Annotated in this window: 55 protein-coding genes, 2 tRNA genes and 1 pseudogene (2 of these 58 cut by a window edge); 23 read left to right on the plus strand and 35 right to left on the minus strand. The window is 53.3% G+C overall.

Annotated elements, in window-relative coordinates; translation table 11 throughout:
* The 8 genes from pnp to OGV94_RS05565 form a co-directional block, all read right to left on the minus strand.
* A protein-coding gene (gene pnp, locus OGV94_RS05530) for a polyribonucleotide nucleotidyltransferase (RefSeq protein ID WP_008785911.1) crosses the window boundary here: on the minus strand, positions 1 to 708 show its 5' end (the start). The gene continues 1,425 nt to the left of window position 1, outside the view; only the first 708 of its 2,133 coding nucleotides appear in the window; the start codon lies at positions 706 to 708; its stop codon lies beyond the left edge, outside the window.
* Between the two features lie 246 nt (positions 709 to 954).
* The gene (gene rpsO / locus OGV94_RS05535) at positions 955 to 1,224 is read right to left on the minus strand and encodes a 30S ribosomal protein S15 (RefSeq protein ID WP_000059465.1); all 270 of its coding nucleotides are present in this window, start codon (positions 1,222 to 1,224) and stop codon (positions 955 to 957) included.
* Between the two features lie 273 nt (positions 1,225 to 1,497).
* A complete protein-coding gene (gene truB, locus OGV94_RS05540; protein ID WP_043017783.1) occupies positions 1,498 to 2,442 on the minus strand; it encodes a tRNA pseudouridine(55) synthase TruB in 945 nt (314 codons plus the stop codon).
* On the minus strand, positions 2,442 to 2,846 hold the full coding sequence (gene rbfA / locus OGV94_RS05545) for a 30S ribosome-binding factor RbfA (protein WP_003024988.1): 405 nt from the start codon (positions 2,844 to 2,846) through the stop codon (positions 2,442 to 2,444). Before rbfA ends, truB begins: the two co-directional genes overlap by 1 nt.
* A 146-nt stretch (positions 2,847 to 2,992) precedes the next feature.
* Positions 2,993 to 5,683 (minus strand): translation initiation factor IF-2, encoded by a 2,691-nt coding sequence (infB, locus tag OGV94_RS05550; RefSeq protein ID WP_032945099.1) that lies wholly within the window; start codon positions 5,681 to 5,683, stop codon positions 2,993 to 2,995.
* A 24-nt stretch (positions 5,684 to 5,707) separates the two neighbouring features.
* Positions 5,708 to 7,195: a transcription termination factor NusA gene (nusA, locus tag OGV94_RS05555; protein WP_043017784.1), complete on the minus strand. Its 1,488-nt coding sequence runs from the start codon at positions 7,193 to 7,195 to the stop codon at positions 5,708 to 5,710.
* A 28-nt stretch (positions 7,196 to 7,223) separates the two neighbouring features.
* Positions 7,224 to 7,676, minus strand: coding sequence for a ribosome maturation factor RimP (rimP, locus tag OGV94_RS05560; protein ID WP_003024996.1), 453 nt, complete (start codon positions 7,674 to 7,676; stop codon positions 7,224 to 7,226).
* Positions 7,677 to 7,883: 207 nt separating this feature from the next.
* Positions 7,884 to 7,960, minus strand: a tRNA-Met gene (locus OGV94_RS05565).
* 334 nt (positions 7,961 to 8,294) lie between these two features.
* Between OGV94_RS05565 and argG the strand changes: the two genes are divergently transcribed.
* Positions 8,295 to 9,638, plus strand: a complete 1,344-nt coding sequence (gene argG / locus OGV94_RS05570; protein WP_181231025.1) for an argininosuccinate synthase — start codon at positions 8,295 to 8,297, stop codon at positions 9,636 to 9,638.
* Between the two features lie 197 nt (positions 9,639 to 9,835).
* Here the strand turns inward: argG and OGV94_RS05575 are convergent.
* From OGV94_RS05575 to OGV94_RS05585, 3 genes are all read right to left on the minus strand, one after another.
* Positions 9,836 to 9,922 (minus strand) — tRNA-Leu (locus tag OGV94_RS05575).
* A gap of 9 nt (positions 9,923 to 9,931) precedes the next feature.
* The gene (gene secG / locus OGV94_RS05580; protein ID WP_003025000.1) at positions 9,932 to 10,264 is read right to left on the minus strand and encodes a preprotein translocase subunit SecG; all 333 of its coding nucleotides are present in this window, start codon (positions 10,262 to 10,264) and stop codon (positions 9,932 to 9,934) included.
* 167 nt (positions 10,265 to 10,431) lie between these two features.
* Positions 10,432 to 11,325: a LysR family transcriptional regulator gene (locus OGV94_RS05585; RefSeq protein WP_043017786.1), complete on the minus strand. Its 894-nt coding sequence runs from the start codon at positions 11,323 to 11,325 to the stop codon at positions 10,432 to 10,434.
* A 148-nt stretch (positions 11,326 to 11,473) separates the two neighbouring features.
* Between OGV94_RS05585 and iadA the strand changes: the two genes are divergently transcribed.
* Both iadA and dcuC read left to right on the plus strand, forming a co-directional pair.
* On the plus strand, positions 11,474 to 12,607 hold the full coding sequence (gene iadA / locus OGV94_RS05590; protein WP_043017787.1) for a beta-aspartyl-peptidase: 1,134 nt from the start codon (positions 11,474 to 11,476) through the stop codon (positions 12,605 to 12,607).
* A 10-nt stretch (positions 12,608 to 12,617) separates the two neighbouring features.
* Entirely contained in the window at positions 12,618 to 14,084 is a 1,467-nt protein-coding gene (dcuC, locus tag OGV94_RS05595) for a C4-dicarboxylate transporter DcuC (RefSeq protein WP_043017788.1), read from the plus strand.
* Between the two features lie 46 nt (positions 14,085 to 14,130).
* On the opposite strand, the gene glmM is transcribed toward dcuC, so the two are convergent.
* The 4 genes from glmM to rlmE all read right to left on the minus strand — a co-directional run bounded on the left by glmM (position 14,131) and on the right by rlmE (position 19,071).
* Positions 14,131 to 15,468 carry a phosphoglucosamine mutase gene (glmM, locus tag OGV94_RS05600; RefSeq protein ID WP_043017789.1) on the minus strand — a complete coding sequence of 446 codons (1,338 nt, stop codon included), beginning with the start codon at positions 15,466 to 15,468 and terminating at the stop codon, positions 14,131 to 14,133.
* A complete protein-coding gene (gene folP / locus OGV94_RS05605) occupies positions 15,461 to 16,309 on the minus strand; it encodes a dihydropteroate synthase (protein WP_200001383.1) in 849 nt (282 codons plus the stop codon). Before folP ends, glmM begins: the two co-directional genes overlap by 8 nt.
* A gap of 98 nt (positions 16,310 to 16,407) precedes the next feature.
* Positions 16,408 to 18,342 carry an ATP-dependent zinc metalloprotease FtsH gene (gene ftsH / locus OGV94_RS05610; protein ID WP_043017790.1) on the minus strand — a complete coding sequence of 645 codons (1,935 nt, stop codon included), beginning with the start codon at positions 18,340 to 18,342 and terminating at the stop codon, positions 16,408 to 16,410.
* Between the two features lie 99 nt (positions 18,343 to 18,441).
* The gene (rlmE, locus tag OGV94_RS05615; protein ID WP_003025015.1) at positions 18,442 to 19,071 is read right to left on the minus strand and encodes a 23S rRNA (uridine(2552)-2'-O)-methyltransferase RlmE; all 630 of its coding nucleotides are present in this window, start codon (positions 19,069 to 19,071) and stop codon (positions 18,442 to 18,444) included.
* A 125-nt stretch (positions 19,072 to 19,196) separates the two neighbouring features.
* On the opposite strand from rlmE, the gene yhbY reads away from it, so the two are divergent.
* Positions 19,197 to 19,490 (plus strand): ribosome assembly RNA-binding protein YhbY, encoded by a 294-nt coding sequence (gene yhbY, locus OGV94_RS05620; protein WP_003025016.1) that lies wholly within the window; start codon positions 19,197 to 19,199, stop codon positions 19,488 to 19,490.
* Positions 19,491 to 19,643: 153 nt separating this feature from the next.
* Here yhbY and greA read toward each other — a convergent pair whose 3' ends face one another.
* Complete coding sequence (gene greA, locus OGV94_RS05625) at positions 19,644 to 20,120, minus strand: transcription elongation factor GreA (protein WP_016154674.1); 477 nt, start codon at positions 20,118 to 20,120, stop codon at positions 19,644 to 19,646.
* 248 nt (positions 20,121 to 20,368) lie between these two features.
* On the opposite strand from greA, the gene dacB reads away from it, so the two are divergent.
* Positions 20,369 to 21,802 (plus strand): serine-type D-Ala-D-Ala carboxypeptidase, encoded by a 1,434-nt coding sequence (dacB, locus tag OGV94_RS05630; RefSeq protein ID WP_047408339.1) that lies wholly within the window; start codon positions 20,369 to 20,371, stop codon positions 21,800 to 21,802.
* A 105-nt stretch (positions 21,803 to 21,907) separates the two neighbouring features.
* On the opposite strand, the gene cgtA is transcribed toward dacB, so the two are convergent.
* The 4 genes from cgtA to rplU form a co-directional block, all read right to left on the minus strand.
* Positions 21,908 to 23,080, minus strand: coding sequence for an Obg family GTPase CgtA (gene cgtA / locus OGV94_RS05635; protein ID WP_043017792.1), 1,173 nt, complete (start codon positions 23,078 to 23,080; stop codon positions 21,908 to 21,910).
* A 15-nt stretch (positions 23,081 to 23,095) separates the two neighbouring features.
* Complete coding sequence (locus OGV94_RS05640) at positions 23,096 to 24,061, minus strand: DMT family transporter (protein WP_043017793.1); 966 nt, start codon at positions 24,059 to 24,061, stop codon at positions 23,096 to 23,098.
* 127 nt (positions 24,062 to 24,188) lie between these two features.
* On the minus strand, positions 24,189 to 24,446 hold the full coding sequence (gene rpmA, locus OGV94_RS05645; RefSeq protein ID WP_003025030.1) for a 50S ribosomal protein L27: 258 nt from the start codon (positions 24,444 to 24,446) through the stop codon (positions 24,189 to 24,191).
* A 19-nt stretch (positions 24,447 to 24,465) separates the two neighbouring features.
* Positions 24,466 to 24,777 carry a 50S ribosomal protein L21 gene (gene rplU / locus OGV94_RS05650; RefSeq protein ID WP_042325074.1) on the minus strand — a complete coding sequence of 104 codons (312 nt, stop codon included), beginning with the start codon at positions 24,775 to 24,777 and terminating at the stop codon, positions 24,466 to 24,468.
* A gap of 258 nt (positions 24,778 to 25,035) precedes the next feature.
* On the opposite strand from rplU, the gene ispB reads away from it, so the two are divergent.
* Entirely contained in the window at positions 25,036 to 26,007 is a 972-nt protein-coding gene (gene ispB, locus OGV94_RS05655; protein WP_043017794.1) for an octaprenyl diphosphate synthase, read from the plus strand.
* A 221-nt stretch (positions 26,008 to 26,228) separates the two neighbouring features.
* Complete coding sequence (gene sfsB / locus OGV94_RS05660) at positions 26,229 to 26,513, plus strand: DNA-binding transcriptional regulator SfsB (RefSeq protein ID WP_043017795.1); 285 nt, start codon at positions 26,229 to 26,231, stop codon at positions 26,511 to 26,513.
* A gap of 59 nt (positions 26,514 to 26,572) precedes the next feature.
* On the opposite strand, the gene murA is transcribed toward sfsB, so the two are convergent.
* The 7 genes from murA to mlaF form a co-directional block, all read right to left on the minus strand.
* Positions 26,573 to 27,832, minus strand: coding sequence for a UDP-N-acetylglucosamine 1-carboxyvinyltransferase (gene murA, locus OGV94_RS05665; RefSeq protein ID WP_200058387.1), 1,260 nt, complete (start codon positions 27,830 to 27,832; stop codon positions 26,573 to 26,575).
* A gap of 53 nt (positions 27,833 to 27,885) precedes the next feature.
* Complete coding sequence (gene ibaG, locus OGV94_RS05670; RefSeq protein ID WP_003025040.1) at positions 27,886 to 28,140, minus strand: BolA family iron metabolism protein IbaG; 255 nt, start codon at positions 28,138 to 28,140, stop codon at positions 27,886 to 27,888.
* A 169-nt stretch (positions 28,141 to 28,309) separates the two neighbouring features.
* Positions 28,310 to 28,603: a lipid asymmetry maintenance protein MlaB gene (mlaB, locus tag OGV94_RS05675; RefSeq protein WP_005121315.1), complete on the minus strand. Its 294-nt coding sequence runs from the start codon at positions 28,601 to 28,603 to the stop codon at positions 28,310 to 28,312.
* Positions 28,603 to 29,238 carry a phospholipid-binding protein MlaC gene (mlaC, locus tag OGV94_RS05680; RefSeq protein WP_043017796.1) on the minus strand — a complete coding sequence of 212 codons (636 nt, stop codon included), beginning with the start codon at positions 29,236 to 29,238 and terminating at the stop codon, positions 28,603 to 28,605. Before mlaC ends, mlaB begins: the two co-directional genes overlap by 1 nt.
* Before the next feature lie 18 nt (positions 29,239 to 29,256).
* Positions 29,257 to 29,814, minus strand: a complete 558-nt coding sequence (mlaD, locus tag OGV94_RS05685) for an outer membrane lipid asymmetry maintenance protein MlaD (RefSeq protein WP_003025050.1) — start codon at positions 29,812 to 29,814, stop codon at positions 29,257 to 29,259.
* A 4-nt stretch (positions 29,815 to 29,818) separates the two neighbouring features.
* Complete coding sequence (gene mlaE / locus OGV94_RS05690) at positions 29,819 to 30,601, minus strand: lipid asymmetry maintenance ABC transporter permease subunit MlaE (protein WP_003025053.1); 783 nt, start codon at positions 30,599 to 30,601, stop codon at positions 29,819 to 29,821.
* A 7-nt stretch (positions 30,602 to 30,608) separates the two neighbouring features.
* Complete coding sequence (mlaF, locus tag OGV94_RS05695) at positions 30,609 to 31,421, minus strand: phospholipid ABC transporter ATP-binding protein MlaF (protein WP_006687865.1); 813 nt, start codon at positions 31,419 to 31,421, stop codon at positions 30,609 to 30,611.
* Between the two features lie 214 nt (positions 31,422 to 31,635).
* Here mlaF and OGV94_RS05700 point away from each other — a divergent pair, with 214 nt between their 5' ends.
* From OGV94_RS05700 to npr, 11 genes are all read left to right on the plus strand, one after another.
* Entirely contained in the window at positions 31,636 to 32,613 is a 978-nt protein-coding gene (locus OGV94_RS05700; protein WP_043017797.1) for a calcium/sodium antiporter, read from the plus strand.
* 13 nt (positions 32,614 to 32,626) lie between these two features.
* Complete coding sequence (kdsD, locus tag OGV94_RS05705; protein WP_043017798.1) at positions 32,627 to 33,613, plus strand: arabinose-5-phosphate isomerase KdsD; 987 nt, start codon at positions 32,627 to 32,629, stop codon at positions 33,611 to 33,613.
* A gap of 20 nt (positions 33,614 to 33,633) precedes the next feature.
* Entirely contained in the window at positions 33,634 to 34,200 is a 567-nt protein-coding gene (gene kdsC, locus OGV94_RS05710) for a 3-deoxy-manno-octulosonate-8-phosphatase KdsC (protein ID WP_047408330.1), read from the plus strand.
* On the plus strand, positions 34,197 to 34,772 hold the full coding sequence (lptC, locus tag OGV94_RS05715; protein WP_043017800.1) for an LPS export ABC transporter periplasmic protein LptC: 576 nt from the start codon (positions 34,197 to 34,199) through the stop codon (positions 34,770 to 34,772). The genes kdsC and lptC overlap by 4 nt, the downstream gene beginning before the upstream one ends.
* Positions 34,741 to 35,289, plus strand: a complete 549-nt coding sequence (gene lptA / locus OGV94_RS05720; protein WP_032945118.1) for a lipopolysaccharide ABC transporter substrate-binding protein LptA — start codon at positions 34,741 to 34,743, stop codon at positions 35,287 to 35,289. Before lptC ends, lptA begins: the two co-directional genes overlap by 32 nt.
* Positions 35,290 to 35,295: 6 nt before the next feature.
* Positions 35,296 to 36,021, plus strand: a complete 726-nt coding sequence (lptB, locus tag OGV94_RS05725) for an LPS export ABC transporter ATP-binding protein (RefSeq protein WP_003828761.1) — start codon at positions 35,296 to 35,298, stop codon at positions 36,019 to 36,021.
* Between the two features lie 46 nt (positions 36,022 to 36,067).
* Positions 36,068 to 37,501 (plus strand): RNA polymerase factor sigma-54, encoded by a 1,434-nt coding sequence (rpoN, locus tag OGV94_RS05730; protein ID WP_286522806.1) that lies wholly within the window; start codon positions 36,068 to 36,070, stop codon positions 37,499 to 37,501.
* A gap of 22 nt (positions 37,502 to 37,523) precedes the next feature.
* The gene (gene hpf / locus OGV94_RS05735; RefSeq protein ID WP_003025078.1) at positions 37,524 to 37,811 is read left to right on the plus strand and encodes a ribosome hibernation promoting factor; all 288 of its coding nucleotides are present in this window, start codon (positions 37,524 to 37,526) and stop codon (positions 37,809 to 37,811) included.
* 83 nt (positions 37,812 to 37,894) lie between these two features.
* Positions 37,895 to 38,386 (plus strand): PTS IIA-like nitrogen regulatory protein PtsN, encoded by a 492-nt coding sequence (gene ptsN, locus OGV94_RS05740; RefSeq protein WP_006687857.1) that lies wholly within the window; start codon positions 37,895 to 37,897, stop codon positions 38,384 to 38,386.
* A gap of 45 nt (positions 38,387 to 38,431) precedes the next feature.
* Positions 38,432 to 39,286: an RNase adapter RapZ gene (gene rapZ / locus OGV94_RS05745; RefSeq protein ID WP_003025085.1), complete on the plus strand. Its 855-nt coding sequence runs from the start codon at positions 38,432 to 38,434 to the stop codon at positions 39,284 to 39,286.
* Complete coding sequence (gene npr, locus OGV94_RS05750; RefSeq protein WP_003828770.1) at positions 39,283 to 39,555, plus strand: PTS phosphocarrier protein NPr; 273 nt, start codon at positions 39,283 to 39,285, stop codon at positions 39,553 to 39,555. Before rapZ ends, npr begins: the two co-directional genes overlap by 4 nt.
* Positions 39,556 to 39,621: 66 nt before the next feature.
* Here npr and mtgA read toward each other — a convergent pair whose 3' ends face one another.
* The 4 genes from mtgA to mnmL form a co-directional block, all read right to left on the minus strand.
* On the minus strand, positions 39,622 to 40,341 hold the full coding sequence (gene mtgA, locus OGV94_RS05755) for a monofunctional biosynthetic peptidoglycan transglycosylase (RefSeq protein ID WP_200008307.1): 720 nt from the start codon (positions 40,339 to 40,341) through the stop codon (positions 39,622 to 39,624).
* A complete protein-coding gene (elbB, locus tag OGV94_RS05760) occupies positions 40,338 to 40,991 on the minus strand; it encodes an isoprenoid biosynthesis glyoxalase ElbB (protein WP_043017803.1) in 654 nt (217 codons plus the stop codon). Before elbB ends, mtgA begins: the two co-directional genes overlap by 4 nt.
* Before the next feature lie 230 nt (positions 40,992 to 41,221).
* Positions 41,222 to 43,558 (minus strand): aerobic respiration two-component sensor histidine kinase ArcB, encoded by a 2,337-nt coding sequence (arcB, locus tag OGV94_RS05765; protein WP_043017804.1) that lies wholly within the window; start codon positions 43,556 to 43,558, stop codon positions 41,222 to 41,224.
* A 203-nt stretch (positions 43,559 to 43,761) separates the two neighbouring features.
* Positions 43,762 to 44,691 carry a tRNA modification radical SAM protein MnmL/YtqA gene (mnmL, locus tag OGV94_RS05770; protein ID WP_100194892.1) on the minus strand — a complete coding sequence of 310 codons (930 nt, stop codon included), beginning with the start codon at positions 44,689 to 44,691 and terminating at the stop codon, positions 43,762 to 43,764.
* 684 nt (positions 44,692 to 45,375) lie between these two features.
* Here mnmL and gltB point away from each other — a divergent pair.
* The 5 genes and pseudogenes from gltB to OGV94_RS05795 all read left to right on the plus strand — a co-directional run bounded on the left by gltB (position 45,376) and on the right by OGV94_RS05795 (position 54,059).
* Positions 45,376 to 49,836 (plus strand): glutamate synthase large subunit, encoded by a 4,461-nt coding sequence (gltB, locus tag OGV94_RS05775; protein WP_123915741.1) that lies wholly within the window; start codon positions 45,376 to 45,378, stop codon positions 49,834 to 49,836.
* 12 nt (positions 49,837 to 49,848) lie between these two features.
* On the plus strand, positions 49,849 to 51,267 hold the full coding sequence (locus tag OGV94_RS05780; RefSeq protein WP_003828781.1) for a glutamate synthase small subunit: 1,419 nt from the start codon (positions 49,849 to 49,851) through the stop codon (positions 51,265 to 51,267).
* A 90-nt stretch (positions 51,268 to 51,357) separates the two neighbouring features.
* A pseudogene (locus OGV94_RS05785) lies at positions 51,358 to 51,420 on the plus strand (hypothetical protein); the annotation flags it as partial.
* A gap of 118 nt (positions 51,421 to 51,538) precedes the next feature.
* On the plus strand, positions 51,539 to 52,789 hold the full coding sequence (codB, locus tag OGV94_RS05790) for a cytosine permease (protein ID WP_100193686.1): 1,251 nt from the start codon (positions 51,539 to 51,541) through the stop codon (positions 52,787 to 52,789).
* Positions 52,779 to 54,059, plus strand: coding sequence for a cytosine deaminase (locus OGV94_RS05795; RefSeq protein ID WP_220771788.1), 1,281 nt, complete (start codon positions 52,779 to 52,781; stop codon positions 54,057 to 54,059). Before codB ends, OGV94_RS05795 begins: the two co-directional genes overlap by 11 nt.
* A gap of 58 nt (positions 54,060 to 54,117) precedes the next feature.
* On the opposite strand, the gene nanQ is transcribed toward OGV94_RS05795, so the two are convergent.
* The 4 genes from nanQ to nanA form a co-directional block, all read right to left on the minus strand.
* On the minus strand, positions 54,118 to 54,585 hold the full coding sequence (nanQ, locus tag OGV94_RS05800; RefSeq protein WP_047408316.1) for an N-acetylneuraminate anomerase: 468 nt from the start codon (positions 54,583 to 54,585) through the stop codon (positions 54,118 to 54,120).
* Positions 54,586 to 54,587: 2 nt separating this feature from the next.
* Positions 54,588 to 55,457 carry an N-acetylmannosamine kinase gene (nanK, locus tag OGV94_RS05805; RefSeq protein WP_286522809.1) on the minus strand — a complete coding sequence of 290 codons (870 nt, stop codon included), beginning with the start codon at positions 55,455 to 55,457 and terminating at the stop codon, positions 54,588 to 54,590.
* A gap of 105 nt (positions 55,458 to 55,562) precedes the next feature.
* Positions 55,563 to 57,053: an MFS transporter gene (locus tag OGV94_RS05810; RefSeq protein WP_043017810.1), complete on the minus strand. Its 1,491-nt coding sequence runs from the start codon at positions 57,051 to 57,053 to the stop codon at positions 55,563 to 55,565.
* Positions 57,054 to 57,163: 110 nt separating this feature from the next.
* Positions 57,164 to 57,671, minus strand: the 3' portion of a protein-coding gene (gene nanA, locus OGV94_RS05815) for an N-acetylneuraminate lyase (RefSeq protein WP_043017811.1). It continues 386 nt past the right edge of the window; the window shows 508 of its 894 coding nt (coding positions 387–894); its start codon lies off the right edge, out of view; it ends in the stop codon at positions 57,164 to 57,166.

Below are 57,671 nucleotides of genomic sequence, written 5' to 3' on the forward strand. Positions count from 1 at the left end.
TTCTGGCTGCCAGTCCCAACGCGGTTTGCCGGCTTCTTTCGCCAGCTCGTTGATAGCCTGAATAACAACCTGCTGCTGTTCGTGACCGAATACTACAGCGCCCAGCATCTGGTCTTCGCTCAGCAGTTCAGCTTCGGATTCAACCATCAGTACGGCAGCTTCAGTACCCGCAACAACCAGGTCCAGCTTGCTTTCTTTCAGTTCGTCCTGAGTCGGGTTCAGTACGTACTGGTCATTGATGTAACCAACACGTGCAGCACCGATCGGGCCGTTGAATGGGATACCAGACAGAGTCAGCGCAGCAGATGCGCCAATCATTGCTACGATGTCCGGGTTAACCTGCGGGTTAACGGAAACAACGGTCGCGATAACCTGAACTTCGTTAACGAAACCTTCAGGGAACAGCGGGCGAACCGGGCGGTCAATCAGACGCGCGATCAGGGTTTCGCCTTCGCTCGGACGGCCTTCACGACGGAAGAAGCTACCCGGGATACGGCCAGCAGCGTAGGTACGCTCCTGATAGTTAACGGTCAGCGGGAAAAAGTCCTGGCCTGGTTTCGCTTTTTTCTGGCCAACAACGGTAACGAATACCGCGGTGTCATCCATGCTAACCATAACAGCGGCAGTCGCCTGACGCGCCATCATGCCGGTTTCCAGCGTAACGGTATGCTGACCGTACTGGAATTTACGAACGATCGGATTAAGCAAAATAATATCCTTTCTCTATTTTTTTGACGGCACATTTTGCGCCATCGTTAATACCCGATCTTCTGCGCATCCTCGCGACTAATGACAACCCTAACCCATAAGCATGAGTAAAGCCTCTCATTAGCCGCGCGAACCTCTGCAACGGAAGATCATTCATAGCAACAATACATTAGTTTCCAGCGAATTGCTGCCATCTGCTGGAAAAAAGGGGCCATGAAGGCCCCCTCTTTCTGAAACTCGAAAGAATTAGCGACGCAGACCCAGACGCTCGATCAGCGCGGTGTAACGTGCAACATCTTTACGTTTCAGGTAGTCGAGCAGTTTACGACGCTGAGAAACCATGCGCAGCAGACCACGACGGCTGTGGTGATCTTTTTTGTGCTCTGCAAAGTGGCCCTGCAGGTGGTTAATCTGTGCAGTCAACAGTGCAACCTGAACATCGGTAGAACCGGTGTCGTTTGCATCACGACCAAACTCAGAAACGATTTTAGCGGTAGCTTCAGTACTTAGAGACATTTTAAAACTCCAAAGTGTTAAGAATGAAAGGATGCCGATCTCTAATTCAGCTATCCCAGTGTATACACGTTATCCTTCAAACTGACTCTGCGTTGGCTGCGTCTGCTCCCCTCAGTCACTTACCTAAGTAAGCTCCTGAGGATTCTCAGACTTGCCGCCTTGATGCAGCTCGAATGATTTTGTGTATACGTCGCGTAGATTGTTAAACAATTTACGCGACGTTAAGCGGCAGTATTCTACTCGCAGCGCCCTTTTATCGCAAGACAGAGAGCGCTATGCAGGATACTCAACCACCAGGCGACGGGGGGCGACACGACCTTCATCGTCCATCTCCCCCATGCCGATAAACTTGCCGTCATCGCCTTCCGTCACGCGCACCAGTCCTTCCAGCGGCGCGCCTGACGTCCGTACCGGGTTACCATTTTTAAAGTAAACCGAGGATGTTAAAGGCAAATTAACAACAGGATAGTCCGATGCTGGACTGTCCATTGGCATCAGCAAAGGATCAAGCAGCTGTGCCGCCGGAATGTTCTGCTGCTCGGCCTGTTCAACCAGGTCACGCAGATGTTCCAGCGTCACCATTCGATCCACCGGATACTTGCTGACCGTCAAACGACGCAGATACGTGACGTGCGCGCCGCAGCCCAACTTCTCACCGAGATCGTCAACAATGGTGCGAATATAGGTGCCTTTGGAACAGTGAACTTCCAGTTCCAGTTCGTTACCTTCATGGCGAATAAACAGCAGCTCATAGACGGTAATCGGGCGCGCTTCACGCGGCACTTCAATGCCCTGACGCGCATATTCGTACAGCTTCTTACCCTGATACTTCAGCGCCGAATACATCGACGGAATCTGCTCGATATCGCCGCGGAAAGTCTCCAGCGCGTTTGCAAGCTGCTCTGCGGTGAAGGTTACCGGGCGCTCCTGCACGATTTGCCCATCGGCATCGGAGGTATCAGTACGCTGGCCCAGACGGGCAACCACACGATAGCGTTTGTCGGAATCCAGTAAATACTGTGAAAACTTAGTCGCTTCACCGAGGCAGATAGGCAGCATGCCTGTCGCCAGCGGATCCAACGCGCCGGTATGTCCCGCGCGGTTGGCATTGTAGATGCGCTTTACTTTTTGCAGTACATCATTGCTGGACATGCCCTGCGGTTTATCCAGCAGCAGAACTCCGTGAATATCGCGACCACGACGACGAGGACGACTCATCAGTCCTCCTTGCTGTCGTCCGCTGGGTTCACACGACGCTCATCGTCATGTTTCACCACGCTGGTCACCAGATTGGACATGCGCATCCCTTCAACCAACGAGTTGTCGTAGAAGAAGGTCAGCTCAGGCACGATGCGCAGGCGCATTGCTTTACCCAGCAGAGAGCGGATAAAACCAGAGGCTTCCTGCAGTGCCTTAATGCCGTTTTTCACGGCAGCTTCGTCCTGATCGTTCAGGAAAGTCACGAATACTTTGGCATAAGCCAGGTCACGGGACATCTCAACGCCCGATACGGTGGTCATCATACCAACACGCGGGTCTTTGATTTCGCGTTGCAGGATGAGTGCGATCTCTTTCTGCATCTCTTGCGCGACACGCTGCGGGCGACCAAATTCTTTCGCCATAATAAATTCTCCAGAATAAAGACAAAAAAGGGGCCATAAGCCCCTTTTTAAATTTCTTGCCGGGTGGCGCTTCGCTTACCCGGCCAACACCTAATCATCTTCTAAGAATTTTGGGCTGCAAATTGCGGCCCAAAAAACGACGAAGATTAAGCGATGGTACGTTTGATCTCGATGATCTCGAACACTTCGATCATATCGCCAACGCGAACGTCGTTGTAGTTCTTCACGCCGATACCACATTCCATACCGTTACGGACTTCGTTGACGTCATCTTTGAAGCGGCGCAGGGATTCCAGCTCGCCTTCATAGATAACCACGTTGTCGCGCAGTACGCGGATTGGGTTGTGACGTTTAATCGTGCCTTCGGTAACCATACAGCCTGCGATAGCGCCGAATTTCGGTGATTTGAACACATCACGAACTTCAGCCAGACCAATGATCTGCTGTTTCAGTTCCGGAGACAGCATGCCGCTCATCGCTGCTTTCACTTCGTCGATCAGATGATAGATGACGGAGTAGTAACGCAGATCCAGGCTTTCTGATTCGATAACTTTACGTGCAGAGGCATCAGCACGTACGTTGAAGCCAACCAGAATCGCGTTGGATGCCGCAGCCAGGGTCGCGTCGGTTTCGGTGATACCACCTACGCCAGAACCGATGATCTTCACTTTTACTTCGTCGGTAGACAGTTTCAGTAAAGAGTCGGAAATCGCTTCTACAGAACCCTGAACGTCGGCCTTCAGGACGATGTTCACTTCGTGAACTTCGCCTTCGGTCATGTTAGCGAACATGTTCTCGAGTTTAGATTTCTGCTGACGAGCCAGTTTAACTTCACGGAATTTGCCCTGACGGTACAGTGCAACTTCACGGGCTTTCTTCTCGTCACGAACAACGGTAACTTCGTCACCCGCAGCCGGAACACCGGACAGACCGAGGATTTCCACCGGAATGGACGGACCCGCTTCCAGTACTTCCTGACCCAGTTCGTTACGCATCGCACGAACGCGGCCGTATTCGAAACCACACAGAACGATATCGCCCTTGTTCAGGGTACCTTCGCGAACCAGGACGGTAGCAACCGGGCCACGACCTTTATCCAGGAAGGATTCGATAACCGCGCCGCTCGCCATACCTTTACGGATAGCTTTCAGTTCCAGTACTTCGGCCTGCAGCAGGATAGCATCCAGCAGTTCGTCGATACCGGTACCCGCTTTCGCAGAAACGTGAACGAACTGGCTCTCGCCGCCCCACTCTTCCGGCATGATGCCGTACTGGGACAGTTCGTTTTTAACGCGATCTGGATCCGCTTCCGGTTTATCGATTTTGTTGACTGCAACAACAACCGGCACACCTGCCGCTTTCGCGTGCTGGATAGCTTCGATAGTCTGCGGCATCACGCCGTCGTCTGCTGCAACAACCAGAACAACGATATCCGTTGCCTGAGCACCACGAGCACGCATGGAGGTAAACGCGGCGTGACCCGGGGTATCCAGGAAGGTGATCATACCGTTGTCAGTTTCAACGTGGTACGCACCGATGTGCTGAGTAATGCCGCCCGCTTCGCCAGAGGCCACTTTCGTGGAACGAATGTAGTCCAGCAGAGACGTTTTACCGTGGTCAACGTGACCCATGATGGTCACTACCGGAGCGCGCGGTTCAGCCGCAGCGCCAGTGTCACGGTCGCTCATTACCGCTTCTTCCAGCTCGTTTTCACGACGCAGGATAACTTTGTGGCCCATCTCTTCGGCAACCAGCTGCGCGGTTTCCTGGTCGATGACCTGGTTGATGGTCGCCATTGCGCCCAGCTTCATCATCGCTTTGATGACCTGAGAGCCTTTGACCGCCATCTTGTTCGCCAGATCGCCAACGGTGATGGTTTCGCCGATCACAACGTCACGGTTAACGGCCTGAGCTGGCTTCTGGAAGCCCTGCTGCAGAGCGGAACCTTTACGCTGCTTACCGCCTTTACCACCGCGAACCGCTGCACGCGCTTCTTCACGGTCAGCTTTAGATTCAGCGTGTTTGTTGCCTTTCTTCGCCGGACGCGCGGCTTTCGTGCTGCGAGTACGACCACGGCCGCCTTCGACTTCACGATCGTTTTCGTCTTCAGCCTGGCGAGCATGCTGGGAAGTGGTGACGTGATAATCGCTGGTATCTTCAACAGGTTCAGCGTTATTCACACCATTTTTCTCGTTTTCTTCCGCCATACGGCGAGCTTCTTCCGCTACGCGGCGCGCTTCTTCTTCAAGCTTGCGACGTGCTTCTTCTTCCGCTTTACGCTTCAGTTCTGCGGCTTCATTTTCACGGCGGGCTTTTTCGGCCTGGGCGGTTTTAGTCATATCGTCGGTCTGTTGATTGCTCACTTTGTCTTTTTCCGCAGCTTCACGTTTCGCTTTATCAGCGGCTTCACGCTTAGCTTGTTCTGCGGCCTCACGTTCGGCTTTTTGTTGCGCCTCGCGTTTGGCAGCTTCTTCTGCCTCACGACGGGCTTGCTCTTCCGCTTCACGCTGCGCCTGCTCTTCCGCGGCAAGGCGTTCAGCCTCTTGCGGATCGCGTTTCACAAAGGTGCGTGTCTTGCGGACTTCGATTTGTACCGATTTACTTTTTCCACCGGTACCTGGAATATTGAGAGTACTGCGCGTTTTACGCTGCAATGTCAACTTATCCGGCGCTGAGCCGTTCTCACGGTTCAGATGCGCCAGTAAGGTTTGTTTCTCTTGTGCGGACACAGAGTCGTCAGCAGACTTCGGGATACCAGCATCAGCAAATTGCTGTACCAGGCGATCCACGGAGGTCTGTATCTCTGCAGCCAGCGTTTTTACGGTTACATCTGTCATACTGTTCCTTCCTGCTACAGTTTATTACGCTTCGTCGCCGAACCAGCAAATATTACGGGCAGCCATAATCAGCTCACCGGCTTTTTCGTCGGTCAACCCTTCGATATCAGCCAGATCATCAATGCCCTGTTCAGCGAGATCTTCCAGCGTACAAACACCACGGGCAGCCAGTTTGAAGGCCATCTCACGATCCAATCCTTCCAGATTCAGCAGATCGTCAGCCGGTTTGTTATCACCGAGGCTTTCTTCCTGGGCCAGTGCCAGAGTGGTCAGTGCGTTTTTAGCACGCTCGCGCAGCGCTTCAACGGTCTGTTCATCCAGGCCGTCAATTTCCAGCAGCTCTTTCATTGGCACGTAGGCCAGTTCTTCCAGCGTCGCAAAACCTTCTTCAACCAGAACTGTCGCGAAATCTTCATCGATATCGAGATATTTGGTGAAGGTATCAATGGCTGCATGTGCTTCAGCCTGATGCTTCGCCTGCAGGTCATCAACGGTCATTACGTTGAGTTCCCAACCGCTCAGTTGTGAAGCCAGACGGACGTTCTGACCATTACGTCCAATCGCCTGAGCCAGGTTACCGGCTTCAACCGCGATATCCATGGTGTGTTTGTCTTCATCCACCACGATAGAAGCGACGTCTGCTGGCGCCATTGCATTAATCACGAACTGCGCCGGGTTATCATCCCACAGGACGATATCGATACGCTCGCCGCCCAGTTCGGTAGAAACCGCCTGAACGCGCGCACCGCGCATACCCACACACGCGCCGACCGGATCAATACGCTTGTCGTTGGTCTTAACGGCGATTTTCGCACGCGATCCCGGATCGCGAGCAGCCGCTTTAATTTCGATCACTTCTTCGCCAATTTCCGGCACTTCGATGCGGAACAGCTCAACCAGCATTTCCGGTTTGGAACGGGTTACGAACAGCTGCGCACCGCGCGCTTCCGGGCGAACAGAATACAGAACGCCACGAATACGGTCGCCTGGACGGAAGTTTTCACGCGGCAGCATGTCTTCACGCAGGATCACGGCTTCAGCATTGCTGCCCAGATCCAGAGAGATGTTGTCGCGGTTTACTTTCTTCACCACACCGGTGACGATTTCACCTTCGTGTTCGCGGAACTGATCAACAACCATTGCGCGTTCAGCTTCACGTACTTTCTGTACGATAACCTGCTTCGCGGTCTGGGTGGTGATACGGTCGAAGGTGACAGATTCAATCTGATCTTCAACATATTCGCCCACGTTCAGGCTTTCGTCTTCGAAGCGTGCCGCTTCCAGGGTAATTTCTTTGGTCGGCTGAGTAACTTCTTCTACGATTACCCAACGACGGAAGGTATCGAAATCACCGCTTTTACGATCGATTTCTACGCGAACGTCGATCTCTTGCTCATATTTTTTCTTTGTTGCTGTAGCCAGCGCACTTTCCAGCGCTTCAAAAATTTTCTCGCGTGGCAGCGCTTTTTCGTTGGATACGGCTTCAACAACAGCCAAAATTTCTTTGTTCATCGCGGGCTTTTCACCTCAATCCAGACTGTTAAAAGTGGGGAACCAGGTTCGCCTTCTGGATATTACTCAGCGCGAACACTTCATCTTTGCCTTCGACTGTGACCGTGATCATCTCACCGTCCACCGCTTTGATAACGCCCTGCCATTTACGACGGTTTTGTACCGCCATACGAAGAACCAGCGTGACTTCTTCACCCAGGAAACGCACGTAGTGTTCAGCAGTGAACAGAGGACGGTCGAGACCCGGAGAGGAAACTTCCAGGTTATAGGCAACGGTGATTGGGTCTTCGACATCCATCACGGCGCTTACCTGATGGCTCACATCAGCACAATCATCAACATTGATGCCATCTTCACTATCAATATAGATGCGCAGTGTGGATGTGCGACCACGAATAAATTCGATACCGACCAATTCGTAGCCCAGGGCTTCAACTGGCGCTGTAATCATCTCTGTTAATTTTTGCTCTAATGTGGACAAGCCCACCCCCAAGACATAAAAAAAGGGCCTAAAGCCCAGTTATTCTGTAGTCAGATAACAAAAAACCCCGATAAATCGGGGCTTTAGATAACTGAACCCTATAACCGCACCTGCGGTTCGGAGAACCTTCCGAAAGAATTTTTTTCAAATCCAGCTACGAAGGCCTAAGTCTTCACAGTATATTTGAAAAAGAACTCTAAGGGAAAGTGGTTGCGGGGGCCGGATTTGAACCGACGACCTTCGGGTTATGAGCCCGACGAGCTACCAGGCTGCTCCACCCCGCGCCTGAAACGTGGCAAATTTTACTCGTTTTGGGTAAAAAATGCAAATACTGCTGGGATTTGGTACCGAGGACGGGACGTAAAATCTGCGCACAGTATATTGATTCACTATGCGTTATGTCAACCTTGTTAAGACTATGCAAATCAATGAATGCTGACCAGCGCTTGTTCAGCAAGATAAATGTGCCACCCACGCCGTTATTTAACGAAATTATCACTAAACTCTTCCTGTCATCCAGAAAAGATGATTAAATGAAAACTCATTTATTTTGCATAAAAATGCAATTAGCATAATAAGCCGACCTCTTCACCAGTCTATCAAGCAGGGTTTTATTTTATGACGACGATTCTCAAGCATCTCCCGGTAGGTCAACGTATTGGTATCGCTTTTTCCGGCGGCCTGGACACCAGTGCAGCACTGCTGTGGATGCGACAAAAAGGGGCTGTCCCATATGCATATACTGCGAATTTGGGCCAGCCGGATGAGGATGACTATGACGCCATTCCTCGCCGTGCAATGGAATATGGTGCTGAGAATGCTCGCCTGGTAGATTGCCGTAAGCAGTTGGTTGCCGAAGGGATCGCTGCCATTCAGTGCGGTGCATTCCACAATACCACCGGCGGGCTAACCTACTTCAATACCACCCCGTTGGGCCGTGCAGTCACCGGCACCATGCTGGTTGCCGCCATGAAAGAAGATGGCGTGAACATCTGGGGTGACGGTAGCACCTACAAAGGTAACGATATTGAACGTTTTTATCGTTACGGTCTGCTGACCAACGCCGAACTGCAGATTTACAAACCATGGCTGGATACCGATTTTATCGATGAACTCGGCGGTCGCCATGAGATGTCCGAATTTATGATTGCCTGTGGTTTCGACTACAAAATGTCCGTTGAGAAAGCGTACTCCACAGACTCCAATATGCTCGGCGCGACCCACGAAGCTAAAGACCTCGAGTTCCTGAACTCCAGCGTCAAAATCGTCAACCCGATTATGGGCGTGAAATTCTGGGATGAGAGCGTGAAGATCCCGGCAGAAGAAGTTACCGTGCGTTTTGAGCAGGGTCATCCGGTTGCGCTGAACGGTAAAACCTTCAGCGACGACGTTGAGATGATGCTGGAAGCCAACCGTATTGGCGGCCGTCATGGTTTGGGTATGAGCGATCAGATTGAAAACCGTATCATTGAAGCAAAGAGCCGTGGCATCTACGAAGCCCCGGGGATGGCATTGCTGCATATCGCCTATGAGCGTCTGCTGACCGGTATTCATAACGAAGACACCATCGAGCAGTATCACGCGCACGGTCGCCAGCTGGGTCGTCTGCTGTATCAGGGCCGTTGGTTCGACTCTCAGGCACTGATGCTGCGTGACGGCCTGCAGCGCTGGGTTGCCAGCCAGATCACCGGTGAAGTGACGCTGGAACTGCGTCGCGGTAATGACTACTCAATCCTCAACACCGTGTCTGACAATCTGACTTATAAACCAGAACGTCTGACGATGGAAAAAGGCGAGTCAGTATTCTCTCCGGACGACCGTATCGGTCAGTTGACCATGCGTAATCTGGACATTACCGATACCCGCGAGAAGCTGTTCGGCTATGCGCAGTCTGGCCTGCTGACCGCCTCTTCCACAACCGGCCTGCCGCAGGTTGAGAATCTGGAAAACAAAGCGAAGTAAACATTCACCATTTTAAGGCCGCGAAAGCGGCCTTTTTTATGCGCGGAATATAAGGTGTCTGTAGACCTGATAAGCGTAGCGCCATCAGGCGTTGTAATAATGTCGGATGGCGGCGTTAACGCCTTATCCGACCTACAGGATAGCCACAAATAACAGACGAAAAAAAAGACGCTTTGCAGCGTCTTTTTTTTGGAATTTGGTACCGAGGATGGGACTCGAACCCACAAGCCCGTTAGGGCACTACCACCTCAAGGTAGCGTGTCTACCAATTCCACCACCTCGGTACAGAATACTTAGCGTGGGATATCGCTGGTCGGCTGAGCCGGAGCAGCTGGCTGAGTTTGCTCGGTTTTTGCCGGTGCGCTCAGATTTTCCCACTCACTTCCTTTATTGGTCTTGTTGCTGTTCATGTTACCCAGCACCAGACTGATGATGAAGAACAAGGTTCCCAATACAGCTGTCATACGGGTCATGAAGTTACCAGAACCACTTGAACCAAACAGAGTACCAGAAGCGCCTGCGCCAAAAGAGGCTCCCATATCAGCGCCTTTGCCTTGCTGCAGCATGATCAAGCCTACCAGGCCAATTGCCACAATAAGGAAAACTACTAAAAGAGCTTCGTGCATAATCAACCTGTTCCTTGCGGAGTTGCCGCGTACAATGCTTCGACCATTAAAGCGGGAATATTTACTGTTTCCCACTGAAGCGGGTGTGAATACTAACCAAAGCGAATAACCTTCGCAAGGGCAATTTGTTAGCATTGTATCAACTGCGGAAAAAATCGCCATATCAATCAAAAACGCAGCAACTTCTCCCAGCATCTCTGCATAACGGCGCGTTGATCTTCAAGATTCGCCCATACCACAACGGGGATTTCACAAATCAGGTCTGTGTTTTCTGGCCAGCAATGAATAATTTGCTGGTTCACCAGCTCTTCCGCCACCATCGATTCGGGTAACCACGCCATTCCCATATGGCGCAGCACCATTTCTCGTATCGTTTCGCTTAAACCACTCTCAAACACTTTTTTCAGACGCGGGCGGACGCGTTGTTCTGCCGTCTCAATAATGCGTCTGACAAAGGTGTAGTCGCTGTAGCATAGCCACGGAATCGGCGCATGCGGATCGGTAAGCGCATCAGCCAGTTGGGCAGAAATAACCGGTATAAATCGCTCATACCGCCATAGTGAACGTTTCAACCCTCCGGCTATCTCCAACCCCGGCTGCGCAGAGGGTAAATCGTAGGTCACCAGTAGATCGATTTGCCGGTCTATCAGGGCGTTAAAGTGGTTGTCTATCCCCTGAATACTGGCATTTACCGTAAAATTTAGCTGCGGTTCACTTTGTCGCAGATAGCTGATCATATCCGGCAGGATATTCACCGACAGCGTATGCAGGCTGACCATCACCAGCGTGTTATCCGTTGCTGGCGTCATCGCCGATAATTCGTGGCGCGCCTCTGTTAACGTACTGAGGACGTGTCGGGCATAGGGTTCAAAGCGTTCACCATAGCGCGTCAGCGTAACGGGAGTCGTGGTCCTGTCAAACAGCGGCACCCCCAGCACCTCTTCCAGCGCCTTTATACGCCGACTGAGTGCTGGTTGAGTAATATGCCGCTGCGCCGCCGCCAGGGAGTAGTTTCCATGCTGGCTCAATGCCAGAAAGTCCTCCAGCCACTTACAATCCACGTTGAATTCTCCACCATGCCATAACCGCATCCTCCAATAACAAATCGGTAATAGTCATAATTATAGTAATGGCTTTATGGTGACCATCATAACAACAATATTCCGTTTCACCTGCCGACTCTCACCCTCGACGTTTGACAGGACCGATATGTTTACTTTATTGACCAATGCCCGTGTTTTTTCTCCTGAGGATTTAGGCCTCTGCTCCCTGCTCATTCATGCCGACCGAATTGTGGCGGTAGAAAAAGATATTTCTCTGTTTGATGGCGTCGACGAGGTTATCGATTGTCGTGGCAAATGGGTTATCCCAGGCATCATCGATCAGCATGTGCATCTTACCGGTGGCGGTGGCGAAGCCGGGTTTGCCAGCCGAACGCCAGCCGTCAAGCTGCGCGATCTGATTCAGGCAGGCATTACTACAGTTGTCGGCGTATTAGGCACCGATGCCATCTCTCGTTCGCCCAAAGATCTCTACGCCAAAATGCAGTCTCTCAATCTTGAGGGATTGCGCGCGTTTATGCATACGGGAGCCTACGCCGTTCCCAGCCCAACCATTACGCGATCCATCCGCGATGATATGGCCTTCATTCCGGCGATCCTTGGCGTAAAAATAGCCCTCGCCGATCACCGTGGTTCTTACCCCTCTTTCCAGGAATTGCTGCGAATAGTCAGCGATATCCGCGTGTCTTCCCTGCTGGCAGGGAAAAAAGGGTTGCTGCATGTCCACCTGGGGAATCTACCGGAAGGGATGTCACCGCTTTTTGAGCTGTGTGATGCAGGCATTCCGATCCACCACATTTCACCGACCCACGTTGCGAGAACAGAGTCCTTGTTCGAACAGGCAATTGCTTTCGCTCATCGTGGGGGCCATATCGACGTTACGTCCGGTGGTAGTCGCTTTATGCCTCAGGAACAGGCGATCCTCCACGCCCTGGAAGCCCAGGTGCCGGCCGATCGCATCACGATAAGCTCTGATGGTAATGGCAGCGTTCCGCGCTTTAACGCTCAGGGGATTGTGGAAGGCCTAAGCGCGGCACCGGTCGCAGGTAACCTTAATCTGCTTCCTCGCCTGATTGATGTTGGTATTCCGGTGCCACAGGCAATTGCGATGTTGACGGCAAACGTGGCGCGCTCGTTGGGTATTTCCGGCGGCGTGCTCTGCGCCGGGGAACGTGCCGATATCTGTGTACTCAATGATGACCTCTCGCTGGCCCATCTGTTTGCTGCGGGTAAGCCGTTGCTGCGAGATGGCGAATGCCTGGTTACCGGCAACTTCGAGTAAGGGGGCCAAAATGTCATTATTACTGGCGCTACTCGCCATCATTTTTGCCGGACGTCTGATCCTCAAAAAATATCACCCCCAATCGGTACTGTTATTGACCGGGATTGTGCTGTTGCTTATCGCACATTTTAGCGGGATGACCTCACTCAGTGGCCTGGTGAAAAAGAGCACCGGATTTGGCCCTTTTGACGTCTTTGAGTTTATTCGCGATACCCTGAGCGTGCGTCTCGGCGGCCTCGGACTGCAAATTATGCTGATTGGTGGTTTCGCCACGTATATGTCGGCCATTGGCGCAAGCCAGGTGCTGGTTCGGGTGACGTCTCGCCCTTTGCAACGCCTGAACTCACCGTATCTACTGCTGGGGCTGGCGCTGTTGCTGGGGCAATTCCTGTCGCTGTTTATCAGCAGCGCCACCGGGTTAGGTCTGCTGTTGATGGCGACGCTGTACCCGCTGCTAACCCGCCTTGGCTGTAGCCGTGCCGCCGTTGCCGCCGTTATCGCCAGCACCTGTGCGGTTGAATTCGGCCCGGGTTCTGGTAACTCGGTTCTCGCCGCTAAAACCGCAGGTATCGAGGTGGTGAACTATTTCGTGCAGGATCAATTGCCGATCGTCGTGCCCGTCATTCTGTTCATCGCCCTGCTGCATATTGTTGTGCAACGCTTTTTCGACCGTCGGGAAAGTGGTGACAATGTGGCTCAGCAGATGCAGACATTAACGTCTACCGATGAAGCCGACGCACCTATCGCCTGGCTGTTTTTACCCATGCTGCCGCTGGTGTTGATGCTGGTGTGCAGTGATTTAGTATTCAGTTCGCTCAAGATTACGCTGGATACCGCCGTACTGATAAGCCTTGCAATTACCCTGGTATGTGAATACTGCCGTCATCGTAAGGCGCGCGAGGTGATGGCTGGCGTACAAAAAGTCTTCGACAGCATGGGTAGCGTTTTTGCTACCGTCGTGACGTTGATTATCGCCGGTGAAGTCTTTTCAGCCGGACTGAAAGCCATTGGCGCCGTTGACGCGCTGCTGTCGCTTTCCGGTGAATTTGGCCTCAGCGCCGCCTCGATTATCTTGCTGATGACGCTTATCACCTTCGCAATTTCAGCGCTGATGGGCTCCGGGAACGCGGCCTTTTTCTCCTTCGCCCCAATGGTGCCGGACATCAGTCGTCATATCGGAAGCGATATCGCAGTCATGATGCTACCTATCCAAATCTCGGCGGGTATTGGTCGTACGTTATCGCCCATTGCCGGCGTCATCATTGCTATCGCGGGAATTGCAGGCGTTTCGCCTGTGGATATTGTTAAGCGCACCGCGATTCCGATGCTGGGCGGTTGGTTACTGATGATTGCGCTGACCTTTGCCCGGTCTGGGCATCTGCTGGCGGTTCTGCCGTGGCTGGCAGTCCTTGTACTACTGATGGTCGGCGGTTACGTCTGGCAGCGCCGACGTAAACAGCCGCTTGCCGTACAGTAAAAAAAAAGCCGGAGTCTCAGACTCCGGCTTTCACTGTCTGAGGTGATTACACCGCTTTCACAGCATCGGCAATACGGTGAGCGAATTCAGTCACCTGCGCTTCATCTTCACCTTCAACCATCACGCGAATTAACGGTTCGGTACCAGATTTACGCAGCAGAACGCGTCCACGGTTACCCAGCGCCGCTTCAACCTCAGCCATCACCGCTTTCACGTTTTCATGTTCCAGCGGATCGCCGCTACCTGCTGTATAACGTACGTTAACCAACAGCTGTGGGAACATTTTCATGCCGCTGCACAGGTCGTGCAAACTCATATGGTTACGCACCATCGCCGCCAGTACCTGCAGACCTGCCACGATGCCGTCACCGGTGGTGGTTTTGTCCAGCAGGATCACATGGCCTGAGTTTTCAGCACCGATACGCCAGCCTTTTTCCTGCATTTTTTCCAGTACGTAGCGGTCGCCGACTTTCGCACGGGCAAACGGAATACCCAGCTGTTTCAGCGCCAGCTCGAGGCCCATGTTGCTCATCAGCGTACCTACCGCGCCACCGCGCAGCTGCCCCTGACGCAGGGCTTCACGGGCGATGATGTACATTATCTGATCGCCATCGACCTTATTGCCTTCGTGGTCAACCATAATGACGCGGTCGCCGTCGCCGTCCAGCGCAATACCCAGATCGGCTTTTTCTGCGATTACGCGGGCCTGCAGGGCACGGACGTCTGTGGCGCCGACTTCTTCATTGATGTTCACGCCGTTTGGCTCACAGCCAATGGCAATCACGTTTGCGCCCAGCTCACGCAGTACATTTGGCGCAATGTGGTAGGTCGCGCCGTTAGCACAATCCACTACGATTTTAAGCTCGCTCAGGCTTAACTCATTCGGGAAAGTGCCTTTGCAAAACTCGATATAGCGACCGGCAGCATCAACGATACGGGTAGCCTTACCCAGTTCCGCCGAGTCCACGCAGGTAATCGCTTTTTCCATTTCGGCTTCGATAGCTTCTTCAACCGCATCCGGCAGTTTGGTCCCGTCGATGGAGAAGAATTTAATCCCATTGTCATAGTACGGGTTGTGCGAGGCGGAGATAACAATCCCAGCTTCAGCGCGGAAGGCGCGCGTCAGATACGCAACGGCGGGTGTTGGCATTGGGCCCGTAAAAGAAGCCGACAGTCCGGCGGCAGCCAGACCCGCTTCCAGCGCGGACTCCAGCATATAGCCGGAAATACGCGTATCTTTACCAATAATAATTTTACGTGAACCATGACGTGCCAGCACTTTACCTGCCGCCCAACCCAGCTTGAGCACAAAATCAGGGGTAATTGGGGCGTCGCCTACGCGACCACGGATCCCATCGGTGCCAAAATATTTACGATTACTCATAGCGTTTATTTTCCTTTGCAGACAATGTGGCTTCCACCACACGCATCGCTTCTACGGTTTCTTTGACGTCATGGACACGAACGATCTGCGCCCCCTGCATTGCGGCAATAACCGCACACGCAAGGCTACCGCTCAGGCGTTCGGATGGCCCCACATTCAGCAACTGACCAACCATTGATTTTCGTGACATCCCAACCAACAGTGGCAGATTAAAATGATGAAACTCAGCCAGGCGTGCCAGTAATGTATAGTTGTGAGTGAGATTTTTACCGAATCCGAATCCGGGGTCGAGCAACAATTTATCTTTTGTGATTCCTGCCCGCTCGCAGCGTGCTATTTGCTCAACAAAGTAACGATTTACCTCAGCGAACACATCCTCGTACTTTGGCGCTTCCTGCATGGTTTTCGGCTGCCCCTGCATATGCATCAGACAAACCGGCAATCCAGTTTCTGCTGCAGCCTCCAGTGCCCCAGGCTCCGAGAGTGAGCGAATGTCATTAATGATATGTGCGCCGGCTCTCGCGCATTCGCGAATCACTTCTGGTTTTGAGGTATCGACCGAAATCCACACTTCAAAGCGCTGAGCAATCGCCTCCACCACCGGGATCACTCGCTGCAACTCTTCTTCCACGCTCACATCGGCCGCGCCTGGGCGCGTGGATTCACCACCCACATCAATGATAGTCGCCCCGGCGTTAATCATCAGGTTTGCGTGTTTTACCGCCTCAACCAGAGAGTTGTGCGCCCCGCCATCGGAAAAAGAGTCTGGCGTGACGTTCAAAATCCCCATGACGTGTGGATGGCTGAGATCCAGTGAAGAACCCTGAGCAAAGAGTTTCATAGTTTTATCCCTGGTAAAATCTTGAATATGCAGATAAGAAAAACCCCGGAGCAAGCCCCAGGGTTTTCAATTAGAACACGGTCATCATCAACGATAACTTATTTGTCGCCCAGTTGCTCTGACATGGTGCCAGAGTCCGGCGCACGCGGTTCATCAACCGGACGCGGCGCGCTCGGCTTGCCGGTGCTGCCAGAGTTGTTGTTAGAAGAACCCGGTTCTTCCCAACCCGCAGGTGGACGCACGTCGCGGCGAGCCATCAGATCGTCAATCTGCGGCGCATCAATGGTCTCATATTTCATGAGCGCATCTTTCATCGAGTGCAGAATGTCCATGTTTTCGTTCAGCAGACGACGTGCACGATCATAGTTACGCTCAATCAGCAGTTTAACTTCCTGATCGATAATGCGAGCCGTTTCGTCGGACATATGTTTAGCTTTCGCCACAGAACGTCCCAGGAACACTTCGCCTTCTTCTTCAGCGTACAGCAACGGACCGAGTTTCTCGGAGAAGCCCCACTGAGTAACCATGTTGCGCGCCAGGTTAGTCGCGACTTTAATGTCATTCGACGCACCGGTAGAAACATGTTCAACACCGTAGATGATCTCTTCAGCCAGACGACCGCCGTACAGCGTGGAGATCTGACTTTCCAGTTTCTGACGGCTGGCGCTGATTGCGTCGCCTTCAGGCAGGAAGAAGGTCACACCCAGCGCACGACCGCGTGGGATAATCGTCACTTTATGCACCGGATCGTGTTCCGGCACCAGGCGACCGATAATCGCGTGGCCTGCTTCGTGGTACGCGGTAGATTCTTTCTGCGCTTCCGTCATCACCATGGAGCGACGTTCCGCACCCATCATGATTTTGTCTTTCGCCTTCTCAAACTCAACCATCGATACCACGCGCTTGTTGCCGCGAGCAGCAAACAGCGCCGCTTCGTTCACCAGGTTCGCGAGATCCGCACCGGAGAAGCCAGGCGTACCACGTGCAATGATTGCCGCATCGATATCCGGAGACAGCGGTACGCGACGCATATGCACTTTCAGGATCTGTTCACGACCGCGAACGTCCGGCAGGCCAACCACAACCTGGCGGTCAAAACGGCCTGGACGCAACAGCGCAGGGTCAAGAACGTCCGGACGGTTAGTTGCTGCGATAACGATAATACCTTCGTTACCTTCAAAGCCGTCCATCTCAACCAGCATCTGGTTCAGCGTTTGCTCACGTTCATCGTGACCACCACCCAGACCAGCGCCACGCTGGCGGCCTACGGCGTCGATTTCATCGATGAAGATGATGCACGGTGCCGCTTTCTTGGCTTGTTCGAACATGTCACGCACACGAGATGCACCAACACCTACGAACATTTCCACGAAATCAGAACCGGAAATTGTGAAGAAAGGAACCTTCGCTTCACCTGCAATAGCTTTCGCCAACAGGGTTTTACCCGTACCCGGAGGACCGACCATCAGGACGCCTTTCGGGATTTTACCGCCCAGCTTCTGGAAACGGCTCGGTTCGCGAAGATACTCAACCAGTTCAGCAACTTCTTCTTTTGCTTCGTCGCAACCGGCGACGTCAGCAAAAGTGGTTTTGATCTGATCCTCCGTCAGCATGCGCGCTTTGCTCTTACCGAACGACATGGCACCTTTGCCACCACCGCCCTGCATTTGACGCATGAAGAAGATCCAGACACCAATCAGCAGCAGCATTGGGAACCAGGAAATGAAGATAGAAGCCAGCAGGCTCGGCTCTTCAGGCGGCTCGCCAACAACCTTGACGTTTTTGGTCAGCAGGTTATCAAGCAGCTTCGGATCGTTAACCGGAATGTAGGTCGTGTAACGGTTACTATCTTTCTTGGTAACGTTAATCTCACGTCCGTTGATCTTCGCTTCACGAACCTGGTCCTGATTGACCTCTTGCAGGAAGGTAGAGTAATCAACCTTACGGCCATTAGACTCGCTGGGCCCAAAGCTCTGGAATACTGACATCAGCACAACGGCAATGACCAGCCAGAGAATTAGGTTTTTCGCCATGTCACTCAAGGGATTAACCTCATATTACAACTGTGTTAAAAACAGCGTCAGGATACTCTATATCCAGTTTCTTTCAAACTTTCGTTTGAAATCTACCGGTTATGGTTTACGCCCGGTCGCTACAATATACACTTCACGCGAACGGGCGCGAGAAGAGTCCGGCTTACGAACTTTGACCTTCGTAAACAGGGAGCGAATCTCTCTTAGATACTCATCGAAGCCTTCGCCCTGGAACACCTTCACTACAAAACTACCACCTGGCGCTAATACATCACGAGCCATTCCAAGCGCCAGCTCTACCAGATACATGGCCCGGGGAATATCCACCGCCGGTGTTCCACACATATTTGGCGCCATATCAGACATGACAACTTGTACTTTACTGTCACCTACGCGCTCAAGTAACGCTTTCAGGACTAATTCATCACGAAAGTCGCCCTGAAGGAAGTCCACACCAACGATTGGATCCATAGGTAAAAGATCGCAAGCGATAATGCGGCCAGTGTTGCCGATCTGCGTGACCGCATATTGCGACCAACCACCGGGGGCAGCACCGAGATCAACAATCGTCATCCCCGGTTTAAAAATTTTGTCACTTTGCTGTATTTCATCAAGTTTAAACCAGGCACGGGAACGCAACCCCTTTTTCTGCGCCTGTTGAACATATTTATCGCTAAAGTGTTCCTGAAGCCAGCGACTCGAGCTGGCAGAACGCTTTTTACCTGTCATTTCACATTCCCAAAGGGCAGTTCATCGTAACCAATGGTGTAAATTTCTACACAGCTATTTGGTGATATATGGGAGATGGCGGTAGAATGACCCGTTTTCAATCCCAACGTAAGCAAAAATATACGATGAATCTGAGTACTAAACAAAAACAGCACCTGAAAGGTCTGGCACATCCGCTCAAGCCTGTAGTTATGCTTGGCAATAATGGTTTGACCGAAGGGGTACTGGCCGAGATTGAACAAGCGTTAGAGCACCATGAACTTATCAAGGTGAAAATCGCCTCGGAAGATCGCGATACTAAAACCTTGATCGTGGAAGCTATCGTACGCGAAACCGGCGCCTGTAATGTACAGGTCATCGGCAAAACGCTGGTACTGTATCGCCCGACTAAAGAACGTAAAATCTCGCTGCCGCGCTAAGAATATCCCAAAGTTGCACACGAAGTTTGTGTAAAACGCGGGATTTTCCGCTAGCAGGAGAGCAAAATGCCACGCTCTCTTCGTTGATAAAAGGCCGCTATGCGGCCTTTTTCCTTTCTTTACAATGTATCAACATCTTAACCAAGATGCGAATTACAGGTATTCTACCTTCGTTACTTCATATTCCACTTCGCCGCCCGGCGTTTTAATAACCACCACATCATCCTGCTCTTTACCGATCAGGCCACGAGCGATAGGCGAATTCACCGAAATCAGGTTCTGTTTAAAATCGGCTTCATCATCACCGACAATACGCCAGGTCTGCTCTTCGTCGTTATCGAGATTCAGCACGGTCACCGTCGCGCCGAAAACTACACGACCATTGTTTGGCATTTTAGTGACGTCGATAACCTGCGCGTTGGACAGTTTAGCTTCAATATCTTTAATGCGTCCTTCGCAGAAACCCTGCTGTTCGCGCGCCGCGTGGTACTCCGCATTTTCTTTCAGGTCACCATGCTCGCGCGCATCTGCGATAGCGGCAATAATTTCAGGACGGCGCACAGATTTCAGAAAATCCAGCTCTTCGCGCAGTTTTTCAGCACCACGTAAGGTCATCGGGATAGCTTGCATTTGTTATACCTCTTGAACATTCCTGTAGGGGGTGGTTGCTCTCACCCCGGCTGCTAAGCCCACTCTGGCATACGCCATGCCAGAGTCAGAAGCAAAAAAATACCGACCCGGGGCTCAGGGTCCCAGGTCAGCTACAATTCTCTATTTGATGATCATTTTACCCTGGAGTTCCCTATGGGTCATCGTTTACTTTTTGGGGCGTTGCGCCGTAGTATGACGGCCTGTTTCCAGGTTGTTAGCGCGAGATTATGCGATTTTCCAGATTTACCATCGGATTGACTGCCAGTATAGCGTTCAGCGTTCAGGCTGCGAACGTCGACGAGTATATCAATCAGCTCCCTGCCGGGGCCAACCTCGCCCTTATGGTACAGAAGGTTGGCGCACCTGCACCCGCTATTGATTTTCATAGCCAGCAGATGGCGCTGCCGGCCAGTACCCAGAAAGTGATCACCGCGCTGGCGGCATTGATTCAGCTCGGGCCTGACTTTCGTTTTACCACCACGCTTGAGACTAAAGGCAACGTGGAAGGCGGAGTATTGAAAGGTGACTTAGTGGCGCGATTTGGTGCCGATCCGACGCTAAAACGCCAGGATATTCGCAATATGGTGGCGACCCTGAAAAAATCAGGCGTGACGCAAATTGCCGGAAATGTTCTGATCGACACCTCTATTTTTGCCAGTCATGATAAAGCGCCAGGTTGGCCCTGGAACGACATGACGCAGTGTTTTAGCGCACCGCCCGCAGCGGCCATTGTCGATCGTAACTGTTTCTCAGTGTCACTTTACAGCGCGCAAAAACCCAACGATCTCGCTTTTATCCGCGTGGCATCTTACTACCCGGTCACCATGTTCAGCCAGGTGCGTACTCTCGCGCGTGGCTCTGCCGAAGCGCAATATTGTGAACTGGATGTGGTTCCCGGCGATCTCAACCGCTATACGCTGACCGGATGCCTACCCCAACGTGCCGATCCCCTGCCGCTGGCGTTCGCCATTCAGGATGGCGCCAGCTATGCCGGAGCGATTATTAAAGATGAGCTAAAACAAGCAGGTATAACTTACAGCGGTACTCTGCTACGCCAGACGCTGGTGAACGAGCCGGGAACCATAGTCGCCAGTAAGCAGTCGGCACCGCTGCATGATCTGCTTAAGATTATGCTGAAAAAATCGGACAATATGATTGCCGATACCGTTTTCCGTATGATTGGCCATGCGCGATTTAACGTGCCAGGCACATGGCGAGCAGGTTCTGATGCTGTGCGCCAGATTTTGCGTCAGCAGGCAGGCGTTGATATCGGCAACACCATTATTGCCGACGGTTCTGGTCTCTCCCGCCATAACCTGATTGCCCCGGCGACCATGATGCAGGTGCTGCAATACATCGCTCAGCACGATAACGAGCTGAACTTTATCACTATGCTGCCGCTGGCGGGCCACGACGGCTCCCTGCAATACCGTGCGGGTCTGCATCAGGCTGGTGTGGATGGCAAAGTATCGGCGAAGACAGGCTCGCTGCAGGGGGTCTATAACCTTGCTGGCTTCATCACCACGGCAAGCGGCCAACGCATGGCATTTGTGCAGTATTTGTCTGGTTATGCGGTAGAGCCGGCTGACCAGCGTAATCGCCGTATTCCTCTGGTACGCTTCGAGAGCCGGTTGTACAAGGATATTTATCAGAACAATTAGATGGGGTGTTTGATTGCCGGATGGCGGCACTAACGTGCCTTATCCGGCCTACAGAGAGACCTGGAAACAACAACCCCGGCAACATGGCCGGGGTTTTTAATGCGATTAACGCTTGTAGATGAACTCAACGCCTTCGTCGTCTTCTTCATCCCAATCATCATCCCAGTCATCTTCCGCTTCGTCTTCGACTTCAGCGAGCTGCTGGCGGTGATAATCATCCCACATAAACTCAACTTTCTCTGGCTGCTTCGCTTCTTCAGCCTGAACAATCGGGTTCTCGATGATAAAGGTCATCACATCCCAGCAGAGATCTTTCACGCCCAACTGGCTGGCGGCGGAAATCAGGTAATATTTACCTTCCCAACCCAACGCTTCGGCGATCGCTTTCGCTTTCTCTTCCGCTTCAGCCTTGTCCAGCAAATCAATTTTGTTGAACACTAACCAGCGCGGTTTAGATGCCAGATCCTGACTGTATTTTTCCAGTTCGCCAATAATGATACGGGCGTTTTCTACCGGATCGGAACCGTCAATCGGATCGATATCAATGAGGTGCAGCAGCACGCGGCAGCGTTCCAGGTGTTTCAGGAAGCGGATACCCAGGCCTGCGCCTTCAGCCGCGCCTTCAATCAGTCCCGGAATGTCGGCAACAACGAAGCTCTTTTCGTTGTCCATACGCACCACACCCAGGCTCGGTACCAGAGTGGTAAACGGATAATCAGCGACTTTCGGCTTCGCCGCGGACACTGCACGAATAAAGGTCGATTTACCGGCGTTTGGCATGCCCAGCATACCCACGTCCGCCAGCAGCATCAGCTCCAGCATCAGATCGCGCTTATCGCCCGGCGTACCCATCGTTTTCTGACGCGGAGTACGGTTGACCGAGGATTTGAAACGGGTGTTACCCAGACCGTGCCAGCCGCCTTTAGCGACCATCAGACGCTGACCGTGCTTGGTCATGTCGCCCATGGTTTCGCCCGTGCCCTGATCGATAACACGCGTACCGACAGGCACTTTAATCGTGACGTCTTTACCACGCTTGCCGGTGCAATCACGGCTTGCGCCATTCTGACCACGTTCCGCACGGAATGATTTTTCAAAACGGTAATCGATCAGCGTGTTCAGGTTTTCGTCGGCTTCCAGCCAAACGTCACCACCATCACCACCGTCACCACCGTCCGGACCGCCTTTTGGGATGTACTTTTCACGGCGGAAGCTGACGCAACCATTACCGCCATCACCTGCAACGACCAGAATCGATGCTTCATCAACAAACTTCATTTTACTCTCCGTAAATCATTCGCCTGAGCGGGGTTGCGAAACCACCGTTTCATGCTTACGTAAACCGCCCCAAATTCGATGACCAATGGCGGAATACATCGCGCCCGCAACCACGATAAACGCACCGAGATAACCTAATAGGTTTAGCATCGGTCTGGCGAAGAAATCGGGCCAGGCCAGTGATAATAAATCTGAAAATAACAACGTAAACAGCGGTGTGAGCGTGATAATGGCGCTCACCTGCGCCGCCTGCCAACGCGCCATCGCTTCCGCGAGAGCGCCATATCCTACCAGCGTATTCAGGCCGCAGAATACCAGGCATGCCAACTGCCAGTCGCTGAGCTGCGTGATGACACCGGGTTTTGCCAGCGGCAACAACGCAATCGTACATAAAGTGTACAGTAAAAACAGGATCTGCGGTGATGCCAGTCGGCGCAATAACACCTTTTGCGCGACCCCATAGCTCACCCAGACCATCGCCGCACCAACACCAAAGATAACGCCCCAGGTGTAATCGGTGAGTCGGGTAAAAATTTCGATCAGACTGGTATTAAAAAACAGGACCAGACCGCTCAGAAGCATAACGGCGCCAATAACCTGCGTGCCGCGCATCTTTTCTTTCAGGATAAAGACGCTGGCTACCATCATACCAACCGGTGACAGCTGACCGATAACCTGCGAAGCCGTTGGGCTCAAGTATTGCAAGGATGAACTAAACAGAATGAAGTTACCGAACAGCCCACCGGTAGCGATAGCCAACAGTATCAACCAACGCGCTTTGCGAAAAATACGCAACGGAGGGAGCTTTTTTTTAACCGCAAGAATAGCGCCAAGGCCAATACTTGCCATTAAAAAACGGTAGAACACCACGGTAGGAGGCTCCATCACCTCCAGCACTTGCTTCATTGCTATTGGCAAAGCGCCCCAACATACTGCCGTTGTGAGTGCTAACAGAATACCAATGCCTGCCTGCTGCTTCATGCCGTATTCCCTGCAAGGGCTCGTTTCCGGGTTGTCACGGCGCGACGAGCGTATTTACCGGCCGTCGAATGTAAAAAGCCCCGCAACGTGTTGCGGGGCTTTTATCCGTTACCGGGACGCGAAAAACTTATTCAGCAACGATGCTGATGAACTTACGGTTTTTCGGGCCTTTCACTTCAAATTTCACTTTACCGTCTGCTTTAGCAAACAGAGTGTGGTCTTTGCCGCAACCAACGTTGGAGCCAGCGTGGAATTTAGTACCACGTTGACGAACGATGATGCTACCAGCCAGAACTGTTTCACCGCCGAAGCGTTTTACGCCCAGACGTTTAGCTTCTGAATCGCGACCGTTACGAGTCGAGCCGCCAGCCTTTTTATGTGCCATTTAATCTGCTCCCCTTAACTTAAGCGCTGATGCCAGTGATTTTCACATCAGTGAACCACTGACGATGGCCCTGCTGCTTACGGTAGTGTTTACGACGACGAAACTTAACAATTTTAACTTTCTCGCCACGACCGTGAGCAACAACTTCAGCTTTGATAACGCCGCCATCAACGAAAGGAACGCCGATTTTGACTTCTTCACCGTTTGCGATCATCAGAACTTCAGCGAATTCAATAGATTCGCCAGTTGCGATGTCCAGCTTTTCCAGGCGAACGGTCTGACCTTCGCTTACTCGGTGTTGTTTACCACCACTTTGGAAAACCGCGTACATAAAAAACTCCGCTTCCGCGCACACCTTTTTGATGATTCAGAGTGCGCTATAAATATTCACAATAGGGCGCGAATATTACGCAAAACGCGAGCCTTTGACAAGTGCTACCGTCAATACATGAAGAAAAAAAACACAACATGTACGGTAACGTTTATCTACGGCGTTTTTTCAGTACAATCAGCATATATTTATAACCCTAAACCCGACGTTACCTTCTCATACAGTAAGGTAATCGGGGCGAGAAGCCCGGCTTTTGCGATGAATTTAGAAAAAATCAATGAGTTAACCGCGCAAGATATGGCGGGGGTCAATGCGACAATCCTTGAACAGCTCAATTCCGACGTTCAGTTGATCAATCAACTGGGGTACTACATCGTTAGCGGCGGCGGCAAACGCATTCGCCCAATGATCGCCGTACTCGCAGCGCGTGCCGTTGGTTACCAGGATAATGCGCACGTTACGATTGCGGCTCTCATCGAGTTTATCCACACCGCGACCCTGTTGCACGACGATGTTGTGGATGAGTCCGACATGCGCCGCGGGAAAGCCACGGCGAATGCAGCCTTTGGCAATGCGGCCAGCGTGCTGGTCGGCGATTTTATCTATACCCGCGCTTTTCAAATGATGACCAGCCTCGGTTCGCTGAAAGTACTGGAAGTCATGTCGAAAGCGGTCAACGTCATCGCCGAAGGTGAAGTCTTGCAGTTGATGAACGTCAACGATCCGGACATCACCGAAGAAAACTATATGCGCGTTATCTACAGTAAGACCGCGCGTTTGTTTGAAGCGGCGGCCCAATGTTCTGGCATTCTGGCAGGTTGCAGCGAAGAACAAGAGAAAGGGTTGCAGGATTATGGCCGTTATCTCGGTACCGCTTTCCAGTTAATTGACGATTTGCTGGATTACAGCGCTGATGGCGAGCAACTGGGTAAAAACGTCGGCGATGACCTCAACGAAGGTAAACCAACGCTGCCGCTGCTGCATGCCATGCGCCACGGCTCGCCGGAGCAAGCGCAAATGATCCGCCAGGCCATTGAGCAAGGTAATGGGCGTCACCTTCTGGAGCCAGTTCTGGATGCAATGAACGCCTGTGGTTCCCTGGAGTGGACTCGCCAACGTGCAGAAGAAGAGGCTGATAAGGCCATCGCTGCGCTGCAGGTGCTGCCTGATACGCCATGGCGAGAAGCGCTGATTGGTCTGGCGCATATCGCCGTACAGCGCGACCGTTAATTCCTTTCAGCGTCCTCCCTCATCCCGTGCTCTGCGCGGGATGTTCTTATAAGATCCAATAACAACTTTCAAGCTCCCCACAAACAAGCCATAACCTTGGCATATTCTGAATATACTCACACTTTACGTGAACATTTTAGAACATTCGTTCTCCGGGCGTTATAGTGTCGCCACAACCTATCGTGGAACCGTACGTCGTTAACCAAAGGAGAGATGAGTGTATGGAAAGCAAGCTGATTGACTGGCATCCGGCCGATATCATCGCCGGACTGCGCAAGAAAGGGACCTCAATGGCCGCTGAATCGCGCAAAAATGGATTAAGTTCATCAACGCTGGCCAATGCGTTAACCCGACCATGGCCAAAAGGGGAATTGATTATCGCCCGGGCGCTGGGAACCGATCCCTGGGTGATTTGGCCGTCACGCTACCATGACGCAAAAACGCATGAATTCATCGACAGAACACGAATGATGCGAGGACGCAGAGAGAAACAGAGTTCTGAATGAACACCGATGAGGAGTAACCCCCAGCCGACAGAACTGGGGGTTACAAGCGATGTTGACGGTTACTCGCCTTTCACGCGCTCAATGTTTGCGCCCAGCGCGCGCAGTTTATCTTCGATGCGCTCATAGCCGCGATCGATGTGATAAATACGATCGACTACCGTCGTACCTTCAGCAATACACCCTGCCAGCACCAGGCTTGCGGATGCGCGCAGATCGGTCGCCATAACCTGTGCGCCAGAGAGCGTTTCCACACCGTGACAAATCACGGTATTGCTTTCGATTTCTGCATGAGCGCCCATACGGCTCAGCTCAGGCACATGCATAAAGCGGTTCTCAAACACGGTTTCCGTGATGAAGCCCGTCCCTTCTGCCACCAGGTTCAGCAGCGTGAACTGGGCCTGCATATCGGTCGGGAACGCCGGGTGCGGCGCAGTGCGCACATTGACCGCTTTCGGACGTTTGCCGTGCATGTCGAGGCTAATCCAGTCGTCGCCGACTTCGATATCCGCACCCGCATCACGCAGCTTCGCCAGAACGGCATCCAGCGTATCTGGCTGTGCATTACGGCAGATAATTTTACCGCGAGAAATTGCCGCTGCGACCAGGAAAGTACCGGTTTCGATACGGTCTGGCAGAACGCGATAGACACCGCCGCCGAGGCGCTCAACGCCTTCGATGGTAATACGATCGGTACCCTGCCCCGTGATTTTTGCGCCCAGCGCAATCAGGAAGTTCGCGGTATCCACGATCTCCGGCTCGCGCGCGGCGTTTTCGATGATGGTAGTGCCTTCGGCAAGCGTTGCTGCGCACATGATAGTGACCGTCGCGCCGACGCTCACTTTGTCCATGACGATATGCGCACCTTTCAGACGGCCATCAACGGACGCCTTCACATAGCCTTCTTCCAGCTTAATTGTCGCGCCTAACTGCTCCAGACCGGTAATGTGCAGGTCAACCGGACGCGCGCCAATGGTACAGCCACCCGGCAGTGAAACCTGGCCCTGACCAAAGCGGGCAACCAGCGGCCCGAGCGCCCAAATGGACGCACGCATGGTTTTCACCAGATCGTACGGCGCACAGAAGATGTTCACGTCACGCGCATCAATGTGCACGGAACCATTACGCTCAACTTTCGCACCCAGCTGGCTCAGCAGCTTCATTGAGGTGTCAACGTCCTTCAGTTTCGGGACGTTTTGGATCTCTACAGGTTCTTCAGCCAGCAGCGCCGCGAAAAGGATCGGCAGTGCGGCATTTTTAGCGCCTGAAATTGTGACTTCGCCCTGGAGCTTGGTTGGCCCCTGAACACGAAATTTATCCATTATTCTGTTCTCTGTTAAGAATTTATCTTCGCTACCGGCACGTCACCCGTAGCTCAAAAACCGTTAAGTTTGCGATCGCGTGCCCATTCCGCTGGGGTAAACGCCTTAATCGACACGGCATGAATGCGGTTGTCCGCAATGTACTCCATCAACGGGCCATAGACCGATTGCTGCTTCTTGACCCGGCTCATGCCTTCAAACATCTCACCCACGGCAATAACCTGAAAGTGACTGCCGTCGCCAGAAACGTGGACTTCCTGGAGGGAGAGTGCATTCATCAGCACGCTCTGAATTTCATTATTTTCCATGGGATCTTCATTCGTCAGATAGTGAAAACAGCCCAACATCTTAGAGCAAAGTGGCGCTGTCATAAATAAGCAAAAAGCCCCGCTGATAAATCAGACAAGGCTTTAGTGGCAGATACCCCGCAAAGGGGTTGCCGGATAGCATTACAAGACCTTATCCGGCTTACAAAAATTAACGCGGAAGAACGTCGTCAGGCAAATTGTAAAGCTGCGCCAGCGTATACACTTTATCGTTAACGCCAGCGAGCGAAACGCTGTTCCCCTGCTGCTTGCCCTGGTTAATCAGGTGCAGCAGTAATGCCAGACCACCGGTGTCCACCCGGGATACCTGGTTCAGGTCGATGCAGGATACCCCTTTCATCGCCTCAACTCGCGCATCCCATAATGGGTTTAACACGTCCTGATCCAGTTCTCCCACCAGCACCAGCTTGTCGCCTTCACGCGTCCAGGTGAGTGACTGCGTCATTATTTTTTCTCTTCCAGGGTGATTTTCTGCTGAGAAATAGATTTCAGCTGTGCCGTCAGGCCATCAATACCTTTCGTACGCAGCAGGTCGCTCCACTCATTCTGTTTAGTGGTGATCATACTTACGCCTTCGGCAATCATGTCATACGCCTGCCAGTTACCGGTCTGGGAGTTTTTACGCCACTGGAAATCCAGACGTACCGGAGGACGACCGTTTGGATCGATGATGGTTACGCGGATAGGCACGATGGTCGCATCACCCAGCGGCTGCTCAGGGGCAATCTGATAGGTCTGCCCGTGGTACATCGCCAGCGCCTGACCGTAAGCCTGCTTCAGATATTCACGGAAGGCAGCGAAATAGGCGTCACGCTGAGCCGGTGTCGCATCTTTGTAGTAACGGCCGAGCACCAGCGCACCGGCATACTTAACCTGCACATAAGGCAGCAGTTCCTGATCGACCACCTGACGCAGATAATCCGGATTGGAACGAATTTTGGGTTGCTCGTTCTTCAGACGGTCAAAGGTCTTCTGCGCCGCCTCATTCATCAGTTTGTACGGGTTCGTCTGGTCGGCTGCGGTTGCCGCGCTAAGTGGGGCAATCACCAGCATAGCCACCATCATCAATCGTTTAAACATACGTCGATTCTCCTGAGATTATTTCGTTGCGCCCGCAGGCGTAGTGGCTTCATTATTGCCTTCCGTTGCGGCTGGCGCATCGCCAGAATTCTTATTGTCATCACCTTTACTGTTGCTGTTATAAAGGAACTGACCAATCATGTCTTCCAGCACCATCGCGGATTTCGTGTCCTGAATCGTACCGCCATCTTTGAGGATAGACGTTCCCAGCTCAGGATCTTCAAAACCCACATTCAGCGCCAGATACTGTTCGCCCAGCAGACCGGACGTACGGATGCTCAGAGAACTGGTGTCAGGAATATGGTTAAAACGCGATTCGATTTCCAGCGTCACGCGCGGCAGGTACGTTTTCGGATCTAACGAGATGTCCGATACGCGTCCAACTACCACCCCGCCAATCCGCACCGGAGAACGCTCTCTCAGGCCACCGATATTATCAAAGGTCGCATAAATCGTATAAGTCGGCTCAGTACGCATTGAGGTAACGTTCGCCGCCTTCAGGCAGACAAACAGCGCAGCCAGCAGCGCAACCAGCAGGAATAACCCGACCCAAATTTCATTTTTTTTCGTTTGCATGAACTCAATTCCCAAACATCAGTGCGGTCAGCACAAAATCCAGCCCCAGAACGGCAAGAGAGGCGTGCACTACGGTGCGTGTCGTTGCCCGGCTAATCCCGGCAGAGGTCGGGATCGCATCATAACCATTGAACAATGCAATCCAGGTGACCGTAATGGCGAACACCACGCTCTTAATCAGACAGTTGACCAGATCCAGACGCCAGTCGACGGCATTTTGCATCGCCGACCAGAAAAAGCCGGCATCAATACCTTTCCAGCTTACGCCAACCAGCGAACCACCCCAGATCCCCACCGCAACGAATATAATCGTCAGCAGCGGCAAAGAAATGACACCGGCCCAAAAACGCGGGGAGATAACCCGGCGCAGAGGATCGACGGCCATCATTTCCAGGCTGGAAAGCTGTTCGGTCGCCCGCATCAAGCCAATCTCTGCGGTTAAGGCCGACCCCGCCCGCCCGGCAAACAGCAGCGCCGCAACAACCGGTCCTAGCTCACGTAACAATGACAGTGCCACCAGCATACCGAGGCTGGTTTCCGCGCTGTAGGTCGTCAGCACCAGGTATCCCTGCAACCCCAGCACCATACCGATGAACACGCCAGAAACAATAATGATCAGCATCGATAAGACACCGACATTATAGAGCTGGCGTATCAGCAGCGGCGCATGTTTGCGAAACTCCGGCTTGCCGACAACCGCATTGAACAACATTAATCCGGCTCGCCCGAACGTCCTGAGGGTTTTTATTCCCCGATGCCCGAGTGATGCCAGCGCATTTAACAACATGGGTGGCTTAACTCCCTGTTTTGAGTAAATCGATGTGGTAGTCGCCCGCCGGATAACGGAACGGAACCGGCCCATCGGCAATACCATCGAGGAACTGACGCACTCGCGGATCGGCATTTTCTTGCAGCGCCTGAGCACTACCGTAGGCCACTATTTTTTTATCCGCCATAATATAGGCGTAATCCGCAATACTCAGCACCTCTGGCACGTCATGGGAAACGACCACGCAGGTGACGCCCAGCGCGCTGTTCAGTTCTGAAATCAGCTTCACCAGCACGCCCATGGTGATGGGATCCTGGCCGACGAACGGTTCATCAAACATGATGAGGTCTGGCTCCAGCGCGATAGCACGAGCTAACGCGGCGCGACGCGCCATCCCACCGGATAATTCAGAAGGCATTAATTTAGCCGCGCCCCGCAGGCCCACGGCCTCAAGCTTCATCATTACCGTGCTTTTCAGTAGCGGCGCAGGCAGCGTTGTATGCTCACGCAACGGGTATGCGACGTTGTCAAACACGTTCATGTCGGTAAACAGCGCACCGGACTGAAACAGCATGCTCATGCGCTTACGCACGGTAAATAAACGCGAACGGGACATGGCGGGGACGTTTTCGCCGTCAAACAGGATCTCGCCCTTATCCGGGGAGATTTGTCCGCCAATCAGACGCAACAGCGTTGTCTTGCCAATGCCTGATGGCCCCATGATCGCCGTTACCTTACCGCGCGGCACCGTCAGGGAAATATTATCAAAGATGCAGCGGTCGCCTCGGGAAAAGCTGACATCGCGCATATCGACTAGATTCGCCACAGACTGACCCATTGATTCATCCTTTACTATTGCCTCGTTAATCGAAGAGTTTGGCGCTCAATTTAGCCCTGAACCCAACATATTTACAGATTATTGCCTGTCCTGGTTAGCGAAAGCTGGCATTTGTTTTACTTTTTAGCCGCATAAAGTCAAAATTAAGAATTCGTTACGGCTTCCAGAAATCCTTCAAGTGGACCGGCGAGTATACCTGAAGAAAGGACTTTAGATGCTTTTAGCGACGGCGCTGTTAATAATTGGTTTACTTCTGGTGGTCTACGGTGCCGACCGTCTGGTGTTCGCCGCATCCATTTTATGTCGAAACTTCGGTATTCCCCCCATTATCATCGGGATGACCGTGGTCAGCATGGGGACATCGTTACCCGAGATAATTGTCTCGGTTGCCGCATCAATAAATGGACAACTCGATTTAGCCGTCGGTACCGCCATCGGCTCTAACATTACCAACATCCTGCTTATTTTAGGCCTGTCGGCGCTGATTCATCCTTTTACCGTGCATTCTGATGTTCTGCGTCGTGAATTACCGCTAATGTTGCTGGTAAGTATTTTAGCCGCATCTGTCCTGTATGACGGGCAGTTGAGCCGCAGCGATGGATTCTTTCTTCTGCTTCTGGCCGTGCTATGGCTGCTATTCATTGTTAAAATCGCCCGCCTGGCCGAGCGACAAGGCAACGACAGCCTGACCCGCGAGCAGATTGCGGAGTTACCGCGCGAAGGCGGGTTACCGGTCGCATTTTTGTGGTTGGGCATTGCGCTGATTATTATGCCAATGGCAACGCGTATGGTGGTAGATAACGCAACCGTACTGGCGAACTACTTCGCCATGAGCGAACTCACCATCGGGCTAACGGTGGTCGCCATTGGTACCAGCCTGCCGGAGCTGGCAACGGCGATTGCGGGTCTGCGTAAAGGTGAGAACGATATTGCCGTCGGTAACATCATCGGCGCGAACATTTTTAATATTGTTATCGTCCTCGGGCTACCGGCGCTAATTACGCCGGGTGAAGTCAACCCGATGGCCTTCACCCGTGACTATAGCGTCATGCTGCTGGTGAGCGTAATTTTTGCACTACTCTGCTGGCGACGCCCGCGCCAGATTGGTCGCGGCGCGGGTGCGCTACTGACCGGCGGTTTTATCATATGGCTGGCGATGTTGTATTGGTTATCGCCACTTCTCGTTGGATAACTGGAAACGCATTATGTCGCACTTAGAGTTGCAACCGGGTTTTGACTTTCAGCAAGCAGGCAAGGAAGTCCTGGCAATTGAACGTGAAGGCCTGGCGGAGCTTGATCAGTACATCAACCAAAATTTTACTCTCGCATGCGAAAAAATATTCAGCTGCCCGGGCAAAGTCGTGGTGATGGGGATGGGGAAATCAGGACATATCGGACGGAAGATGGCGGCCACATTTGCCAGCACCGGTACCCCCTCATTTTTCGTACATCCAGGCGAAGCCGCACATGGCGATCTGGGTATGGTCTCGCCGCAGGATGTGGTTATCGCCATCTCTAACTCCGGTGAATCCAATGAGATAGCAGCGTTGATCCCGGTATTAAAACGTCTTCATGTACCGCTTATCTGCATGACCGGTCGTCCGGAAAGCAGCATGGCGCGTGCGGCAGATGTGCATCTGTGTGTTAAAGTGCCCAAGGAAGCTTGTCCGTTAGGCCTGGCGCCGACCAGCAGCACAACCGCCACGCTGGTAATGGGCGATGCGCTTGCCGTGGCATTATTAAAAGCGCGTGGTTTTACCGCGGAAGATTTTGCATTATCTCATCCCGGCGGCGCACTGGGCCGTAAGCTTTTGCTGCGCGTTAACGATATTATGCATACGGGAGATGAGATCCCGCATGTGACTAAAAGCGCCAGCCTGCGTGACGCCTTACTTGAGATCACGCGTAAAAATCTCGGCATGACCGTCATTTGCGATGATGCCATGAAGATTGACGGTATTTTCACCGATGGCGATTTACGTCGCGTTTTCGATATGGGCGTTGATGTACGCCAGTTAGGCATTGCCGATGTGATGACCCCTGGAGGCATTCGCGTGCGTCCGGGTATTCTTGCCGTCGATGCCCTGAACTTAATGCAGTCCCGCCATATCACCTCGGTAATGGTTGCTGATGGCGACCAGTTACTCGGTGTGTTACATATGCATGATCTGCTGCGTGCAGGTGTAGTGTAAGAAACTCAAGGATAACGAAAATGAGTAAAGCAGGTGCGTCGCTTGCGACCTGTTATGGACCCGTCAGCGCAGACGTTATCACCCGGGCAGAGAACATCCGTTTGCTGATCCTGGATGTGGATGGCGTACTGTCTGATGGTCTGATTTATATGGGCAACAACGGTGAAGAGCTGAAGGCTTTTAACGTCCGCGATGGTTACGGAATTCGCTGTGCGCTCACTTCCGGTATCGAGGTTGCCATTATTACCGGACGAAAGGCTAAACTTGTAGAAGATCGCTGTGCCACATTGGGGATCACGCATTTGTATCAGGGGCAGTCAGACAAACTGGTCGCCTTTAACGATCTCCTTAGCAAACTGGCAGTCGCGCCTGAAAATGTCGCGTACGTTGGTGATGACCTGATCGACTGGCCGGTGATGGCGCAAGTGGGATTAAGCGTGGCGGTGGCGGATGCGCATCCTCTGCTGATCCCGCGCGCCGATTACGTTACCCGCATCGATGGGGGACGTGGCGCGGTGCGTGAAGTCTGCGATTTATTACTCCTGGCGCAGGGCAAACTGGACGAGGCCAAAGGGCAATCGATATGAGCAAAACCAGACGTTGGGTTATCATTCTACTGTCGCTGGCTGTCCTTGTGATGATTGGTATTAATCTGGCTGACAAAGACGACGCCGCTCAGGTCGTCGTCAATAACAACGAGCCAACCTATAAGAGCGAACATACTGATACCGTTGTGTATAGTCCGGAAGGCGCACTGAGCTATCACTTGATCGCGCAAAACGTTGAATATTATTCGGAGCAAGCGGTTTCGTGGTTTACTCAACCAGTATTAACCACGTTTGATAAAGATAAAGTACCGACCTGGACGATCAAGGCTGATAAAGCCAAATTGACCAACGATCGGATGCTGTATCTGTATGGCCATGTTGAGGTCAACGCCCTGGTGCCCGACTCTCAACTACGCAGAATTACCACCGATAACGCGCAGATTAACCTGGTGACACAAGATGTCACTTCCGATGATCTCGTCACGTTATATGGCACAACATTTAACTCCAGCGGACTGAAGATGCGCGGCAACTTACGCAGCAAGAACGCCGAGCTGATTGAAAAGGTTAGAACCTCATATGAAATCCAAAACAAACAAACTCAGCCTTAATCTTGTGCTTGCCAGCTCACTTCTGGCCGCCAGCATCCCGGCATTGGCCGTTACCGGCGATACCGAGCAGCCGATTCACATTGAGTCGGACCAGCAGTCCCTGGATATGCAGGGCAACGTGGTGACGTTTACTGGTAACGTGATTGTGACTCAGGGCACCATTAAAATTAACGCCGATAAAGTCGTCGTAACCCGCCCTGGCGGTGAAGACGGTAAAGAAGTGATTGATGGTTACGGTGATCCCGCCACCTTTTACCAGATGCAGGACAACGGTAAGCCGGTGAAAGGCCGCGCCTCACACATGCACTATGAACTGGCGAAGGACTTCGTCGTTCTTACCGGTAAGGCTTACCTGGAACAGCTCGATAGCAACATCACGGGCGATAAGATCACCTATCTGGTAAAAGAGCAGAAAATGCAGGCCTTCAGCGATAAAGGCAAACGCGTCACCACCGTTCTGGTTCCGTCGCAGTTGCAGGACAAAAACAAGGCTCCGGCAGAGAAAAAAGGTAACTGATTCGTTATGGCAACATTAACTGCAAAGAACCTTGCAAAAGCCTATAAGGGCCGCCGTGTAGTGGAAGATGTCAGTCTGACCGTCAACTCCGGGGAGATTGTCGGTTTGCTCGGTCCTAACGGTGCGGGTAAGACAACGACCTTTTACATGGTAGTCGGCATTGTCCCGCGCGATGCGGGCAATATTATCATTGATGACGAAGACATCAGCCTGCTGCCTCTGCATGCGCGCGCGCGTCGCGGCATCGGCTATTTGCCGCAGGAAGCGTCTATTTTCCGTCGCCTGAGCGTGTTTGATAACCTGATGGCGGTGCTGCAAATTCGCGACGATCTGACCAGCGAGCAGCGCGAAGATCGCGCTAACGAGCTGATGGAAGAATTCCACATCGAACACCTGCGCGACAGCTTAGGTCAGTCGCTCTCCGGTGGTGAACGACGCCGCGTGGAGATCGCCCGGGCACTGGCGGCTAATCCGAAATTTATCCTGCTGGATGAACCGTTTGCCGGTGTTGACCCGATTTCCGTTATTGATATCAAACGGATCATCGAACACCTGCGCGACAGCGGGCTTGGGGTGCTGATTACCGACCATAACGTTCGCGAAACGCTGGCAGTGTGTGAGCGCGCCTATATCGTGAGTCAGGGCCACCTGATCGCGCACGGCACGCCAACAGAAATACTGCAGGATGAGCACGTTAAGCGCGTATACCTTGGGGAAGACTTCAGACTCTGATAGGGTAGAAGACTTCACGTCACCGCAGGAGAGAACAACTCTGAACATGAAGCAAGGTTTGCAACTCAGGCTTAGCCAACAACTGGCGATGACGCCTCAGCTACAACAGGCTATCCGTCTGTTGCAGCTGTCCACGCTGGAACTTCAGCAAGAACTTCAGCAAGCGCTGGAAAGTAACCCACTGCTCGAGCAAACCGATCTTCACGACGAAATTGATACCCAGGAAAAACAGGACAGCGAATCCCTCGACACCGCAGATGCTCTCGAACAAAAAGAGATGCCAGAGGAACTACCGCTTGACGCCAGTTGGGATGAAATTTACACCGCCGGTACGCCTTCTGGCACCAGCGGAGATTACATCGACGACGAACTGCCTGTGTACCAGGGTGAGACCACGCAATCGCTGCAGGATTACCTGATGTGGCAAGTGGAGCTGACCCCGTTCTCGGATACCGATCGCGCCATTGCGACATCCATCGTTGATGCGGTAGACGAAACCGGTTATCTCACCGTAACCCTGGACGATATTCTCGAAAGCATGGGCGATGACGACGTCGGTATGGACGAAATCGAAGCCGTGCTTAAACGCGTTCAGCGTTTTGATCCCGTGGGCGTAGCGGCCAAAGATCTCCGCGACTGCTTACTGATTCAACTTTCACAGTTTGATAAAACCACGCCGTGGCTGGAAGAAGCGCGCCTGATCATCAGCGATCATCTCGATCTGTTAGCCAATCATGACTTCCGCACGCTGATGCGCGTGACCCGGCTGAAAGAAGATGTGCTGAAAGAAGCCGTCAACCTCATCCAGTCGCTCGATCCCCGCCCAGGACAGTCGATCCAAACCGGCGAACCGGAATACGTCATCCCGGATGTGCTGGTGCGTAAGCATAACGATCGCTGGGTGGTCGAACTCAACGGCGACAGTATTCCACGGCTGCAGATTAACCAGCATTACGCCGCCATGTGCAACAGCGCGCGCAACGATGCTGACAGCCAGTTTATTCGTAGCAATCTGCAGGATGCGAAGTGGCTGATTAAAAGCCTGGAAAGTCGCAATGATACGCTGCTGCGCGTCAGTCGCTGCATCGTTGAACAGCAGCAAGCCTTCTTTGAGCAAGGCGAAGAGTTTATGAAACCGATGGTGCTGGCGGATATCGCCCAGGCCGTCGAGATGCACGAATCGACCATTTCCCGAGTGACCACGCAAAAGTATCTGCACAGTCCGCGCGGCATTTTTGAATTGAAGTATTTCTTTTCCAGTCACGTTAACACTGAAGGCGGAGGCGAAGCCTCGTCCACAGCTATCCGTGCGCTGGTGAAGAAATTAATTGCTGCGGAAAACCCCGCGAAACCGCTGAGTGACAGCAAGTTAACCTCTATGCTGTCAGAACAGGGTATCATGGTGGCACGCCGCACCGTTGCGAAGTACCGAGAGTCTTTATCCATTCCGCCGTCTAACCAGCGCAAACAGCTGGTCTGACCCAACCGATAAGGAAGACACTATGCAGCTCAACATCACTGGAAACAACGTCGAAATCACGGAAGCCCTGCGCGATTTTGTGAATACAAAATTCGCCAAGCTTGAACAATATTTCGACCGAATTAATCAGGTCTATATTGTGTTGAAAGTGGAGAAGGTTACACATATCTCGGACGCAACACTGCATGTGAACGGTGGCGAAATTCATGCCAGCGCGGAAGGTCAGGATATGTACGCCGCCATTGACGGTTTAATTGATAAACTGGCTCGGCAGTTAACAAAACATAAAGATAAACTGAAACAGCACTAACTTGTCCGGGCAGTTAGCGGGTGCAGGACGGCCTGTTGTGTAGCACAACAGGCCATTTGTACAGTTAGCGCTTAGGTGAAATTATGACAAATAACGATACGACTCTACAACTGAGCAATGTTCTTAACCAGGAATGTACACGCGCGGCCGTTCACTGCCAAAGCAAAAAACGCGCACTGGAAATCATCAGTGAACTGGCGGCAAAACAGCTCAGCTTGCCCTCTCAGGTGGTATTTGAAGCCATTCTGACGCGTGAAAAAATGGGCAGTACCGGCATCGGTAATGGTATTGCTATTCCGCACGGAAAGCTGGAAGAAGACACGATGCGCGCGGTTGGCGTGTTTGTGCAACTTGAAACGCCTATTGCTTTCGACGCCATTGATAATCAACCCGTCGATCTGCTTTTTGCTCTACTGGTTCCGGCAGACCAAACCAAGACGCATTTGCATACGTTGTCACTGGTCGCCAAACGTCTGGCAGATAAAACCATCTGCCGCCGCCTGCGCGCCGCACAGAGTGACCAGGAGTTGTATCAAATCATCACGGACACCGAAGGTGGACAGGATGAGGCATAACAACCCAATGGCATCCTTTTTTGTCGTTGTGAGGAGAAACAGTACATGGTACTGATGATCGTCAGCGGTCGTTCGGGGTCAGGTAAATCTGTCGCCCTGCGTGCGCTGGAAGATATGGGTTTTTACTGCGTGGATAACCTTCCCGTAGTGCTGTTGCCCGATCTGGCTCGTACTCTGGCCGATCGCCAGATTTCTGCGGCCGTCAGCATTGATGTGCGCAACATGCCTGAGTCCCCGGAAATTTTCGAGCAGGCGATGAACAACCTGCCTGAAGGCTTCTCACCGCAGTTGCTGTTCCTTGACGCCGATCGCAACACCCTGATTCGCCGCTACAGCGACACCCGTCGCCTGCATCCGCTTTCCAGCAAGAACTTATCTCTGGAAAGTGCTATCGATAAGGAAAGCGATTTGCTGGAGCCCCTGCGCTCTCGTGCTGACCTGATCGTTGATACCTCCGAAATGTCCGTGCACGAACTGGCGGAAATGTTGCGTACCCGACTGCTGGGCAAGCGTGAACGCGAATTGACAATGGTATTCGAATCCTTTGGTTTCAAACACGGTATCCCGATTGACGCGGATTACGTCTTTGACGTGCGCTTCCTGCCTAACCCGCACTGGGATCCGAAGCTGCGCCCGATGACCGGTCTTGACCGCCCCGTCGCTGCCTTCCTCGACAGGCACACAGAAGTACACAATTTTATCTACCAGACTCGCAGCTATCTTGAGCTATGGTTACCCATGCTGGAGACCAACAACCGCAGCTACCTCACCGTAGCCATCGGCTGTACCGGCGGGAAGCACCGTTCGGTGTATATTGCAGAGCAGCTGGCTGACTACTTCCGCTCACGCGGTAAAAACGTGCAGTCACGCCATCGCACGCTGGAAAAACGTAAATCATGACCGTGAAGCAAACCGTTGAAATCACGAATAAGCTGGGTATGCATGCCCGCCCAGCCATGAAACTGTTTGAATTGATGCAGGGCTTCGAAGCAGAAGTGTTGCTGCGTAATGATGAAGGAACGGAAGCCGAGGCCAACAGCGTTATCGCTCTGCTGATGCTGGATTCCGCCAAAGGGCGTCAGATAGAAGTTGAAGCCACGGGTCCACAGGAAGTTGAAGCCCTGGCAGCGGTAATTGCCCTGTTTAACTCAGGCTTTGACGAAGATTAATCGAGTACACAGAACGTAGCCAGTAGGCCGGATAAGGCGTTTACGCCGCATCCGGCAATAACTCAGCTAATACAGCTTATGTTCCCGCATAAACGACTCACCGCCTAACTGGCGCATTTGGCGCATAATCCACGCCTGACGGCTACGTACATAACCAGAAGGCGCATTCGCCTTAAAACGCATAGGATTGGGTAACACCGCCGCCAGCAAGGCCGCTTCAGACAAACTCAGCCGGCTGGCTGGCTTATGGAAATAGCGCTGCGCAGCGGCCTCCACGCCAAAAATTCCATCGCCAAACTCCGCAACGTTCAGATAGACGGTCAGAATACGTTTCTTGCTCCAGACAGTTTCCATACCCAGCGTTAGCCCGGCTTCAAGGCCCTTACGCACCCAGCTACGTCCATCCCACAGAAAGAGGTTTTTCGCCGTCTGTTGCGATAACGTCGACGCCCCGCGAATACGGTTCTCATTACGTTCGTTGTGCGCCAGCGCTTTCTCTATGGCGGAGACATCAAATCCCCAGTGCTCGGGAAACTTCTGGTCCTCTGCGGCAATCACCGCCAGCCCCATCCACACAGAGATCTCATCCATGCTCACCCAGTCCGAGTGCGCCACATAACCGAAATCACCGGACAGCCATGCACCCAGTTGCCGCTCGACCATTACCGCCGAGAACGGCACCGGCATCACGCTGAAAAGTGCGATGCCCCCGCCCCAGAATACGGCGAGGACAACGACCGTCCGCAGAAAGATACGCCGCAGAAAAGCGGTAACGCCTTTTCTCATTCAGCCAGCACCAGTACACGCGATACCAGTTTATCGATACCACTCGCAGCCTGAGCGATATCCTGCGCCAGCATATAGGCAGGCGTAGTGACAATTTTGTTGTCTTCATCGACGACAATGTCATCAACCGGACAAGGCACATGCTCAGCGCCCATCTCTTCCAGCACCTCTGCCGTATCGATATCAGTACCGATGGTCAGACGCAGCGGAAAGTCAAAAATTTTAGGTAACATGGCGGGCGCAATGCACATAAATCCCAGTGGCTTACCCGCCTGATGCATAGCCAGCGCCAGCGCAGCTAAATCACTGTCAACCCGGCATTCACTGCCCTGACTGGCAAAATTGCTCAGATTTTTAGCCGCGCCAAACCCGCCAGGCACTATCAACGCGTCCAGTTCTGTTGAGACTGCCTGAGCCAGTGGGCGAATCTCGCCGCGTGTAATACGTGCGGCTTCAATCAGCACATTACGCGTTTCCTGCATCGGCTCGCCGGTCAGATGATTAATCACATCCGCTTGTTGTTTATCCGGTGCGAAACAGACAGCCTGAGCGCCGTTGCGGGCAATGGCCAGAAGCGTGAGAACCGTTTCATGGATCTCTGCGCCGTCATACACGCCGCATCCGCTGAGCACTACACCCACTTTTTTCATCGCGATACTCCTTTTCTAAGCTGGCTGAAACATATTAGTTATTATGATTTAAATGCTACGCTTCACACATTTAACTGATTCATGTAACAAATTATTTAAGATTTGCTATCTTAACTGCGTGCGGCCTGAAAATTAGGGCTGCGCCCTTGTAAATAATGATAATAATTTACGGCGCAGCCACGATTTCCCTGGTGTTGGCGCAGTATTCGCGCACCCCGGTTAAGCCGGGGTCATTTTTTTTCCACGCTCGCCACCCAGGCCTTCAATACCGCCACATCGTGCTGCCACTCCTGCTTCATCTCTTCAATCCATTCAGCAACATTATCTTCCCAGGCAGGAAGATCCGGCGACTGGATCTGCTGGCCTAACTGTTGCAGGTGGCGCAGCCCAACAGAACCTGCCGCGCCTTTAATTTTATGGCCTTCCTCAACAACGCCTTTTTTGTCCCGAGCGGTCAGATTTGACTCCAGCACGCTCAAATATCCCGGCATCATCTTCTCAAACACCGCCAGCCCGTCGGTAATTAACTTCGGTCCCACCAGCTCGAGGTATTGTTCCAACATAGGAATATCTAACAGCGCTTGCGATTTACTGCTCTCTTCAGATGTCACAGTGCTCTCCTCTTTGTTTCGGGTATCCCAGTATTTTTTAATCATGGCGGTTAACGCTGGAACCGACAGCGGCTTACTCAGCACGTCGTCCATTCCCGCGTCCAGATACTCTTTTTTATCTTTCAGGACGTTGGCGGTAAGCGCAACCAGCGGCGGCAGGTCCTCACGGGCATATTTTTGCGTCAGCTCGCGCGAGATATCCAGGCCGGTCATATCCGGTAGCTGAATATCCAGCAGCACCAGGTCATATTCGCCCGGCGTGAACATTTCCAGCGCGGCTTTCCCGGTCATGGCGACATCCACGCTGTTGCCCAGTTTTTCCAGCACTGAACGTGCGACAATAACGTTCAGTTCAATGTCTTCCACCAGCAGCACATTCAGGGCGGGCAGCGGCATGTCATCGTCTTCAAAAGCGTCTTCAATCTCTTCCGCTACCGCAGGCGCATGCACGGTCAGCGTAAAAATGGAACCTTTGCCAGCCTGGCTTGAGACCGTAATATCACCGCCCATGTTTTTCGCCAGACGCTTCGATACGGCCAGTCCAATCCCGGTTCCCGTTGCCGGTTTGCCGCCGTTGCTGTCCTTAACCTGATAATACATGGCGAAGATTTTATCCTGCTCATCCTGCGGAATGCCGATCCCGGAATCTTCAACCTCGAAATGCAGCATGTTCCCCTGGTCATAGCGCGCGCGCACGGTCACCTGCCCCTGCTGGGTAAACTTCACGGCATTGCTGATAAGATTCCACAGAATCTGGCGCAAACGCGTGCCGTCGGTAATGACCTTATGCGGCAGCGGCAACGTTGGTTCAAGCACAAAACGCAGCCCTTTTTGCTGCGCCTGCAGGCCAGAGAGGTTTTCCAGATCCGCCATAAAACTGGTGAAATCAACAGGCTGGTTATCGAGCTGGACTTTACGTCGCTCCATCTTATCCATATCGATAATATCGTTGAAAATATTCCCCAGCGTCACGGCAGAGACGTGGATAGTTTTCAGGTATTTTTCCTGCTCAGCGGTCAGGTCCGTATCCAACAGGATCCGGCTTAAGCCGACAATGCCGTTAAGCGGGGTGCGCAGCTCGTGACTGATAGTTGAAATGAAGGTGGTCTTATCGCGGCTGGCGCGCTCAAGCGCGTCCTGATAACGCTTACGCTCGGTAATATCACGCCCAAAGCCCATCAGGCCATGTCGCTTACCTACGCGGTCATAGTAAGGCACCTTGCGAATTTCAAAGCAGGCTTTGCGTCCGTCCGGGTAGTCCAGCCACTGTTCGTAGGTGAGCGAAACGTTATGACGGAATACCTTCTCGTCGGTTTCAATAACCTTTTCAGCCGCCTCAGGGGAGTAAACATCAGCAGGTTTTAAATTCACCAATTGCTTTTCGCTTTTGCCGGTCAGCAGCTCCATGGCGCGGTTACAGCCGGAAAATTCTTTATCTTCATTACGATAAAAAACCAGATCCGGCGAGGCATCGAGGAAAGAGCGTAAGAAGGAAGACTGTTGCTCAAGCTGGATCTGCGCTTCCTCACGCTCTTTAATTTCGACCTTCAGCTGCTCGAACGTTTCCTGGCGCTCCGCTTCGGCTTTTTCGCGCTCAACAATTTCCTGATTGAGCTGGGCAATATTGTCTTTCAACTGCACATTGAGCTTGAGATCGCGCTCGCGCATCTCTTCCAGCTTTTGTACCAGTCGTGACAGGCGCTGCCGGGACTCTTCCAGTTGCTCCACCACCACTGACAGGAAATAGACGGCCCAGGGAGTAATTAACAGACCAAAAAAGATAGAGCGGATAACATCAATGCTTTCTACCTGGCCATGCAGCACCATGGTGACAGCCATCTGCACCACAATTGCCAACACGACCAGAGCCAGCGCCAATAGCAGCGAAAAGCGCACCAGACCCAACTTCATCATCAGGTCGACGTAATATTGCGCCAGCATACGGATTTGCTTCATAGAGAGTTCCTTCACGACAACTTGGCACAATAATACTCAATTCTCGGCGTGACGTTGAAGATTGTGCAAGAAATGCGGAGGTTATCGGTGAAATGACCGGGGAGTGGTTCATCGTAGGCCTGATAAGCGAAGCGCCATCAGGCAAGCAGACGCAGATTGCCGGATGCCGGATTTGCCTTATCCGGCGTCCGACCTACAGAAGATTAGCTCTCCGGCTGCACCCACGGCGTACCCAGCGCCGAGCCTTGCACGCCATGCTCGTTAAGGTATTTGTCCAGTTCGACCATCCCGGTCCAACGGTTTTCGCACCAGAGCGGCGCCAACAGCGTTGGGCGGCGCGCGCTGGCAGAAATGCGATGATAAATCACCTCTGGCGGCGTATGGCGGATCATCTCCCCGGCGGTAACCGTATAGTCGTCCAGCTCAATTCCGTTCAGTCGCCCGGCCTCCCAGGCTTTCGCCATCGTACTGCCTTTCACAATATGCAGCGGATGCAGCTTAATACCGTCAACGCCCGTCTCCACCACACGCTCCATGGTTTGCAGACATTCCGCCTGCCCCTCTCCCGGCAGACCAACAATCAAGTGTGAGCAGACCTTCAGCCCGCGCTCGCGCGCCAGCCGCGTGGTGTTCTGGTAGCAAGCGAAATCATGGCCGCGGTTAATGCGGTGCAGGGTTTTGTCATGCGCAGTTTGCAGACCGAGCTCCAGCCAAACCTCATAGCCGAGGTCTTTATACTCGCAAAGCAGGTCGAGTACCGCATCCGGCACGCAGTCGGGACGTGTGCCAACGCATAACCCGACAATGTTGGCCTGGCTGATCGCCTGTTGATACATCGAACGCAGCACCTGCACTTCAGCAAAGGTGCTGGTATAGGCCTGGAAATAGGCCAAATAGCGTTTCGCGCGATTGACCAGATGTGCCTGATGCTCAAGCTGCTCAGCAATGGAATGGTGCTGCTGCGCTTCATCAGCAAATGAGGCCACATTACAGAAAGTGCATCCGCCGCGACCGATGGTGCCATCACGATTTGGACAGCTAAAACCGCCGTGTAGCGTGAGTTTATGAACCTTTTGCCCATAACGGCGAGAAAGATCCCCACCAAACATATTGACTAATTTCTGTAACTGCATAATCTGGTAGACCGCGCCTTGAAAAGAGGCCAAAGCCTGCCATTTTTTACCCCAGTCGGCGATGACCTGGATCAATCGCCCTGGCGAGCCTTTATTTATTGCATAACAAATCAAAATAATCGGAATTTCATTCACTCGAAATATAATTACTTTTCCTTATATCCGGCAGTTTTTTTTATCTTCTTATACTCTCAGCGTAAAAACAGTATCTTTAAGACGCCAAAACTTTAAAAACCAGCATAAAATGCCAAGCATCTCGATAAACAAAGGCAGGACGAGAGATATCCGGCCTTTCTGACAGTGAGACAGATCACACTTCCCAGGGCATTCCCCTCAGGTTAAATCAATGTAAAAAACCCTTTTATTTCAATAAATTCATAAATTTAATTACCCCATAGCACATTTTTGCATAAATAAGATTGCCATTTGACCTGTGTGTGGATTCCCGATAACTTGGAAATCCGCTGGAAGCTTTCTGGATGAGCAGTCTGCTCATCATATTTATGCAGTAATTGAGATTCCCTCTGAAGCAAGTCCTCAAACTTGTTTGACCTGTGCGAAAAGGATAAAGAGGGCGAATGCGAGGTAAGCGTATGACACGCAAACCCCGTCGCCATGCTCTTGGTGTGCCCGTGCGCAACGGTCCAGATGGGAATCCCGCAGAGCCTGGGGAGGTTCACTGATATGTTGTACGATAAATCCCTTGAGAGGGATAACTGTGGTTTCGGCCTGATCGCCCACATAGAAGGCGAACCTAGCCACAAGGTAGTGCGTACCGCCATACACGCACTGGCCCGTATGCAGCACCGTGGCGCAATTCTTGCCGATGGAAAAACCGGCGATGGTTGCGGCCTGCTGTTACAAAAACCGGACCGCTTTTTCCGCATCGTGGCGCAAGAGCGCGGCTGGCGTTTAGCCAAAAACTACGCCGTCGGCATGATCTTTTTAAATAAAGACGCTGAGCTGGCCGCGGCTTCTCGTCGCATTGTTGAAGAAGAATTACAGCAGGAGACCCTGTCGATTGTCGGCTGGCGCGACGTGCCGACCAACGAAGGTGTTCTCGGTGAAATTGCGCTCTCCTCCCTGCCTCGTATCGAGCAAATTTTTGTCAACGCCCCTGCGGGCTGGCGCCCGCGTGATATGGAACGCCGCCTGTTCATCGCGCGCCGTCGTATTGAAAAACGTCTCCAGGAAGATAAAGACTTTTACGTCTGTAGCTTGTCGAACCTGGTCAATATCTATAAAGGTCTGTGTATGCCGGCGGATCTGCCGCGCTTTTACCTGGACCTCGCGGACCTGCGTCTGGAATCGGCCATCTGCCTGTTCCACCAGCGTTTCTCCACTAACACCGTACCACGTTGGCCGCTGGCGCAGCCGTTCCGCTACCTGGCGCACAACGGTGAAATCAACACCATCACCGGCAACCGCCAGTGGGCACGCGCACGTACCTATAAATTCCAGACGCCTTTGATCCCGGATCTGCACGACGCTGCGCCGTTCGTTAACGAAACCGGCTCCGACTCAAGTTCAATGGATAACATGCTGGAACTGCTGCTGGCAGGCGGGATGGACATCATCCGTGCCATGCGCTTACTGGTGCCGCCGGCCTGGCAGAACAACCCGGATATGGATCCGGAGCTGCGCGCATTCTTTGACTTTAACTCCATGCACATGGAGCCGTGGGACGGCCCGGCTGGCATCGTCATGTCCGACGGTCGCTTTGCCGCCTGTAACCTCGACCGAAACGGCCTGCGTCCGGCGCGCTACGTCATCACCAAAGACAAGCTGATTACCTGCGCTTCTGAAGTTGGGATCTGGGATTATCAACCGGATGAAGTGGTTGAGAAAGGCCGTGTCGGGCCTGGCGAGCTGATGGTTATCGATACCCGCAGCGGGCGCATTCTGCACTCTGCCGAAACCGATGACGATTTGAAAAGTCGTCATCCGTACAAAGAGTGGATGGAGAAGAACGTCCGTCGTCTGGTGCCGTTCGAAGATCTGGCTGACGATCAGGTCGGCAGCCGTGAACTGGACGATGACACCCTCGCCAGCTACCAAAAACAGTTTAACTACAGCGCCGAAGAGCTGGATTCCGTAATCCGCGTGCTCGGCGAAAATGGTCAGGAAGCGGTCGGTTCAATGGGTGATGATACCCCGTTTGCCGTGCTCTCCAGCCAGCCGCGCATCATTTATGACTACTTCCGCCAGCAGTTCGCGCAGGTGACTAACCCGCCGATCGACCCGCTGCGTGAAGCGCACGTTATGTCGCTGGCCACCAGCATCGGTCGTGAGATGAATGTCTTCTGCGAAGCCGAAGGCCAGGCACACCGCCTGAGCTTTAAATCGCCGATCCTGCTGTACTCCGATTTCACCCAACTGACGACCATGAAAGAGGAGCATTATCGCGCCGATCGCCTGGATATTACCTTCGACGTGACCGAAACCACGCTCGAAGAGACCGTCAAAGCCCTGTGTGATAAAGCCGAACAGATGGTGCGTAACGGCACCGTACTGCTGGTGCTCTCTGACCGTAACATCGCCAAAAACCGCCTGCCGGTTCCGGCGCCGATGGCCGTAGGCGCAGTGCAAACGCGTCTGGTTGAACAAAGCCTGCGTTGCGATGCCAACATCATCGTTGAAACCGCCAGTGCCCGTGACCCGCACCATTTTGCTGTCCTGCTCGGCTTTGGCGCGACGGCCATTTATCCGTATCTCGCGTATGAAACGCTGGGACGGTTGATCGACACTCAGGCGATTGCCAAAGATTACCGGACTGTGATGCTGAACTACCGTAACGGCATCAACAAAGGTCTGTACAAAATCATGTCCAAGATGGGCATCTCGACCATCGCCTCTTACCGCTGCTCGAAGCTGTTTGAAGCCGTTGGTCTGCATGATGATGTCGTTGCGCTGTGTTTCCAGGGCGTGGTCAGCCGCATCAGCGGCGCAGGGTTTACCGACTTCCAGCAGGATCTGCTGAATCTTTCCAAACATGCATGGCTGGCGCGTAAACCCATCAGCCAGGGCGGTTTGCTGAAATACGTCCACGGGGGCGAATACCACGCCTACAACCCGGACGTGGTACGCACGCTGCAACAGGCGGTACAAAGCGGTGAATACAGTGACTATCAGGAATATGCCCGGCTGGTCAATGAGCGTCCAGCGGCCACGCTGCGCGACCTGCTGGCGATTACGCCTGGCGATGAAGCCGTAAGCATTAACGAAGTCGAACCTGCAACCGAACTGTTTAAACGCTTTGATACCGCAGCCATGTCCATCGGCGCATTAAGCCCGGAAGCACACGAAGCGCTGGCCGAAGCTATGAACAGCATCGGCGGTAACTCGAACTCCGGTGAAGGCGGCGAAGACCCGGCGCGCTACGGCACTAACAAGGTGTCGCGGATTAAGCAGGTTGCTTCTGGTCGCTTTGGCGTAACCCCGGCGTATCTGGTCAACGCCGATGTTATTCAGATTAAAGTCGCTCAGGGCGCGAAGCCTGGCGAAGGCGGTCAGTTACCAGGTGATAAAGTCACCCCGTACATCGCCAAACTGCGCTATTCGGTGCCGGGGGTGACGCTGATCTCCCCGCCGCCGCACCACGATATCTACTCTATCGAGGACTTAGCGCAGCTGATTTTCGACCTCAAACAGGTCAACCCGAAAGCGATGATCTCGGTCAAGCTGGTTTCCGAACCGGGCGTTGGCACCATCGCCACTGGCGTGGCGAAAGCCTATGCGGACCTTATCACCATTGCTGGCTACGACGGCGGCACCGGCGCAAGCCCGCTCTCCTCCGTGAAATATGCGGGCTGCCCGTGGGAACTGGGTCTGGTGGAAACCCAGCAGGCGCTGGTGGCTAACGGCCTGCGTCACAAGATTCGTCTGCAGGTCGATGGCGGTCTGAAAACCGGCGTCGATATCATTAAAGCGGCGATTCTGGGTGCGGAAAGCTTTGGTTTCGGCACCGGTCCGATGGTGGCGTTGGGCTGTAAATACCTGCGTATTTGCCACCTGAACAACTGTGCAACCGGCGTGGCGACTCAGGACGACAAACTGCGTAAGAACCACTATCACGGCCTACCGTTCAAAGTGACCAACTACTTTGAATTTATCGCCCGCGAAGTGCGCGAGCTGATGGCCGAGCTGGGCGTGAAACGTCTGGTGGATCTTATTGGTCGTACCGACCTGCTCAAAGAGCTGGAAGGATTTACCGCCAAACAGCAGAAGCTGGAGCTGTATCGTCTGCTGGAAACCGCTGAACCACATCCGGGTAAAGCGCTGCATTGCACCGAGAACAACCCGCCGTTTGATAACGGCGTACTGAACGCCCAACTGTTACAGCAGGCGAAACCGTATGTCGACGAGCGCCAGAGTAAAACCTTCTGGTTCGATATCCGCAACACCGACCGTTCAGTTGGCGCGTCGCTGTCGGGCTATATCGCTCAAACGCATGGCGATCAGGGGCTGGCATCTGACCCGATCAAAGCGCACTTCAGCGGTACCGCAGGCCAGAGCTTCGGCGTGTGGAACGCAGGCGGCGTGGAGCTGTATCTGACCGGCGATGCCAACGACTATGTCGGTAAAGGCATGGCGGGCGGCCTGCTGGCAGTGCGTCCTCCGGTTGGCTCCGCTTTCCGTAGCCATGAGGCGAGCATCATTGGTAACACCTGTCTGTACGGTGCCACCGGTGGCCGCCTGTTTGCCGCGGGTCGTGCGGGTGAGCGCTTTGCAGTACGTAACTCCGGGGCTATCACCGTGGTTGAAGGTATTGGCGACAACGGCTGCGAATATATGACCGGCGGCATCGTCTGTATTCTCGGCAAAACGGGCGTCAACTTCGGGGCGGGTATGACGGGCGGATTCGCCTACGTGCTCGACGAAGACGGTGAATTCCGCAAACGCGTGAACCCGGAACTGGTAGAAGTGCTGAGCGTGGACTCGCTGGCTATTCACGAGGAACACCTGCGCGGTCTGATTACCGAGCACGTCCAGCATACCGGCTCTTCACACGGCGAAGAGATCCTGGCTAACTGGCCAGCATTCTCTGCGAAATTCGCGCTGGTAAAACCAAAATCCAGTGATGTGAAAGCACTGTTGGGTCACCGTAGTCGTAGCGCAGCAGAGCTGCGTGTGCAGGCGCAGTAAGGGGTAGCAGCAATGAGTCAGAACGTATACCAATTTATCGACCTGCAGCGTGTTGATCCGCCGAAGAAGCCGCTGAAGATCCGTAAGATCGAATTTATCGAGATCTACGAGCCTTTTTCTGAAGGTCAGGCCAAAGCACAGGCAGACCGCTGCCTGTCTTGCGGCAACCCGTACTGCGAGTGGAAATGCCCGGTGCATAACTACATCCCGAACTGGCTGAAGCTGGCAAATGAGGGACGTATCTTTGAAGCGGCAGAACTGTCGCACCAGACCAACACCCTGCCGGAAGTCTGTGGTCGTGTGTGCCCACAGGACAGACTGTGCGAAGGATCCTGTACGCTGAACGATGAGTTCGGCGCAGTGACCATCGGCAACATCGAGCGCTATATCAACGATAAAGCGTTCGAAATGGGCTGGCGTCCGGATATGACCGGCGTGCGCCAGACTGACAAGCGCGTAGCGATCATCGGTGCGGGTCCGGCGGGTCTGGCCTGTGCCGACGTGTTGACCCGCAACGGCGTGAAGGCGGTGGTATTTGACCGTCACCCGGAAATCGGCGGCCTGCTGACCTTCGGTATCCCGGCCTTCAAGCTGGAAAAAGAGGTCATGACCCGTCGTCGTGAAATCTTCACCGACATGGGCATCGAGTTCAAACTGAATGTGGAAGTGGGCCGCGATGTGCAGCTCGACTCCCTGCTGAAGGATTACGACGCCGTGTTCCTTGGCGTAGGTACCTATCAGTCGATGCGTGGTGGGCTGGAAAACGAAGACGCTTCCGGCGTATTTGATGCCCTGCCGTTCCTGATCGCCAATACTAAACAGTTGATGGGCTTTGGCGAAAGCAGCGATGAGCCGTACATCAGCATGGAAGGCAAACGCGTCGTCGTTCTCGGCGGTGGCGATACCGCGATGGACTGCGTGCGGACCTCGGTTCGCCAGAACGCAGCACACGTCATCTGCGCCTATCGTCGTGACGAAGAAAACATGCCGGGTTCTAAGCGCGAAGTGAAAAACGCGCGCGAAGAAGGTGTAGAGTTCCAGTTCAACGTCCAGCCGTTAGGCGTGGAAGTGAATGCCAACGGTAAAGTATGCGGCGTGAAAATGGCGCGTACCGAAATGGGCGAACCGGATGCGAAGGGCCGTCGCCGCGCGGAGATCGTCGCCGGTTCCGAGCACGTTGTTCCGGCTGATGCGGTGCTACTGGCGTTCGGCTTCCGCCCGCACAGTATGGAGTGGCTGAAAGAGCACAGCGTCGAACTGGATTCTCAGGGTCGTATTATTGCGCCGGAACGCAGCGATAACGCCTTCCAGACCAGCAACCCGAAAATCTTCGCCGGTGGCGACATCGTGCGTGGTTCGGATCTGGTAGTTACCGCGATTGCCGAAGGTCGAAAAGCGGCGGACGGTATCCTGAACTACCTGGAAGTGTAATACTTCTGGCTCCCCTGCCACAGCCTGACGCTGATGGATGGGGAGCCAATATTTCTCCGCAAAATACATGCGGAATCATTCTTCGAAAACCGCTCGCAAACCATGCTGGAAACTCAACTCGCACGCGGTGGTTCACTGACGACGGAGAAAAACCAGCGAACCATTAACCCCACAAATAATTATCAAGAAAACATCACACGGAAACGTTTGCTTTATTCTGAGAACTGTATATTATGCGGCGGATTTTTTGGGCAAAATTCATGGAGGCGTTGTGTCGCAGGACAACAATTATAGCCAGGGCCCCGTCCCTCTGGCGGCGCGGAAAGGCGTGATTCCACTAACATTTGTCATGTTGGGGCTCACATTTTTTTCCGCCAGTATGTGGACCGGTGGCACACTCGGTACCGGTCTTTCTTATAATGATTTCTTCCTGGCAGTTCTCTTCGGTAATCTTCTCCTCGGTATTTACACTGCATTTCTCGGCTTTATCGGCGCAAAAACAGGTCTCTCAACCCACCTTCTGGCGCGTTACTCATTTGGTTTGAAAGGTTCATGGCTTCCTTCACTGCTGTTAGGCGGCACACAGGTAGGTTGGTTTGGCGTGGGTGTAGCCATGTTTGCTATCCCGGTCGGCAAAGCGACGGGGCTTGACGTCAATATCCTGATTGCGGTTTCCGGTCTGTTGATGACCCTGACCATCTTTTTTGGTATTTCGGCCCTGACCGTTTTATCTATCATCGCCGTACCTGCCATCGTCATTCTTGGCAGCTACTCCGTCTGGCTGGCGGTGAGCGATGTAGGCGGTTTAGATCATTTAAAAGCGATAGTGCCGCAGACGCCGCTTAATTTCTCCACCGCGCTGGCGCTGGTGGTCGGCTCGTTTGTCAGCGCTGGGACGTTAACTGCCGACTTTGTTCGCTTTGGCCGCAACGCCAAAGGCGCGGTGCTGATTGCCATGGTGGCGTTTTTCCTTGGCAATTCGCTGATGTTTATTTTCGGCGCAGCGGGTGCCGCCGCTGTTGGACAGGCAGATATCTCTGACGTGATGATTGCCCAGGGACTGCTGCTGCCCGCAATTGTGGTGCTTGGCCTGAATATCTGGACCACCAACGACAATGCGCTATACGCCTCAGGCCTTGGATTTGCCAATATTACCGGCCTTTCCAGCCGTACGCTGTCAGTGGCTAACGGAATTATCGGCACACTGTGCGCGCTGTGGCTTTACAATAACTTTGTCGGCTGGCTGACATTTCTGTCGGCAGCAATTCCCCCAATTGGCGGGGTGATTATCGCCGACTATCTGCTGAACCATCGCCGGTATGCCGACTTCCGCAAAGCGCAATTTATTTCCGTAAACTGGATAGCTATCCTGTCCGTTGCACTGGGCATTGCCGCCGGCCACTATATCCCCGGCATCGTGCCCGTCAACGCCGTACTCGGCGGCGTATTCAGCTATATCCTGCTGAATCCCCTTTTCAATCGCAGCCTTGTTAAATCACCAGAGGTCAGCCATGCAGAATAATAACATCACCATTCGTCAGGCGCGTTTACAGGGACGCGAAGGATTGTGGCAGCTCACGATTGAAGACGGGCGCTTCAGCCGGATTGAGCCTCAGGACGCAGCTACGTTGCCACAGGGTGAAGTGCTTGATGCCGAAGGTGGTCTGGCAATTCCCCCGTTTGTTGAGCCACATATCCATCTCGACACCACGCAAACCGCGGGGGAGCCGAGCTGGAACCAGTCTGGTACATTGTTTGAGGGCATTGAGCGCTGGGCCGAACGTAAGGCAATGCTCACTCACGAAGACGTCAAAGCGCGCGCCATGCAGACCCTGAAGTGGCAAATGGCCAACGGCATTCAGTATGTCCGTACTCACGTTGACGTTTCCGACCCTACGTTGACGGCGCTAAAAGCCATGCTGGAGGTGAAGCAAGAAGTCGCTCCGTGGGTAGAACTGCAGATTGTGGCGTTCCCGCAAGAGGGTATTCTTTCTTACCCCAACGGTGAGGCGTTATTAGAGGAAGCCGTGCGTCTGGGTGCCGATGTCATTGGCGCGATCCCCCACTTCGAATTCACGCGTGAATATGGCGTGGAGTCGCTGCACAAAATTTTCGCCCTCGCGCAAAAATACGACAGGCTTATCGACGTGCACTGCGACGAAATTGACGATGAGCAATCACGCTTTGTTGAAACCGTCGCGGCGCTGGCGCATCGCTACAATATGGGCGAACGCGTGACCGCCAGCCATACCACGGCAATGCACTCCTATAACGGCGCGTATGCTTCCCGTCTTTTCCGCCTGTTGAAAATGTCCGGCATTAACTTTGTCGCCAATCCACTGGTGAATATTCACCTGCAAGGGCGCTTTGACACATATCCTAAACGCCGCGGCGTAACGCGCGTCAAAGAGATGCTGGAGGCGGAGATCAACGTCTGCTTCGGTCATGATGACGTCTTCGACCCGTGGTATCCGCTGGGTACCGCGAATATGCTGCAGGTGCTGCATATGGGGTTACACGTGTGCCAGTTGATGGGGTACGGGCAGATTAACGATGGGCTGAACCTGGTCACCACCCACAGCGCGAAAACCCTGCACCTGCAGGACTACGGTCTGAACGTGGGGAATTCCGCGAATCTGGTGATTTTACCGGCAGAGAATGGATTTGATGCAGTTCGTCGCCAGACGCCTGCCCGTTATTCCATTCGTCACGGGCGAGTCATTGCCGAGACTGTGCCAGCTCGGACTACGCTGCATCTGACCCAGCCAGAAGCGGTGACGTTTAAACGCTAGGTCGTTATATTCCATGTCGGATGGCGCAAGCCTTGCCATCCGACACGGTCTCTCATCGTCAGGCTTGTAATAAGCTGGCGCGCACCTTGATCACCACCTTTTTGATATCCATCGGGGCCTGCGCCACGCAACCCGGTTTATGCGGCTCGCCCGGCATAAAAATCACAAATCTTCCCGGCTTCAGTACCATAGCCTGCTCATCGGCAATCTGGCTGCACAGCTGATAATCATCCTCAACGTGCATCTCTTCGCACTGACGAGCAGAATCGGCCATCCCAAACAGAATACGTTCTTCGCCGGATAGCAGCACCTGAATGTCAATGTACTGCTGATGCAGCTCCGCTTTCTTGTGCTCTGGGCTCTGCGTTGCAAATTGCATGACATTCATAAAAATATTATCGCCCTGCAACTCGTAGCGCCCAGGCGTCTTCTCCTGCGGATTCGCCGCAACGGCAAGCGTTAATGCCTGCTGCAAGACCGGATGTAATCCGGCAGAAGGCAGTGAACGCAACTCATCTGACATCATAATCAATCTCCCTGGGCCAACAGCGCGGCCCCCAGTAATCCAGCGTCATGACGGTAATGCGCCGCCAGTAATTCCACGTGATAGGCCAAAGGCTCTTGTGCCAGATAATGTTCCACCAGCGCCAGATACCCTTCAGCCAACCCAACGCTGCCGCCAATCACCACGATCTGGCAATCGGTCGTGGCCTTAACATCGGCGACAAGCCTTGCCAGGGTCCGCGCTGAACGATGGATCAACCGGCTTGCTTGCTCATCCCCCTGCCCGGCGCGGCTAAAAATGGTTTTGGCGTCGCATCCAGCAAGCGCGCCTTCGGCTGCCGCCGCTATTCCACGTCCGGAAGCGATCGCCTCAACGCAGCCCACACGCCCGCAGCCGCAAACAGGCCCATGCGGATCAGCCAGCGTATGTCCCAGATGCCCGGCCAGACCGCCGCTGCCGGTCAGCAGTTTTCCTTCGCTGACCACCCCACCGCCCACGCCGGTGGAAACGGTAATAAACACCATATCACGGTACTCGCCGCCAAGCGCATGATACTCAGCCCATGCCGCTGCCTGGGCATCATTGACTGCCAGCGTCGGCAACGCGGTAAGATCTTTTAGCGTTTGTACCAAAGGAAAATGCAGTAGCCCGCCGAGATTGTACGGATTCAGCGCCAGTAGAGAACCTTCGCGGATAATCCCCGTCGAAGCGATCGCCACCCGCGTTGCCTGCCCCTGTAACGGCGCAATCAGAGCATATAACGCGGCGCGCAGTACATCCGGCGTTTTGCTGGCAGGCGTTGGCAATTCACGCCGCTCGCGGATTTGCAGATTACTGTCTATCAGCGCGGCAGCCAGTTTGGTGCCGCCGATATCAATCGCCAGCGTGGTCATGACACAGCCTTCTGCATCGCGGTGATAATCTTTTTATCCTGTTGCTCAAATAGCGACATCGTTCTTCCCTTACGTCATTGCCCGGTTTAGCGCCGGGCAACCCGATTAACTTTTGGATTTCACCATGGTGCTTTTGTCACCGCCGAACGGCACGGCCCCGCTAAACGGTCGACCATCAATGGCATCATGCGTACGCAACGCTTCAGGGCGCAGCCAGCGCTGTACGCGGGACGGCATATCGAGACCAATCAGCAGGATCACCACAAATGTCAGACCGAAAGAGAGCGATCCCAGCGCGGTTCCGAGATCCAGACGTTGGGCAATCAGCGCGCCGATGATCGGCGCCAGTGCCCCGCCCAGTGCGCCCACGTTGTAGGTGAAGCCCAGGCCCGCCGCACGCTGGTCGGTATCGAAATAGCCACCGATCAGTTTTGGTAAGATCCCGGAGATCCCTTGACCAAGCATTTGCTGGAAAAACAACAATAAACCCAGTACCCAGACGTTTGAGCCGCCAATCGCGAACACTGGAATAATCAGCAGTTGCGAAGCCAGTAGACTGCAGACATAAGCTTTACGCGTGCCCAGCCAGTCACCAAGAAAACCACCGACGCAACAACCGACCGCCGCGCCAAAGCCGCTAAAGAAGAGCACTCTGGCAACCGTTGAGGGGTCATACATGAGTTCGGTTTTCAAATATGTAGGCAGCAGCGCCTGAATCGGCCACGAGTACAAGAAGGCGAATAGCACGACCACCATCAGCATGACGCCCGTCGGCCAGCGTTTCCCGCTGCTTTGCACCATAAAGCTAATGAAGATAAACGCGCAGATCAGTCCAAGAACCGCCACGATAGCCGCATTTTGCAGGTTGCCAGCAAAGCAGAACCACAGCGCGGTTGCGGCGGCGAGCGTCATCAGAATATTAATTACCCGATGCTCACCCCGGTAGAGAATGTCCACCATCGTGCGTACCGGCGCTTTGCCTTCGTGTTTCTCTTTCCAGTCTTCCGCTTCCGGAATATTTTTACGCAGCCAGAGGGCGAAGATAATGGGCAAAATGCCGATGAAGAACAGCGCGCGCCACCCCCAGATCGGGACCACCAGGCTGTAAACCTGGGCGGCGATAACTGCGCCAACGGAGAAGCCGGAAATCAGGAAGCCGCTGGCTTTGTTTCGCAGGTGTTTTGGCCAGCTTTCAATAACATAGGTTGCGCTGGAGCCGTACTCACCCGCCATTCCCATACCGATAACCAGGCGGGCGATAAACATGGTGGTGTAGCCCGGCGCGAAGCCGCAGGCCAGCGTCCCCACGGAGAACAGAATGATGCTGGTGACCATCGCCAGGCGGCGTCCGTAACGATCGCCCATGGCCCCCAGCATTAATCCGCCAAACCAACGGGAGATAAAGGCGGCCGAGATCAGGCTGGCAGCCTGCACCGTCGTCAGTCCGAATTCACCTTGTACTTCAGTTAGCACAAGGGCGATTAATACAAAATCAAAACCATCAAGTAAATATCCCAGCCAGGCGGCGGAAAATGCCCGCCATTGCGCCCGATTGAGATGGCGATACCACGGGATGCTCTGGGTAGAAGTACTCATTTTACTCTCCCGACGATTTTTGTTGTTGTGCCGGACGGCGGCTTTGCCCTATCCGGCCTAAAGTCGAAAAATCCAGGCCGGGCAAGCGAAGCGCCCCCGGCGACCCGCGATTACGCCTTTTCCGCCAGCAGTTGGTTTGCCAGCGCTTTCAGTTCCGGCAGATATTGTTCATCTACCGGGGCAAATGGTTTACGGCACAGTGGGACAGAAACCACATCCATATAGTGCAGTACCGTTTTCAGGCCGCGGAACACGCCAACCTTAATAAGCAGATCGATAACTTTATTGCACTCGGTTTGCAGCTTTTGCGCCGTCCGGATGTCGCCTTCTTTGAGCGCTTTCACAATTCCCTGATAACGCCATCCCATGATGTTGTAAGTGCTACCGATACCGCCATCTGCCCCCGCAAGCAGACCAGAAGCGAAGATCTCGTCATAGCCGTTATAAAGCACCAGATCGGGGTGAGCGCGGCGGATCTGTTCCATCTGATAGAGATCGCCTGAAGTTTGCTTCAGCGCACCAACGCCCGGCAACGTCACCAGCGTGTTGATCTGCTCCAGCGTCAATTTCACACCGCTCAGCGCCGGAATGTTATAGACCACCATCGGTAAACCATCA

The sequence above is a fragment of the Citrobacter sp. Ce006 genome, assembly GCF_030336535.1.
GTDB classification, from domain to species: Bacteria; Pseudomonadota; Gammaproteobacteria; order Enterobacterales; family Enterobacteriaceae; genus Citrobacter; species Citrobacter europaeus.

Coding starts and splice junctions, on each gene's coding strand:
- rpsO (WP_000059465.1), bottom strand. CDS start 1,224: ATGTCTCTAAGTACTGAAGCTACCGCTAAAATCGTTTCTGAGTTTGGT.
- truB (WP_043017783.1), bottom strand. CDS start 2,442: ATGAGTCGTCCTCGTCGTCGTGGTCGCGATATTCACGGAGTTCTGCTG.
- rbfA (WP_003024988.1), bottom strand. CDS start 2,846: ATGGCGAAAGAATTTGGTCGCCCGCAGCGTGTCGCGCAAGAGATGCAG.
- infB (WP_032945099.1), bottom strand. CDS start 5,683: ATGACAGATGTAACCGTAAAAACGCTGGCTGCAGAGATACAGACCTCC.
- nusA (WP_043017784.1), bottom strand. CDS start 7,195: ATGAACAAAGAAATTTTGGCTGTTGTTGAAGCCGTATCCAACGAAAAA.
- argG (WP_181231025.1), top strand. CDS start 8,295: ATGACGACGATTCTCAAGCATCTCCCGGTAGGTCAACGTATTGGTATC.
- secG (WP_003025000.1), bottom strand. CDS start 10,264: ATGCACGAAGCTCTTTTAGTAGTTTTCCTTATTGTGGCAATTGGCCTG.
- iadA (WP_043017787.1), top strand. CDS start 11,474: ATGTTTACTTTATTGACCAATGCCCGTGTTTTTTCTCCTGAGGATTTA.
- dcuC (WP_043017788.1), top strand. CDS start 12,618: ATGTCATTATTACTGGCGCTACTCGCCATCATTTTTGCCGGACGTCTG.
- glmM (WP_043017789.1), bottom strand. CDS start 15,468: ATGAGTAATCGTAAATATTTTGGCACCGATGGGATCCGTGGTCGCGTA.
- folP (WP_200001383.1), bottom strand. CDS start 16,309: ATGAAACTCTTTGCTCAGGGTTCTTCACTGGATCTCAGCCATCCACAC.
- ftsH (WP_043017790.1), bottom strand. CDS start 18,342: ATGGCGAAAAACCTAATTCTCTGGCTGGTCATTGCCGTTGTGCTGATG.
- rlmE (WP_003025015.1), bottom strand. CDS start 19,071: ATGACAGGTAAAAAGCGTTCTGCCAGCTCGAGTCGCTGGCTTCAGGAA.
- yhbY (WP_003025016.1), top strand. CDS start 19,197: ATGAATCTGAGTACTAAACAAAAACAGCACCTGAAAGGTCTGGCACAT.
- greA (WP_016154674.1), bottom strand. CDS start 20,120: ATGCAAGCTATCCCGATGACCTTACGTGGTGCTGAAAAACTGCGCGAA.
- dacB (WP_047408339.1), top strand. CDS start 20,369: ATGCGATTTTCCAGATTTACCATCGGATTGACTGCCAGTATAGCGTTC.
- cgtA (WP_043017792.1), bottom strand. CDS start 23,080: ATGAAGTTTGTTGATGAAGCATCGATTCTGGTCGTTGCAGGTGATGGC.
- OGV94_RS05640 (WP_043017793.1), bottom strand. CDS start 24,061: ATGAAGCAGCAGGCAGGCATTGGTATTCTGTTAGCACTCACAACGGCA.
- rpmA (WP_003025030.1), bottom strand. CDS start 24,446: ATGGCACATAAAAAGGCTGGCGGCTCGACTCGTAACGGTCGCGATTCA.
- rplU (WP_042325074.1), bottom strand. CDS start 24,777: ATGTACGCGGTTTTCCAAAGTGGTGGTAAACAACACCGAGTAAGCGAA.
- ispB (WP_043017794.1), top strand. CDS start 25,036: ATGAATTTAGAAAAAATCAATGAGTTAACCGCGCAAGATATGGCGGGG.
- sfsB (WP_043017795.1), top strand. CDS start 26,229: ATGGAAAGCAAGCTGATTGACTGGCATCCGGCCGATATCATCGCCGGA.
- murA (WP_200058387.1), bottom strand. CDS start 27,832: ATGGATAAATTTCGTGTTCAGGGGCCAACCAAGCTCCAGGGCGAAGTC.
- ibaG (WP_003025040.1), bottom strand. CDS start 28,140: ATGGAAAATAATGAAATTCAGAGCGTGCTGATGAATGCACTCTCCCTC.
- mlaB (WP_005121315.1), bottom strand. CDS start 28,603: ATGACGCAGTCACTCACCTGGACGCGTGAAGGCGACAAGCTGGTGCTG.
- mlaC (WP_043017796.1), bottom strand. CDS start 29,238: ATGTTTAAACGATTGATGATGGTGGCTATGCTGGTGATTGCCCCACTT.
- mlaD (WP_003025050.1), bottom strand. CDS start 29,814: ATGCAAACGAAAAAAAATGAAATTTGGGTCGGGTTATTCCTGCTGGTT.
- mlaE (WP_003025053.1), bottom strand. CDS start 30,601: ATGTTGTTAAATGCGCTGGCATCACTCGGGCATCGGGGAATAAAAACC.
- mlaF (WP_006687865.1), bottom strand. CDS start 31,421: ATGGGTCAGTCTGTGGCGAATCTAGTCGATATGCGCGATGTCAGCTTT.
- OGV94_RS05700 (WP_043017797.1), top strand. CDS start 31,636: ATGCTTTTAGCGACGGCGCTGTTAATAATTGGTTTACTTCTGGTGGTC.
- kdsD (WP_043017798.1), top strand. CDS start 32,627: ATGTCGCACTTAGAGTTGCAACCGGGTTTTGACTTTCAGCAAGCAGGC.
- kdsC (WP_047408330.1), top strand. CDS start 33,634: ATGAGTAAAGCAGGTGCGTCGCTTGCGACCTGTTATGGACCCGTCAGC.
- lptC (WP_043017800.1), top strand. CDS start 34,197: ATGAGCAAAACCAGACGTTGGGTTATCATTCTACTGTCGCTGGCTGTC.
- lptA (WP_032945118.1), top strand. CDS start 34,741: ATGAAATCCAAAACAAACAAACTCAGCCTTAATCTTGTGCTTGCCAGC.
- lptB (WP_003828761.1), top strand. CDS start 35,296: ATGGCAACATTAACTGCAAAGAACCTTGCAAAAGCCTATAAGGGCCGC.
- rpoN (WP_286522806.1), top strand. CDS start 36,068: ATGAAGCAAGGTTTGCAACTCAGGCTTAGCCAACAACTGGCGATGACG.
- hpf (WP_003025078.1), top strand. CDS start 37,524: ATGCAGCTCAACATCACTGGAAACAACGTCGAAATCACGGAAGCCCTG.
- ptsN (WP_006687857.1), top strand. CDS start 37,895: ATGACAAATAACGATACGACTCTACAACTGAGCAATGTTCTTAACCAG.
- rapZ (WP_003025085.1), top strand. CDS start 38,432: ATGGTACTGATGATCGTCAGCGGTCGTTCGGGGTCAGGTAAATCTGTC.
- npr (WP_003828770.1), top strand. CDS start 39,283: ATGACCGTGAAGCAAACCGTTGAAATCACGAATAAGCTGGGTATGCAT.
- mtgA (WP_200008307.1), bottom strand. CDS start 40,341: ATGAGAAAAGGCGTTACCGCTTTTCTGCGGCGTATCTTTCTGCGGACG.
- elbB (WP_043017803.1), bottom strand. CDS start 40,991: ATGAAAAAAGTGGGTGTAGTGCTCAGCGGATGCGGCGTGTATGACGGC.
- arcB (WP_043017804.1), bottom strand. CDS start 43,558: ATGAAGCAAATCCGTATGCTGGCGCAATATTACGTCGACCTGATGATG.
- mnmL (WP_100194892.1), bottom strand. CDS start 44,691: ATGCAGTTACAGAAATTAGTCAATATGTTTGGTGGGGATCTTTCTCGC.
- gltB (WP_123915741.1), top strand. CDS start 45,376: ATGTTGTACGATAAATCCCTTGAGAGGGATAACTGTGGTTTCGGCCTG.
- OGV94_RS05780 (WP_003828781.1), top strand. CDS start 49,849: ATGAGTCAGAACGTATACCAATTTATCGACCTGCAGCGTGTTGATCCG.
- OGV94_RS05795 (WP_220771788.1), top strand. CDS start 52,779: ATGCAGAATAATAACATCACCATTCGTCAGGCGCGTTTACAGGGACGC.
- nanQ (WP_047408316.1), bottom strand. CDS start 54,585: ATGATGTCAGATGAGTTGCGTTCACTGCCTTCTGCCGGATTACATCCG.
- nanK (WP_286522809.1), bottom strand. CDS start 55,457: ATGACCACGCTGGCGATTGATATCGGCGGCACCAAACTGGCTGCCGCG.
- OGV94_RS05810 (WP_043017810.1), bottom strand. CDS start 57,053: ATGAGTACTTCTACCCAGAGCATCCCGTGGTATCGCCATCTCAATCGG.